Source organism: Rhodoferax sp. SPJ4, from assembly GCF_058216275.1.
Genome location: NZ_JBYZMN010000001.1, coordinates 169013 through 225123, shown reverse-complemented (window position 1 = coordinate 225123; position 56111 = coordinate 169013). Strand labels below are relative to the sequence as shown.

The following is a 56111-nucleotide window of genomic DNA, read 5'->3' as shown; positions in this document are numbered from 1 at the left end:
AGCTGCAGGTAGATGTCGGAGCGCCGGGTGGCCGTGCCATGCCAGACCGCGCCGCCCAGATGGGGCCGGAAAGCCGCCAGCCGCGCCATCCACAGCGCCGCCAGCCGGCGCAAGGCGGCCAGTTCACCCGGCTGGGTGTCGGCGCAGAACAGCGCCAGGTGGTCGCGCACCTCGGCCTCCACCAACTCGTTGTTGGGCAAGGCGGTGCGTGCCGGCAGGCCCAGCAATTTGAGCGCACGCCGTTTAGCCGGGCCGTATTCCAGGCCCTCGTCCACCACCAGGCGGGCCGCGGTGGCGGCGATTTCAGACGCAAGACTGTCCATGGCGGCATTGTCGGCGACCCGTCCAGCCGCTGCCGCGCCCTGGCCCAAGCACCCTGGCCACCCCGGGGTTTGGTTTGGTCAGCGCCGCATTCAACGCTCCTTTTATGAGAGCAACGGGTTCAGCAAAGACGGCCAATGGAGGTCAGGTTCACGCCAAACACCCCCTAAAATTGGCCCATGCACATTCACATTCTGGGCATTTGCGGCACCTTCATGGGGGGCCTGGCCGCACTGGCCCGCGAGGCCGGCCACCGCGTCACCGGCTGCGACGCCGGCGTCTACCCGCCGATGAGCGACCAGCTGCGCGCGCTGGGCATTGATCTGATCGAGGGTTTTGGTGCCGACCAGCTGGCCCTGAAGCCCGACCTGTTCGTGGTGGGCAACGTGGTCAGCCGCGCCCACCTGGCCGACGGCCAACCCAAGTTTCCGCTGATGGAAGCCATTCTGGACGCCGGCCTGCCCTACACCAGCGGCCCGCAGTGGCTGGCCGAGCATGTGCTGCAGGGCCGCCATGTGCTGGCCGTGGCCGGCACCCATGGCAAGACCACCACCACCTCCATGCTGGCCTGGATTCTGGAGTCCGCTGGCCTGCAACCCGGGTTTCTGGTCGGCGGCGTGCCACTGAATTTTGGCGTTTCAGCCCGACTGGGGGCCCCCACGCTCGGCACTGGCGTGCCCTCGCTGCCCCCCGAGGTGGTTGCCCCGCCTTGGGGCGGCCCGGCGGCGGGGCGACCTGCTTCGACCTGCTTCGTCATCGAAGCAGACGAATACGACACCGCCTTTTTTGACAAGCGCAGCAAGTTCGTTCACTACCGGCCGCGCACCGCCATCCTGAACAACCTGGAATTCGACCACGCCGACATCTTTGACAACCTGGTGGCCATCGAGCGGCAGTTCCACCACCTGGTGCGCACCGTGCCCTCGCAAGGTCGGGTGGTGTTCAACGCCGCGCAGGACAGCCTGCAGCGGGTGTTGGCCCAGGGCTGCTGGAGCCCACGGGCCGGCTTCGGCCCCGGCGGCGACTGGCAGGCTGACGGCCCGCCGGACGATTTTGTGGTGCAACACCTAGGCCAGCCGGTGGCCCGTGTGCGCTGGGCGGTGGCCGGGGTGCACAACCAGCTGAACGCGCTGGCGGCCATCGCCGCCGCCGCCCATGTGGGCGTGGCGCCCGAGATGGCCGCCCAGGCCCTGGCCGGTTTTCAAAACGTGCGGCGGCGGCTGGAGCGGCTGGGCAGCGCCGGTGGCGTGACGGTGTACGACGACTTTGCCCACCACCCCACTGCCATTGCCACCACGGTGGACGGCCTGCGCCGACAGGTGGGGGCTGCCCGCATCCTGGCGGTGTTCGAGCCACGCAGCAACACCATGAAACTGGGCACCATGGCCGCCCAGCTGCCCGACAGCCTGGCCCAGGCCGACCTGGCCTTCTGCCATGCCGGCGGGCTGGACTGGGACGTGCGGGCCGCGCTGGCGCCCATGGGCGCGCGGGCCCGGGTGGCCGACAGCGTGGACACGCTGGTGGCCCAGGTGGCCGCCGCTGCCCGGCCGGGTGACCATGTGCTGTGCATGAGCAATGGCAGTTTTGGCGGCGTGCACGCCAAGCTGCTGGCCGCGCTGGCCAGCACCATCGCAACGGCCTGAGCCGGCGCGGTGAACGCGCCCCCGGCGCCGGGGGCGCGGCGTTCAGCCGCGGCGCGCCTTGACCGCGTTGGACAGGATGTCCAGCGACTGCAGCGAATCGTCCCAGTTCAGGCAGGCGTCGGTGATGCTCTGGCCATAGGCCAGCTTGGACGCGTCGTCCTTGCCCGGGGTGAACTTCTGCGCGCCACCGTTCAAATGGCTTTCCACCATCACGCCGAACACGCTGCGCGAACCACCGGCGATCTGGCCGGCGATGTCACGCGCCACTTCCAGCTGCTTCTCATGCTGCTTGCTGCTGTTGGCGTGGCTGAAGTCCACCATCAGGCTGGCCGGCAGCTTGGCGGCTTCCAGGTCCTTGCAGGCAGCGGCCACGCTGGCGGCGTCGTAGTTCGGGCCCTTGCCGCCGCGCAGGATGACGTGGCAGTCCTGGTTGCCGCGGGTCTGCACGATGGCGACCTGGCCGTTCTTGTGCACCGACAGGAAGTGGTGTGGGCGCGAGGCCGACTGGATGGCGTCGGTGGCGATCTTGATGTTGCCGTCGGTGCCGTTCTTGAAGCCGATGGGCGCACTCAGGCCGGAGGCCAGCTCGCGGTGGATCTGGCTCTCGGTGGTGCGCGCGCCGATGGCGCCCCAGGAAATCAGGTCACCGATGTACTGCGGCGAGATCACGTCGAGGAACTCGCTGCCGGCCGGCAGGCCCAGGCGGTTGATGTCGATCAGCAGCTGGCGGGCGATGCGCAGGCCCTCGTCGATGCGGTAGCTCTCGTCGAGGTAGGGGTCGTTGATCAGGCCCTTCCAGCCCACCGTGGTGCGCGGCTTCTCGAAATAGACCCGCATCACGATTTCCAGCGTGTCCTTGTACTTGTCGCGCTGCGCTTTCAGGCGGTTGGCGTACTCCATCGCGGCCCGGGGGTCGTGGATGGAGCACGGCCCAATGATAACCAGCAGGCGGTCGTCCTGGCCGGTCATGATGTTGTGGATGGTCTTGCGGGTGTCGGTGATCAGCGTCTCCACCGGCGTGCCGCGGATGGGAAAGAAGCGGATCAAATGTTCGGGTGGAGGCAACACGTTGATGTCCTGAATGCGTTCGTCGTCGGTCTGGCTGGTTTTGTCGACGGTGGCATACCAAGCATCGCTGCTGGGCACATTGGATTTGGCGTTCATCGGGTCGCTCCTTCTTCAATCAAGGCAAAACAGGCATAAAAAAACCGCCGGGCTTGCAGGCCGGCGGTTTGTTCGAGATTCAGGTTGCTTACACGCGCACCTCTCGTCCGCCGGAGACCGGGAACGTAAAGTAAAAATGGAAAGCAGCGCGTGGCATAGGTTTGAAATGTAGCACAGCCGGCTCAGGCCGTGCCGCCCACCGTCAGGCCGTCGATGCGCAGCGTGGGCTGGCCCACGCCCACCGGCACGCTCTGACCTTCCTTGCCACAGGTGCCCACGCCGCTGTCCAGCGCCATGTCGTTGCCTATCATGGTGACCTTTTTCAGCGACTCGGGGCCGTTGCCAATGATGGTCGCGCCCTTGACCGGGTACAGGATCTTGCCGTTTTCCACCCAGTAGGCTTCGCTGGCCGAGAACACAAACTTGCCGCTGGTGATGTCGACCTGGCCGCCGCCAAAGTTGGTGGCGTACAAGCCCTTCTTGATGCTGGCAACGATCTCGCCGGGGTCTTTGTCGCCGCCCAGCATGTAGGTGTTGGTCATGCGCGGCATGGGCACATGGGCGTAGCTCTCGCGCCGGCCGTTGCCAGTGGGCTTGACGCCCATCAGCCGGGCGTTCATCGCATCCTGGATGTAGCCCTTCAGGATGCCGTCCTCGATCAGCACGTTGCTCTGGCTGGGGTTGCCCTCGTCGTCCACATTGAGCGAGCCGCGGCGGTCGGCGATCGTGCCGTCGTCCAGCACCGTCACGCCCCTGGCCGCCACCCGCTGGCCGACACGGCCGCTGAAGGCGCTTGAGCCCTTGCGATTGAAGTCACCTTCCAGGCCGTGGCCGATGGCCTCGTGCAGCAGAATGCCAGGCCAGCCCGGGCCCAGCACCACCGTCATCTCGCCGGCCGGGGCCGGGCGGGATTCGAGGTTGGTCAGCGCCGCGGCCACCGCCTCGTTGACGTATTTCTGGATGTGGGCCTCGTCGAAGTAGGCCAGACCAAAACGGCCACCGCCGCCGCTGGAACCCATCTCGCGCCGGCCGTTCTGCTCGGCGATCACGGTCACGCTCAGGCGCACCAGCGGCCGCACATCGGCGGCCAGCGTACCGTCGGCGCGCGCCACCATCACCACGTCGTATTCGCTGGCCAGGCCGGCCATGACCTGGGCCACCCGCGGGTCCTTGGCCCGGGCCAGGCTTTCCACCCGGCCCAGCAGCGCCACCTTGGCGGTGCTGTCCAGCGAGGCAATCGGGTCGGTGCCGTGGTACAGCGAGCGGCTCTTGGCCACCTTGACCGCCGGCACCTTGACCCGGCCCTGGCTGGCCGCCGCGCCAATGCTGCGCACGGTGCGGGCGGCGTCCAGCAGCGAGGCCTCAGAAATGTCGTCGGAATAGGCGAAAGCGGTCTTCTCGCCGCTGACGGCGCGCACGCCCACGCCCTGGTCGATGCTGAAGCTGCCGGTCTTGACGATGCCTTCTTCCAGGCTCCAGCCCTCGCTGCGGGTGTACTGGAAGTACAGGTCGGCGTCGTCCACCTTGTGGGCCTTGATCTCGGCCAGCGCCTTCGCCAGGTGCGACTCGTCCAGACCGAACGGGGTGAGCAGCAGGCTGCGCGCCACGTCCAGCCGGCCTTCGGTGGCGCGGGACTGCGGGGCGGCTTTGGACGACAGGGGGGCGGTGGTGGGACTCATGGCCAGATTGTAGGCATTCGGCCCCGTGGCCATCGGCCCGCCCGGCCAAGCCCCTGCCCGCATCGCGCCCACACTGAGCGGCGGCCCAATGCTCCTGATTCAGGAGCAAGAGCCGCTCCACCCCGGGTCAGGACTGCAGCAGCTGGCGCGAACGGGCGATCGACATCAGGATGCCGATGCCCATGCCCAGCGTCACCATGGCGGTGCCGCCGTAGCTGATGAAGGGCAGCGGCACCCCCACCACCGGCAGGATGCCGCTGACCATGCCCATGTTCACAAAGGCGTAGGTGAAGAAGATCATGGTCACCGCACCGCCCAAAAGCCGGGCGAACAGCGTGGGCGCGTCCATCGCGATCACCAGGCCACGCAGGATCAAAAAGATGAAGGCCGACATCAGCATCAGGTTGCCCACCAGGCCAAACTCCTCGGAGTAGGCGGCAAAAATGAAGTCGGTGGTGCGCTCGGGAATGAACTCCAAATGGGTTTGTGTGCCCTGCATGAAGCCCTTTCCGGTGATGCCGCCAGAGCCGATGGCGATCATGCCCTGGATGATGTGGAAGCCCTTGCCCAACGGGTCGCGGGTCGGGTCGAGCAGGGTGCAGATGCGCTGCTGCTGGTAGTCGTGCAGCACCGGCCAGCGCACGCCGTCGGCGCACAGGCTGGGCTCAAACACCACCAGCAGCACGGCCCCGGTCAGCGCCAACGCCACCGGCGGCAGAATCAGTTTCCAGCTCAGGCCGGCGAAAAAGATCACCGACAGCCCGGCCGCCAGCACCAGCAGCGCCGTGCCCAGGTCGGGCTGCTTCATGATCAGCGCGATCGGCACCAGCAGCAACAGGCTGGCCACCGCAAAGTCCAGCGGCCGCAGCTGGCCCTCGCGCTTCTGGAACCACCAGGCCAGCATCAGCGGCATGGCGATCTTCAGGATCTCGCTGGGCTGTATGGTCACGCCCAGGTTGATCCAGCGCCGCGCGCCCTTCTTGGTGATGCCGAAAATCGCCACCGCGATCAGCAGCGCCACGCCCAACGTGTACAGCGGCACGGCGAACTGCATCAGCCGCTGCGGCGGCACCTGCGCCACCAGGAACATGATGGTGGCGGCGATCAGCATGTTGCGGCCATGGTCGATGAAACGGCTGCCATGGTCGTAGCCCGACGAGTACATGGTCAGCAGCCCGGCCCCGGCCAGCAGCAGCACCGCACAGGCCAGCGGCACGTCAAACCCCTTGAACCAGGGAGCAACACGCTGCCAAAGCGGGGGAGAGTCGAAAACGGCGGCCATGGCGGGATTATCCCGCGCCGGGTGGCCCCCCGGCCAACCCTATCATTCCACATGGCCATCACCCATTTGCTCTATCTGCATGGCTTCCGCTCGTCACCGCGGTCGGCCAAGGCCCAGCTGACGGCCGGGGCGGTGCGCACCCGCCACCCCGGCGTGACCTGGTGCTGCCCACAACTGCCACCCTCCCCGGCCGAGGCTGCCGCGCTGATTCAGCAGGCTGTGGCCGGCTGGCCGCGCGAGCGCATGGCGGTGGTGGGCTCGTCGCTGGGCGGCTATTACGCGCTGTGGCTGGCGGCGCAGACCGGCTGCCGGGCGGTGCTGCTGAACCCGGCCGTGCACCCGGCACGCGACCTGGCCCGCCACATCGGCGAACAGACCGCCTGGCACGACCCGGCCGAGCGCTTTTTCTTCCGGCCCGAGTACATCGCCGAACTGCAAACCCTGGAGGCCGGGCCGCTGCCGCATCCCGAGCGCTGCCTGGCCCTCATCGCCCGCGGCGACGAGGTGCTGGATTGGCGGGAAATGCTGGCCCGGTGTGCGGGCGCTCACATCCAGTTGCTGGACGGCAGCGACCATGCGCTGTCCGGTTACGCCGGTCTGCTGGACGGTGTGCTGGACTTTCTGCGGCTGGCCTGAGGCTGGCCCAGCCGCCGGGCCACTCCACCCTGCATGGGACAATCGCTCTATGTTTGCATTGTTTGAAGAAGCCGGAAAATTCATGGCCGGGCGCATCCTGTCGGAGGCCGAGGCCTCGGCCCAGGTGGAGTTGGATTCCGGCAAGCGGGTCAAGGTCAAAGCCGCCAACCTGTTGCTGAAGTTCGAGAAACCGGCACCGGCCGAGCTGCTGGCCTCGGCCCGCAGCCTCAGCGACGAGATCGAGCTGGACCTGGCCTGGGAATTCGCCCCCGAAGAAGAGTTCGGCTTTGCCGACCTGGCGCGCGACTATTTCAGCAGCAGCGCCACGCTGGCCCAGCAGACCGCCGCGCTGATCCGGCTGTTCGAGGCGCCGCATTACTTCCGCCGCGCCGGCAAGGGGCGCTTTCGCAAGGCGCCGGCCGACATCCTGCAGCTGGCGCTGGCCGCCATCGAGAAAAAAAAGCAGGTTCAGGCGCAGATCGAGGGCTGGGCCGCCGAGCTGGGCCGGGGCCAATGCCCGGACCCCATCCGCGAGCAGCTGTACAAAATCCTGTTCAAGCCCGACAAGAACGCCGCCGAGTACAAGGCGGTGGTCGAGGCCTCGCGCGCCACCCAGACCGCGCCGCTGGCGCTGCTGCAACGGGCCGGCGCCATCGATTCGCCCTACCAGTTCCACTGGCGGCGTTTTTTGTTCGACCAGTTCCCCAAGGGCACGGCCTTCCCGGCGCTGCAAGCGCCGCAGATCACCGACGCCCTGCCGCGGGCCGCGGTGCAGGCCTTCTCCATCGACGACTCGCAAACCACCGAGATCGACGACGCGCTGTCGCTGCAAGGCCTGGGCACAGGCACCGTGGTGCTGGGCATCCACATCGCCGCACCCGGCCTGGCGGTGCTGCCGGGCAGCCCGGTGGACCAGCTGGGCCGCGCCCGTTTGTCCACCGTCTACATGCCCGGCCACAAGCTGACCATGCTGCCCGACGCGGTGGTGCAGCACTACACCTTGCAAGAGGGCCGCGACTGCCCGGCGGTGTCGCTCTACGTCACGCTGGACGAGGCCACGCTGGCCATTCAATCCAGCGAAACCCGGCTCGAATCGGTGCCCATCGTGGCCAACCTGCGCCACGACCAACTCGATGCGCTGGTCACCGCCGACTGGCTGGACAACCCGGCCACACCCACCCCGGCCGGCCAGGACCACGCGCTGGGCGCCCTGCCACAGGGCCGTGAAACCCTGTCGTTTCTGTACCGCCTGGCCAAGCAGCTGAAAGCCGGCCGCGAGATCGTGCGGGGCAAACCCGAAACCTTCAACCGGCCCGACTACAACTTCCGCCTGGTCGGCAACGACGGCGCCGAGCCCACCGGCAATGAAACGGTGTCGATCACCACCCGCCAGCGCGGCGCGCCGCTGGACCTGATCGTCGCCGAGGCCATGATTCTGGCCAACAGCAGCTGGGGCAACTGGTTGGCCGAACTGGGTGTGCCCGCCATCTACCGCAGCCAGGCCAGCCTGGCGCCCGGCGTCAAGGTGCGCATGGGCACCAAAGCCTTGCCGCACGCCGGCATCGGTGTCAAAAGCTACGCCTGGAGCACCTCACCGCTGCGCCGCTACACCGACCTGGTGAACCAGTGGCAAATCATCGCCTGCGCCCGCCATGGCAAGACCGCGGCGCTGGCCGCGCCCTTCAAACCCAAGGACGCCGAGCTGTTCTCCATCATCTCGGGCTTTGACGCCACTTACGCCGCCTACAACGGCTTCCAGGGCGGCATGGAGCGCTTCTGGACGCTCAAGCATTTGCAGCAGAACGGCATCACCGAACTGACCGCCACGCTGTTCAAGGACAACCTGGCGCGCGCCGACACGCTGCCGCTGGTGCTGCCGGTGTTCGGCGCCCAGGGCCTGCCACGCGGTGCCCGGGTCCGGGTGCAGCTGGGCACCATCGACGAAATCACGCTGGACGTGGCCGGCACGGTGGTGGAACGGCTGGATGCCCAACCCAGCGACGCGCCGGAAGACGACGAAGGCGAAGACGACACCGTGGCCGGGCCGATCGCGATCGCGGTCGACCTCAGCGAGGCCGAGGCGGTGGCCGGGGATAATCCAACGCCGTGAACCTGCGTCTGTCCTGGCGATCCCTGAGCACGCTCCAGAAGGCCCTGGGCCTCTCGTTGGCCGCCCATGCGCTGCTGCTGAGCGTGCGCTTCGCCGACCCGGAGCGCTTCAACCGGGTGTTCAAGGACACGCCGCTCGAAGTCATCCTGGTCAACGCCCGCTCGAAAGAGGCGCCCACCCAGGCCACCGCCATCGCCCAGGCCAATCTGGCTGGCGGTGGCGAGGCCGAGCGCGGCCGCGCCACATCGCCGCTGCCACCCTCGGCGCTGCTGCAGGCCGGCGACGATGCGGAAGACGCGCAAAAACAGATCGAGCAATTGCAGCGCCAGCAGTACCGCATGCTGGCCGAGCTGCGCCAGCAGATCGCCATGCTGCCGCCCCCCGACCCGCAGGTCGACCCCAACAACCCCGAGGCCCAGGCCCGCGAACAAAAGCGCCGCCAGGTGGTCAACCTGCTGGCCGAGATCGAGCGCCGCATCAACGAAGAAAACGCCCGTCCCCGCAAGCGCTACGTCAGCCCCGCCACCCGTGAAGAGGTGTACGCGCTGTACTACGACGGCATGCGCCGGCGCATCGAAGACCGCGGTACCGAAGACTTTCCGCAATCGGGCGGCGACAAGCTGTATGGCGAGCTGACCATGGCCATCACCGTCGACGCCGACGGCCAGGTGCTGGCCACCGAGGTGGTCGAGCCCTCGGCCAACCGGGTGCTGAACCGCCAGGCCCAGCTCATCGTGCGCCAGGCCGCGCCCTTTGGCCGCTTCTCCGACGCCATGCGCCGCAAGGCCGACCAGATCGTGGTCGTCTCCCGATTCAAATTCACCCGCGACCAGGTGCTGGAAACCCGTCTGCGTGGCCAATAAGACCGACCCCCTGGACATTCGAACGATGGACCACTACTGCGTGATGGGCCACCCGGTGGAACACAGCCGCTCGCCCCGCATCCATGCCCGTTTTGCCGAACTCACCGGCCAGCAGCTGGACTATGGCCGGCGCCTGGTGCCACTGGACGGCTTCCCCGCCGCGGTGGCCGAGTTCGTGGCCCAGGGCGGCCGCGGTTGCAACGTCACCGTGCCCTTCAAGTTCGAGGCCTTCGCGCTGGCCAGCAGCCACAGCGACCGCGCCACGCTGGCCCAGGCCTGCAACACCCTGACGTTCTCGCGTGACAACCATGGCCGGCCGGTGCTGCACGCCGACAACACCGACGGTGTGGGCCTGGTCAACGACATCGTGCAAGGCGCAGGCCGCCGCATCGCCGGCCACGATGTGCTGCTGATCGGCGCCGGGGGTGCGGCCGCCGGGGTGCTGGGGCCGCTGCTGGACCAGGGGCCGCGCCAGCTGCGGGTGGTCAACCGCAGCATCGGCCGGGCCCAGGAACTGGTGACGCGCCACGAGGCGCTGGCAAGGCGCCACGAGGTCGCGCTGGCGGCCGGTGGGCTGAACGACATCCATGGCGGCTTCGACATCGTGGTCAACGCCAGCGCCTCCAGCCTCAGCGGCGCAGTGGTGCCGGTGCCGGCCCATGTGCTGCGGCGCGACGCCCTGGCCTACGACATGATGTACGGCCCGGCGGCCATGCCCTTCCTGAACTGGGCCCAGGCCCACGGTGCGCAGCCGCGCGACGGCCTGGGCATGCTGGTGGAGCAGGCGGCCGAGGCCTTTGCACTGTGGCGCGGCCTGCGCCCACCGTCGGCCCAGGTGCTGGCCGAACTGCGCGCCGAAGGCTTGTGAGGCCATGCGCTGGTTGACCCGCGGTCTGGTCTGGGCGGTGCTGGCCCTGCTGTCGCTGCAACTTTATTTTGTCGCCCGCATCGCGCTGATGGCAGTGGTCGACCCCCAGTCCACCAGCTTTCAGCGTTCCGAAGCCTGGCGCCTCCAGACCACCAAGGGCGGCCTGCGCTGGCGCCAGCAATGGGTGCCCTATGCGCAGATTTCCGACCACCTGAAACGCGCGGTGATTGCCTCGGAAGACGGCGACTTCATCAACCACGACGGCGTGGAATGGGACGCGCTGGAGAAGGCCTGGCAGAAGAACGCCCAGGCCGAAGCCCAGGCGCTGAAGCGGGCCCGGGCCAACCGGCCGCCCAAGGTGGTGGGCGGCTCCACCATCACCCAGCAACTGGCCAAGAACCTGCTGCTGTCGGGCGAACGCACGCTGGTGCGCAAAGGCCAGGAGTTTGTGCTGACGCTGGTGCTGGAGGCCTTGCTGGGCAAGCAGCGCATCCTGGAGATCTACCTCAACAACGTCGAATGGGGCGAAGGTGTGTTCGGCGCCGAGGCCGCGGCCCAGCATTACTTCCGCAAGCCGGCGGCCCGCCTCAGCCCCTATGAGGCGGCCCGGCTGGCGGTGATGCTGCCCCGGCCTAAGTTCTTCGAGCGCCTGCCCAATTCGGCCTATTTGTCGGGCCGGGCCGGCACCATCGTGGCCAGGATGGGTGACGCTGTCCTGCCCTAGCCCCCACGCTCCCCACTGCGTGTGGTTCGCTGAACGTGCCGCTGCCAGACGCAGCGGCTCTTCGGGCTGTCCCAGCCTGCGCAGGCAGGCTGGGAGCCGCAGCCCTCAGCCCCGAGGGGGCCGCGTTTCGGCTTGGGGCGGCCCAGCGGCGAAACACCCCTCTCCACACGCCACTGCCTACAACGATTGCCCCTGGACACTCCCCGTTTCACCTGGGTGACAGCGGCGGGGTCAAGCAGGGATTGCCACCAGCCTGAATGGCCCTGGTGCCACCTTATCATCGGTTGATGCTTGCCAAACTGATGAGCCTGTTCCTGCTGGGGCTGGTGCGCGCACTGACCGGGGCCCAGGCCCGCTGGCATGGCTGTCCCCCCAAGGCCGAGCAGCGCATCTACTTTGCCAACCACCAGAGCCATGCCGATCTGGTGCTGATCTGGGCCGCGTTGCCGCAGGAGCTGCGTGGCATCACCCGGCCGATTGCCGCCAAGGACTACTGGACCCAGTCGGCCTTCAAGCAGTGGATCACCACCGCGGTGTTCAACGCGGTCTATGTGGACCGCAGCAAGACCACCGACCAGGACCCGCTGGAGCCGCTGATCGAGGCCCTGGGCCATGGCGATTCCATCATCCTGTTCCCCGAAGGCACGCGCGGCAACGCCGAGGAGCCGCAGGCCTTCAAGGCCGGGCTGTACAACCTGGCCACCCGCTTCCCCGACGTGGTGCTGGTGCCGGCCTGGATCAACAACGTGCAGCGTGTCATGCCCAAGGGCGAGGTTGTGCCTGTGCCCATCCTGTGCTCGGTGACCTTTGGCGCGCCGATGCGGGTCGAACCCGGTGAAGAGCGGCGGGCCTTTCTGGACCGGGCCCGCAGCGCGGTCATCGCGCTGCGAGATGTTTGAAACCGCCATGACACCACACCCGCCCATCTGCCGCCGCGCCGGGCCGCCCCAAGCAAGGCAGGGCCCCCTCGGGGGGCAGCAAAGCACACGTAGTGGCGAGCGTGGGGGTTTCACATGAACCAGTTCCTGCGCAGCCTCAGCACCAACCAGCAGGTGGGCCTGCTGTTTGTCATCGTCTTTGGCATTCTCCTGCTGGCCAGCGGCGCGGCACTGCTGTGGTCCATCCGTGACCGCGGCGAGGCGCACCAGGAGGCCCAGCGCAACTTCGGCCGGGTGCTGAACACCTCCTGGGTCATGGTGGTGGTGTTCTGGCTGGCCTGGGCCGCCGGCGACACCGTGGCCACGGTGTTGTTTTGCTTTGTCTCGTTCTTTGCTTTCCGCGAGTTCATCACGCTGTCGCCCACCCGGCGCGGCGACCACCGCAGCCTGGTGCTGGCCTTTTTTGTGGTGCTGCCGGTGCAGTACGCGCTGGTGTTGACCGAGCATTTCGACCTCTTCACCGTGTTCATCCCGGTCTATGTGTTCCTGGCCTTTCCGGTGGTGAGTGCGCTGGCCAACGACCCACAGCGTTTTCTGGAACGCAACGCCAAATTGCAATGGGGCATCATGGTCTGTGTCTACGGCATGAGCCATGTGCCGGCGCTGCTGCTGCTGGACTTTCCGCGCTACAGCGGCAAAGGTGCCTTCCTGGTGTTTTTCTTTGTGCTGGTGGTGCAGACCACGATGATCGTGCAGCACCTGGTGGGCCACCGCCTGAAGCGCCCGCCCCACGCCCCGGCGGTGAGCCAGAGCTTCACCTGGGCCAGCTGGGCGGTGGGGGTGCTGGCCGGTGGCCTGGCCGGCGCGGTGCTAGCGGGCATCACGCCGTTCAAGCCGGGCCAGGCCCTGGGCATGGCGCTGATCGCCGGGGCCGCTGGCTCGCTGGGCCATTTGGTGATGAAGGCGCTGAAGCGCGACCGCGGCGTGACCAACTGGGGCGCCCAGGGGGCTTCGGTCACCGGCGCCAGTGGCCTGCTCGACCGGGTCGACGGCCTGTGTTTCGCCGCGCCGGTGTTCTTCCATTCGGTGCGCTGGTACTTCGGCCTGTGAGCACGGCCCCGCGTCCCATGCGCATCCTCGGCATCGACCCCGGCCTGCAGACCACCGGCTTTGGCGTGGTGGATCTGAGCGGCAGCGCGCTGGCCTATGTGGCCAGTGGCACCATCACCACCACCCATTTGCCGCTGGGCGACCTGCCGGCCCGGCTCAAGGTGCTGTTCGACGGTATCCGCGAGGTGGTGGCCCGCTACCAGCCCGACACCGCCTCGGTGGAGATCGTGTTCGTCAACGTCAACCCGCAGGCCACGCTGCTGCTGGGCCAGGCCCGCGGGGCCTGCATCACCGCGCTGGTGTCGGCCTACCTGCCGGTGGCCGAGTACACCGCGCTGCAAATGAAAAAAGCCGTGGCCGGCCATGGCCAGGCCGGCAAGGCCGAGGTGCAGCAGATGGTGATGCGGCTGCTCAAGCTGCCCGGCCTGCCGGGCACCGATGCGGCCGATGCGCTGGGCCTGGCCATCACCCACGCCCACGCGGGCGAGGCGGCACGCCGGATGGCGGAGGCGGCCACCGGCGGCACCCGCAAGGCCGGGGTGGCGGCCTACCGGGCCGGCCGCAGCCGCTGAAAGCCCCCGCGGCCTCAGCCGCGCTGGCGCAGCTCGCGCACCCCGCGGCCCAGCTTGCGCCGCAGCAGGGCCCGCAACGTGGTGCCGTCGGCATACCCCACCTTGGCAGCCACCTGGTCGACGCTGGCCTTGCTGGTTTGCAGCAGATAGATGGCGCGCTCAACCCGCAAATCCTGGAAGTAAGACAGCGGTGTTTTGCCCAGCACGGTGCGCAGCCGGCGGGCCAGCGTGCGTTCGCTGGCACCGATGGCCTCGGCCGCGCTGCCCAGCGAAAAGCCCTGCATGCCTTCGCCCAGCCGCTCCCGGGCCCAGCGCTCGAAGCGCTCGACCAGCGGGTCGTTGTGGGCCACATGGTCGGGAATGACGTAGGCCGCCTGGGTGGTGCGTGCGTCCACCAGCAGGTAGCGGGCGGTGAGCGAGGCCAGCTCCGGGCTGCGGCGCCGCACCAGCCACAGCGCCAGGTCCAGGTGGGCCATGGCGGCGCCGGCGGTGACAAAGTTGCCAGCGTTCACCAGCATCCGGGTTTCGTCCAGGTGCACGTTGGGGAAACGCTCACGGAACATCGGAGCCAGCCACCAGGTGGTGGTGGCGCTGCGCCCGTTGAGCAAGGCGGTGTCGGCCAGCACAAAGGTGCCGGTGCACACCGCGCCCACCATGGACCCGGTGCCGGAGGCTTCGGCCAGGTAGGCCGACAGGTCGACCATCTCGGGCCGGGCCAGCGACTCGGTCAGCAAATGGGGCTGCTTGGCACCCAGGCCGGGCACCACCAGCACGTCGGGCCGGTAAGTGGAGTCGACTGGCACCACCGGCACCTGCAGGCCGTGGGTGGTGCGCACCCGGCGCCGCATACCCACCGGCCGGACCTCGAACTGCGGCGTGGACAGCCCCAGGGACGGGGCCAGTTCGTTGGCCAGGCCCAGGGTGTCGAGCACCGTGGTCAGGCCGGTGTCGAAGACCTGGTCGAAGGCAAGCACGTCGATTTTCATGTCAGAAATGGTATCGACAATGGCATTTCAGGCCGTAGGTGGAACCCATGACGCACCGCACAATAACTGTCACCCGACCTTGTCGGCATGTGTGTCAACTTCCAAGGAACGCTTCATGGTTCGTGTCGCTTTGTACGTTCGTCTGCAGGCCAAGCCCGGCAAAGAGGCCAGCCTGGAGGCTTTTCTGCAAGGGGCTTTGCCGCTGGCCCAGCAGGAAACCGACACCCCGGTCTGGTTGGCGTTGAAGTTTGGGCCGTCCACCTTCGGGATTTTTGACGCCTTTGCCGACCAGGCGGGGCGACAGGCCCACCTGGAAGGGGCAATTGCCGAGGCGCTGATGGCCAACGCGGCCCATTTGCTGGCCGAGATGCCCTGCATCGAACCGGTGGACGTGCTGGCGGCCAAGCTGCCCGGCTGAGGGTGGCCGCTCAGGCAATGCGCTCCAGGATCAGCACGGCGAAAAAACCAAAAGCCGCGATCAGCGTCCACTTCAGCGTCAGCAGGCCGTAGCGCCGAAAGCGCACCTGGCCGGTGGCGGCGTAGGTGGCGAAACACACCACGGCGGCCAGCAGCAGCAACAGAATCAACCAGCGGAAGATCAGCATGGCTGGGGCCGCAGCAACTTACCAGGCCCGCGCCAGCTGCGCGAAGCCGCCCGGGGCTTTTTTGTCGTCGTCGAAGGTGACGACCTCGTAGGCGTCCTCGCGCGACAGCAGCTCGCGCAGCAGCAGGTTGTTCAGCGCGTGGCCGGAGCGGAAAGCGCTGTAGGCCGCCAGCAAGGGCTTGCCCAGCAGGTACAAATCGCCCATGGCGTCGAGGATCTTGTGCTTGACGAACTCGTCGTCGTAGCGCAGACCGTCGCTGTTGAGCACCTTGTAATCGTCCATCACGATGGCGTTGTCCAGCCCGCCGCCCAGCGCCAGGCCGTTGGCCCGCATCATCTCCACGTCCTTGGTGAACCCAAAGGTGCGGGCGCGGGCGATGTCGCGGCTGTAGTTGCCCTGCGACATGTCGAACTCGACCCGCTGGCCGGTGGAGTCCACCGCCGGGTGGTCGAAGTCGATCTCGAAGCTGAGCTTGTAGCCGTGGTAGGGCTCGAGCCGGGCCCATTTGGCGTTGGCACCCTGGCCTTCACGCACCTCGACCGGCTGGGTCACGCGGATGAAACGCTTGGGCGTTTTCTGCAGCGCAATGCCGGCGCTTTGCAGCAAAAACACAAAGGACGAGGCCGAGCCGTCGAGGATGGGCACCTCTTCGGCGGTGATGTCCACGTACAGGTTGTCGATGCCCAGGCCGGCGCAGGCCGACATCAGGTGCTCGACCGTGTGCACCTTGGCGCCGCCGTTGGCAATGGTGGAAGCCAGTCGGGTGTCGGTGACCGACAGCGCCGAGATGGGGATGTCCACCGGCTCGGGCAGGTCCACCCGCCGGAACACGATGCCGGTGTCGGGCTGGGCCGGGCGCAGCGTCAGCTCCACCCGCTGTCCGCTGTGCAACCCCACACCGACGGCGCGGGTCAGGCTTTTGAGGGTGCGTTGTTCAACCATGGGGCCATTGTAAAAGTGCCGGGTAGAGCTTGCGCCCTACCCGGCATTCAACCGCAAAGCAATCGGTGAGAAGGGCTCAATCGGCCTGCTTGCGCAGGAAAGCCGGGATCTCGAAATCGTCCATGCCGCCCGAGGACAGCGCATCGACCTTGGCCGCGGCCTGGGTGCGGTTGGTGCGCCAGACGCTGGGGGTGGCCATGCCGGCGTAGTCGGCTTGTGCCACGCCGGTGGGGTTGGCGTGGCCGGCCATGGTTTGCGGCAGCGCAAAACCCACGTTGTCGGTGCCGGTGCGCAGCACCTGCAGCGGCGGCGCGGTGCGGCGGGCGTTCTGGCGGCTCAGGCCGGTGGCGACCACGGTGACGCGGATCTGGTCGCCCAGCTCGTCGTCGTAAGCCGTGCCGTAGATCACATGGGCGTCGGGCGAGGCGTAGGCACGGATGGTGTTCATCGCCAGCTTGGACTCGCTGAGCTTCAGGCTGCCCTTGGCGGCGGTGATCAGCACCAGCACGCCCTTGGCGCCCGACAGGTCGATGCCTTCCAACAGCGGGCATGCCACGGCCTGCTCGGCGGCAATGCGGGCGCGGTCCGGGCCCTGGGCCACGGCGGTGCCCATCATGGCCTTGCCGGGTTCGCCCATCACGGTGCGTACGTCTTCAAAGTCGACGTTCACATGGCCGGGCACGTTGATGATTTCGGCAATGCCGCCCACGGCGTTCTTCAGCACGTCGTTGGCATGGGCAAAGGCCTCGTCCTGGGTGACGTCGTCGCCCAGCACTTCCAGCAGCTTCTCGTTGAGCACCACGATCAGCGAGTCGACATTGGCTTCCAGCTCGGTCAGGCCGTGGTCGGCGTTGGTCATGCGGCGGCCACCCTCGAACTCGAAAGGCTTGGTGACCACACCCACGGTGAGGATGCCCATTTCCTTGGCCACGCGGGCGATCACCGGCGCGGCGCCGGTGCCGGTGCCACCGCCCATGCCAGCGGTGATGAACAGCATGTGGGCGCCGTCGATCGCGGCGCGGATGTCGTCCACCGCCAGCTCGGCGGCCTCGCGGCCCTTGTCGGGCTTGCTGCCGGCGCCCAGGCCGCTGGTGCCCAGCTGGATCACCTTGTGCGCCGGGCTGCGGGTGAGCGCTTGGGCGTCGGTGTTGGCGCAGATGAATTCCACGCCCTGCACGCGGCAGCCAATCATGTGCTGCACCGCATTGCCACCGCCGCCGCCGACACCGATCACCTTGATCTGTGTGCCTTGATCGAACTCCTCGACGTCAATCATTTCGATGCTCATGTCACTCTCCTGTATCAATGTTTGTTTCGCAGTTGCCAATGTCTTTTTTATGTGTCGGTCCGGGGTCAATTGTCACCCGTCCGGCGGCCCTTTGGAGTGCCGGCACGGAGGTAAATTTGCGTGTTCTCTGCAGGTGAAATGGGTCATGTCAGAAGTTCCCCACAAACCAGTCCTTGACCCGGCCCAGGGCGGTTTGCACCGAGCCGTTTTTCTGCGCCACCCGAAAGCCGCGCAGCCGCGCCAGCCGGGCCTCTTCCAGCAGGCCCATCACCGTGGCCGCACGGGGCTGGGCCACCATGTCGGACAAGGCGCTGGTGTATTTGGGAATGCCGCGCCGCACCGGTTTGAGGAAGATGTCCTCACCCAGCTCCAGCATGCCCGGCATGACCGAGCTGCCGCCGGTCAACACGATGCCGGACGACAGCACTTCCTCGAAACCCGATTCGCGCACCACCTGCTGCACCAGCGAGAAGATTTCCTCCACCCGCGGTTCGATCACGCCGGCCAGCGCCTGCATGCTCAGCATGCGCGGGCCGCGGTCGCCCAGGCCGGGCACCTCGACCTGGCTGTCCGGGTTGGCCAGCAGCTGCTTGGCAAAACCGGATTCGACCTTGATGTCTTCGGCGTCCTTGGTCGGCGTGCGCAAGGCCATCGCGATGTCGCTGGTGATCAGGTCACCGGCGATGGGAATGACGGCGGTGTGGCGGATCGCGCCGCCGGTGAAAATGGCCACGTCGGTGGTCCCGGCGCCGATGTCGACCAGGCACACACCCAGCTCTCGCTCGTCCTCGGTCAGCACCGCCAGGCTGGAGGCCAGCGGGTTGAGCATCAGCTGGTCGACCTCCAGGCCGCAGCGGCGCACACATTTGACGATGTTCTCGGCCGCGCTCTGTGCGCCGGTGACGATGTGGATCTTGGCCTCGAGTCGGATGCCGCTCATGCCGATCGGCTCTTTGACGTCCTGGCCGTCAATGACAAACTCCTGCGGCTCCACCAACAGCAGCCGCTGGTCGCTGGAGATGTTGATGGCCTTGGCGGTTTCCACCACCCGGGCCACGTCGGCCTGGGTCACCTCGCGGTCTTTCACCGCCACCATGCCGGTGGAGTTGATGCCGCGGATGTGGCTGCCGGTGATGCCGGTGTAGACCCGGGTGATCTTGCAGTCGGCCATCAGCTCGGCCTCTTTCAGCGCCAGCTGGATGCTTTGCACCGTGGCGTCGATGTTGACCACCACACCGCGCTTCAGCCCGTTGCTGGGCGCCACACCCAGGCCGGCCAGCTTGAGCTCGCCACCCGGCATGACCTCGGCCACCACCACCATCACCTTGGCGGTGCCGATGTCCAGGCCCACCACCAAGTCTTTGTATTCTTTTGCCATGACGTTTTCTGTTCCTTGAACCTGTTGCCCTGGGGGCTATTTCTTGCCGGACTCGAGCGCCACCGTGGTCACGCCGCGCAGGCGCAGCGCGTAACCGTCGGTGTGGCGCAGGTCGGCGGTCAACACCGCCTCGGCTTGCCGGCCGTACTTGGCCGCCACCTGGGGCAGCGTGGCCACAAAACGCTGCAGCCTGGCCTGCACCTCGGCCACCGGGCCGCTGCCCATTTCCAGCACCGCCCCGCTGTCCAGTTCGGCGCGCCAGCCGCCGCGGCCCGACAGGTTGAGCTGCACCAGCGTGGCGTCCAGCGGCGCGATCACCGGCGCCAGCGCCTGGGCCATGGCCAGCAGCGTGGCGGCCTGGCTGTCCGGGCCCACCAGGCGCGGCAGCTCGTCGGTGTCCAGCTCGCCCACATTGGCCTCGAACACCTCGCCAAAGCTGTTCACCAGCTTGGAGTCGCCCTCGGCGCCCCACAAGGCCACCGCCTGGTGCTCTTCCAGCACCACGTTGAGCCGGCTGGGAAACTCGCGCCGCACCAGCGCCTTGCGCACCCAGGGCACGGCCTCGAACGCCGCCCGGGCCTGGCCCAGATCGACGGTGAAGAAATTGCCGACCAGCCGCGGCGCCACATTGGCCCGCAGCGTCACCGCATTGTTGTGGTTCAGGTCGCCCTGCACGCCGATGCCGGTGATGGCAAAGGCTGGGTGCCGCAGCACCCACCACAGCCCAGCGCCCAGTGCCGAGGCGACCACCGTCACGAACAACACCGTGGCGGTGAAGTTCATCAGGCGGACGTCCAGCGGGGGCGCGGCAACTTCAGCCATGCTGGCCTTCGTCTCGGTAGTCCAGGCTGGCACCGGCCAGCAGCTGCAGGCACAGGTCTTCGTAGGAAATGCCGTCGGCCCGGGCCGACATCGGCACCAGCGAGTGACCGGTCATGCCCGGCGCGGTGTTGATCTCCAGCAAATAGGGCTGGCGGCTGCGGGCGTCGATCATCACGTCGGCGCGGGCCCAGCCGCGGCAGCCCAGCACCCGGTAGGCCTGCAGCACCATGGCCGAGATGGTCGCTTCGTCGCCGGCCGGCAGGCCGCTGGGCACCAGGTAGCGGGTGTCGTTCTTGAAGTACTTGTTCTGGTAGTCGTAGTTGCCATCGGGGGCCACGATGCGCACGATGGGCAGGGCCCGCGCCTGGGCACCGGCACCCAGCACCGGGCAGGTGACCTCGTCACCCGAGATGAACTGCTCACACAGCACCACGTCGCCATGCTCGGCCGCCAGCGCGTAGGCGGCGTCGCATTGCGCGGCCTCGGTGACCTTGGTCAGCGCGATCGACGAGCCTTCGCGCGCCGGCTTGACGATCATGGGCGCGCCCAGGTCGGCCAGGGCCTGGCGGGTGGCCGCGCCGCTGCCCACCTCCGTCCACTGCGGGGTGGACAGACCGGCCGAACGCCAGATGCGCTTGGTCATGACCTTGTCGATGGCGATGCTGGAGGCCATCACGCCGGAGCCGGTGTAGGGCAGGCCCAGCAGTTCCAGCGCGCCCTGCACCGTGCCGTCTTCGCCGAAGCGGCCATGCAGCGCGATGAAGCAGCGGGCAAAACCCTCGCGGCGCAGTTCACCCAGGTCGCGTTCGGCCGGGTCGAAGCCATGGGCGTCCACGCCCTTGGAACGCAGCGCCTGCAGCACCCCCTGGCCCGACATCAGAGAAATCTCGCGCTCGGCCGAGCGGCCGCCCAGCAGCACCGCCACCTTGCCGAAGTTGTTTTCAATCTGGCTCATGCCTGCTGTCCTGCCTCACTGATTTGCTCTTTTTTCTGTAGCAATTGCGGTGCCAGCTCCACCAGCTTGGCCGACACCGCACCGATGGAACCGGCGCCCATGCACAACACCACATCGCCGTCGCGGGCGTTGTCCAAAATGGCCTGGGGTAAAGCGCCCACGTCGTCGACAAACACCGGCTCCAGCTTGCCAGCCACCCGCAGCGCGCGGGTCAGGGCCCGGCCGTCGGCGGCCACGATGGGTGCCTCGCCGGCGGCATAGACCTCGGTCAGCAGCAGCGCGTCGGCCAGCTGCAGCACCTTGATGAAATCCTCGAAGCAGTCGCGGGTGCGGGTATAGCGGTGCGGCTGGAAGGCCAGCACCAGCCGGCGGCCCGGAAACGCCCCACGCGCGGCCGCCAGCGTGGCGGCCAGCTCCACCGGGTGGTGGCCGTAGTCGTCCACCACCGCCATCTGGCCGCCAGCGGCCAGCGTCACATCGCCGTAGCGCTGGAAGCGCCGGCCCACGCCCTTGAACTGGGCCAGCGCCCGCTGCACCGCGTCGTCGGGCACGTTGAGCTCCACCGCCACCGCGATCGCGGCCAGCGCGTTGCGCACGTTGTGCTCGCCGGGCAGGTTGAGCACCACATCCAGGTCGGGCAGCACCACGCCGTTGCGGCGTTGCGCGGTGAAATGCATCTGGCCATTGACCGCACGCACATGCAGCGCCCGCACCTGGGCCTCGGGGCCGAAGCCGTAGCTGGTGATGGGGCAGGTGACCTGGGGCACGATTTCGGCAATCACCGGGTCGTCGGTGCACAGAATGGCAGCGCCATAAAAGGGCATGCGGTGCAGGAAGTCGACAAAGGCCGACTTCAGCCGGCCGAAATCATGGCCATAGGTTTCCATGTGGTCGGCGTCGATGTTGGTCACCACCGCCATCACCGGCAACAGGTTCAGAAAGGACGCGTCGGACTCGTCGGCCTCGACCACGATGTGGTCGCCACTGCCCAGCTTGGCGTTGGCGCCGGCGCTGTTGAGCCGGCCACCGATGACAAATGTCGGGTCCAGTCCGGCCTCGGCCAGCACGCTGGCCACCAGGCTGGTGGTGGTGGTCTTGCCGTGGGTGCCGGCGATCGCAATGCCCTGCTTGAGCCGCATCAGCTCGGCCAGCATCAGCGCCCGCGGCACCACCGGGATGTGTTTCTCGCGGGCCGCCAGCACCTCGGGGTTGTCCGCCTGCACCGCGGTGGACGTGACCACCGCGTCAGCCCCGGCCACGTTGGCCGCCGCATGGCCCACCTGGGTCTGGATGCCCAGGCCGGCCAGGCGGCGCAGCGTGGCGCTGTCAGCCAGGTCCGAGCCGGAGATCTGGTAGCCCAGGTTGAACAACACCTCGGCGATGCCGCTCATGCCCGAGCCGCCGATGCCGACGAAATGAATATGGCGAATGGCATGTTTCATGCCATTTGCCCCCTGCACATTTCAGCGGCAGCGGCGGGAACCGCCCCGCGCAGGCACGGCCGTGGCTGTGCCTTAGGGTCCGCGACGAAGTGGATGTGGCGAATGGCGTGCTTCATGGTTTGCGTCCCGCAGCAAGGGTTTCGCAGGCTTGCACCACCCGGTCGGTGGCTTCGGTTTTTTGCATGGTCTTGGCAATCACCGCGCGCTCGAGCAGCGCGGTGCGGGTCAGCGAATGCAGCAGGCGGGCGAGCGCCGGCGGCGTGAGTTCGGCTTGCGGCACCAGCCAGGCGCCGCCGGCGTCGGCCAGGAAACGGGCGTTGGTGGTCTGGTGGTCGTCCACCGCCGATGGGAAAGGCACAAACACCGCGGCCGCGCCGACCGCGGCAATCTCGGTCACGGTGCTGGCGCCGGCCCGGCAGACGATCAAATCGGCCTCGGCAAAGGCGCCGGCGGTGTCGTCGATGAAAGGGGTCAGTTCGGCCAGCACGCCGGCGGCGGTGTAGTTGGCGCGCAAGGCGTCGATCTGGGTCGCGCCGCTCTGGTGCAGCACCGTGGGGCGCTGGTCGCGCGGCAGCAGGGCCAGGGCCTGGGGCACCACCTCGTTGAGCGCACGCGCGCCCAGGCTGCCGCCCACCACCAGCAATTTCAGCGGGCCGCTGCGGCCGGCAAAGCGGGCCTCTGGTGTGGGCTGGTTCAGGAAGGCGGTGCGCAGCGGGTTGCCCACCCATTCGGCCTTGGCCATGGCCTTTGGGAAGGCGGTGAACACCTTGTCGGCCACACCGGCCAGCACCTTGTTGGCCATGCCGGCCACCGAGTTCTGCTCGTGCAGCACCAGCGGCTTGCCCAGTTGCACCGCCATCAGGCCAGCCGGGAAGCTGATGTAGCCGCCCAGTCCCACCACCACGTCGGGTTTGACGCGGCGCACCACCTGGATGCTTTGCCAGAAGGCCTTCAGCAGGCGCAGCGGCAGCAGGGCCAGCGTGAGCGGGCCCTTGCCGCGCACGCCGGAAAAATCAATCGTCTCGAAAGCAAAACCGCGCGGCGGCACCAGCCGGCTTTCCATGCTGGGCGCGTCGGGCTGGCCTTTGCCACCCAGCCAGTGCACCGTCCAGCCGCGCGCGCGCAGGGCTTCGGCGACCGCCAGGCCGGGGAAGATGTGGCCGCCAGTGCCGCCCGCCATCACCAATGCTGTTTTGTTCGTGCTCACAGCCGCCCCCCGTGCATCAGCTGGCGGTTTTCGTGGTCGATGCGCAGCACCACAGCGAGGGCCACCAGGTTCACCAGGATGGCCGAGCCGCCGTAACTCATCAGCGGCAGCGTCAGGCCTTTGGTGGGCAGCGCGCCCAGGTTCACACCCATGTTGATGAAGGCCTGAAAACCCATCCAGATGCCCACGCCCTGGGCCACCAGGCCGGCGAACACCCGGTCCAGCGCGATGGCCTGGCGGCCGATGTGCATCAGCCGGCGGGTCAGCCACAAAAACAAACCAATCACCGCCACCACGCCGACCAGGCCGAACTCCTCACCGATCACCGCCAGCAGAAAGTCGGTGTGGGCCTCGGGCAGCCAGTGCAGTTTCTCGACGCTGCCACCCAGGCCCACGCCAAAGATCTCGCCGCGGCCGATGGCAATCAGCGAATGCGACAGCTGGTAGCCGCGGCCCAGCGCGTACTCGGCGCTCCACGGGTCGAGGTAGGCAAAGATGCGGTCCCGGCGCCACGGGCTCATCGCGATCATCATGCCGAAGGCCATCACCAGCACCGCAGCGATCAGAAAGAACATCCGGGCGTTCACGCCGCCAAGAAACAGAATGCCCATGGCGATGACGGCGATCACCATGAAGGCGCCCATGTCGGGTTCGGCCAGCAGCAGCATGCCGGTCACGCCCACCGCGATGCCCATGGGCATGACCGCGCGGAAGAAGCGCTCCTTGACCTCCATCTTGCGCACCATGTAGTCGGCGGCGTACAGCAGCACGGCGAACTTGGCCAGCTCCGAGGGCTGGAAGTTCATCACACCCAGCGAGATCCAGCGGCGGGCACCGTTGACGCCGCGGCCCACATGGGGAATCAGCACCGCCACCAGCAGGATCAGCGAGGCCACAAACAACCAGGGGGCCACCCGCTCCCAGGTTTTCAGCGGCACCTGGAAGGCGATCAACGCCGCCACAAAGGCCAGCACCAACGACACCACATGGCGCACCAGGAAATGGGTGTGGGCGTAGTTGGCGAACTTGGGGTTGTCGGGCATGGCCACAGAGGCCGAATACACCATCACCAGGCCCCAGGCCAACAAGGCCACCGTGACCCAGACCAGCGCCTGATCGAAACCCAGCAGCCGCGCCGGGGTGCTGGGGGTGCGGGCCATCTCGGCGCCACCGATGCGCACCGGCAGCGCGTCGGCGGTGGCGGCCACGGCCGCACCCAGGCCCATGAAGGGGCTGGCCAGGCGTTGCAGCAGCGCGTTCATGCCTGGCCCTCCAGCACCACACCGGCGGCGTCGGCCACCGCCTGCACCGCGGCGCGGAACACCGCAGCCCGGTGGCCGTAGCCGGTGAACATGTCAAAACTGGCGCAGGCCGGCGACAACAGGACCGCGTCGCCCTGGCGGGCCAGCCGGGCCGCCAGCGTCACCGCAGCAGCCATGTCGGCGGCGTCGTGCACCGGCACACCGGCGGGCTCCACCGCTGCGCGAATGGCCGGCGCGTCGCGGCCGATCAGCACCACCGCGCGGGCGCAGGCAGCCACCGCAGGGGCCAGCGGCGCAAAGTCCTGGCCCTTGCCGTCGCCACCGAGGATGACCACCACCCGGCGGTCAGCACCCAGGCCTTGCAGGGCGGCCACGGTGGCACCGACGTTGGTGCCCTTGCTGTCGTCGAAATACTCCACGCCGTCGATCAGGCCCACAGGCTCCACGCGGTGCGGCTCGCCGCGGTACTCGCGCAGGCCGTAGAGCATGGGGGCCAGACTGCAGCCGGCCGCACTGGCCAGGGCCAGGGCCGCCAGCGCGTTGGTGGCGTTGTGGCGGCCACGGATGCGCAGCGCGTCGGCCGGCATCAGGCGCTGCACATGCAGCTCCACCGCCTCTTGTTTTTGGCGGCGGGTGCGCCGGGTGTCGTCGGCGTCCTGCGCCCGCACCAGCCAGCCCATGCCGTGCAATTGCTCCAGGCCGAAGTCGCCCGGGCGCTCGGGCAGGCCGGCACCAAAGGCGACCCAGTCGACCGGCGGCTGGCCCTTGGCAGGCGCCGGCAGCATGGCCATCACCAGCGGGTCGTCGCGGTTCAGCACCCGCAGCGTGGTGGGGCCAAAAATGCGGGCCTTGGCCTGGGCGTAGGCGTCCAGGCTGCCATGCCAGTCCAGGTGGTCCTGGGTGATGTTGAGCACAGTGGCAGCGGTGGGGTTGAAACCGGTGACGGCGTCGAGCTGGAAGCTGGACAGCTCCAGCACCCAGACCTCGGGCAGCGTGGCCGCGTCCAGGTGGCCGGCCAGGGTGTCCAGCAAGGTGGGGCCGATGTTGCCGGCCACCGCCACGGTTTTACCGGCGCGGGCCACCAGCTGGCCCGTGAGCGAGGTGACGGTGGTCTTGCCGTTGGTGCCGGTGATGGCCAGCAGCTTGGGGGCATAGGCCTGGGAGGCCTGGAGGTCGGCCAGGCCTTGCGCAAACAGGCTCAGCTCGCCGCCCACCGGCGTACCGGCGGCCTGCGCCGCCTCGGCCACCGGCGCCACCACCGCGGGCGACAGACCAGGGCTCTTGAAGATCGCGGCCGGGGCCAGGCCCGTCACCAGCTCGGCGGTGAAAGCACCGCCAACGAAACGCACCGCAGGCAGTTCGCGCGCCAGCAACTCGCGCTGCGGCGGGGCCTCGCGGGTGTCGGCTACCGTCACCTGGGCGCCGCAGCGGGCGCACCAGCGTGCCATCGCCAGCCCGGAATCACCGAGACCGAGGACGAGGACGGATTGGCCTTGGAGCTGGTTCATGTCGATGCCGCCCGGCCGCCCGAAGGCATTGACGCGCCCCCTCGGGGGGCAGCGATACGTGAAGCGATGAGCGTGGGGGCCATGTTCATCGGAGTTTCAAAGTGGACAAACCGACCAGGCACAGCAGCATGGTGATGATCCAGAAGCGCACCACCACCTGCGTTTCTTTCCAGCCACTCTTCTCAAAGTGGTGGTGCAGCGGCGCCATCTTCAGGATGCGACGGCCCTCGCCGTATTTCTTCTTGGTGTACTTGAAGTAGCTGACCTGCAGCATCACCGACAGCGCCTCGACCACAAAGATGCCGCCCATGATGAACAACACGATTTCCTGGCGCACGATGACGGCGATGGTGCCCAGAGCGGCGCCCAGTGCCAGCGCGCCCACGTCGCCCATGAAGACCTGGGCCGGGTGGGTGTTGAACCACAGAAAGGCCAGGCCGGCACCGGCCATGGCCGAGCAGAAAATCAGCAGCTCGCCCGAGCCCGGGATGTGCGGGAAGAACAGGTATTTGGAATACACCGCGCTGCCGGTGACGTAGGCGAACACGCCCAGTGCCGAGCCCACCATCACCACCGGCATGATGGCCAGACCGTCCAGGCCGTCGGTGAGGTTCACCGCGTTGCTGGAACCCACAATCACCAGGTAGGTCAGGATCACAAAGCCGAACACACCCAACGGGTAGCTGACCTCCTTGAAGAAGGGCAGCAGCAGGCCGGCCTTGGGCGGCAGGTTGACGTCAAACCCCGATCGGACCCAGTTCAGGAACAGCTCCACCACCCGCAGGTTGGAGCTCTCCGAGATGCTGAACACCAGGTACAGCGCGGCCAGCAGGCCGATCAGCGACTGCCACATGTACTTCTCGCGCGAGCGCATGCCCTCGGGGTCTTTGTTGACCACCTTGCGCCAGTCGTCCACCCAGCCGATGGCGCCAAAGCCCAGCGTCACCAACAGCACGATCCAGACGAAGCGGTTGCTGAGGTCAAACCACAGCAGCGTGGAAATGCCGATGGCCAGCAGGATCAGCACACCGCCCATGGTGGGGGTTCCGCTTTTGCTGAGGTGGCTTTCCATGCCGTAGCCACGGATGGGCTGGCCGATCTTCAGCGCGGTGAGGCGGCGGATCACCGGCGGGCCGGCCAGCAGGCCGATCAGCAAGGCGGTCAGGGCCGCCATCACCGCACGGAAGGTGAGGTACTGGAAGACCCGGAAAAAACCGAATTCCGGCGACAGTGCTTGCAGCCATTGGGCCAGGCTAAGCAACATAAGATTGAACCTCCACGCTTTTCACTTCGTGTGATGCGCTGCCCCCCGAAGGAGCCGCGGTTGTTTGGTTTGAATGGGCGGTGATGGCAGCCACCACCCGCTCCATCTTCATGAAACGCGAACCTTTGACCAGCACGCTGCCCATCTGCGGCAAGGCCGCGAGCACGGCGGTGTTCAGCGCCTCGACATCGTCGAAATGCGGGTCGGCACCAAAGGCTTGGGCCGCCTGGGCCGACTGTTCGCCCAGCGTCAGCAAGCGGTCCAGGCCACGCGCACGGGCGTAGGCGCCAACTTCGGCATGGAAGGCCGGACCCTGGTTGCCGACCTCGCCCATGTCGCCCAGCACCAGCAGGCGCGGGCCGGGCAGTTCGGCCAGCACGTCGATGGCGGCACGCACCGAGTCGGGGTTGGCGTTGTAGGTGTCGTCCACCACCGTGACGGCACGGCCATGGACCGCCACCGACAACGCCCGCGAACGGCCCTTGACCGGCTCGAAGGCCGACAGGCCATCGGCGATCGCTTGCAAGGGCACGCCGGCGGCCAGCGCACAGGCCAGTGCGGCCAGCGAGTTGCCCACGTTGTGCCGGCCGGCGATGCACAGCCGGTAAGTCAACGGGCCGGCGGGGGTGTTGGCCCTGACCTGCCAGCCGCCGTCGGCCCATGCCGCGCTGCCCAGGGTCACGTCGGCCTCGCCTTGCATCGCAAATGTCAGGCTGGCGCGAGCGCCGGCCAGGCCTTGCCAGACGGCGCTGTGGGCGTCGTCCTGCGGGTAGATGGCCACGCCGCGCGGGTCCAGCGCCGCGATCACCGCGCCGTTTTCCTCGGCCACCGCAGTCACGCTGTGCATGAACTCCAGGTGCTCGCGCTGGGCGTTGTTGACCAGCGCCACGGTGGGCCGGGCGATGCTGGCCAGGTGGGCGATCTCACCAGGGTGGTTCATGCCCAGCTCGACCACCCCCAGCTTGTGGTGGGCGCGCAGCCGCAGCAGCGTCAATGGCAGGCCGATGTCGTTGTTGAAATTGCCCTCGGTGGCCAGCATGGCCTCGGGCTGGGCCGTGCGCAGAATGGCCGCCAGCATCTGGGTCACGGTGGTTTTGCCGTTGCTGCCGGTCACGGCGATCAACGGCAGCTTGAACTGGGCGCGCCAGCCGGCAGCCAGCTGGCCCAGTGCCAGGCGGCTGTCGGCCACCTGCAGGCCGGGCAGGCCGCTGTCGGCCACGCCGCGCTCGGCCAGCACGGCCGCAGCACCGGCAGCGCGGGCCTGGGGCAGCAACCCATGGGCGTCGAAACGCTCGCCCTTGAGGGCCACGAACAAATCGCCTGGCAGCAGGCTGCGGGTGTCGGTGTGGACCCGGGTGACGGCGGTCGCCCCGTCACCCACCAGGGTGGCGCCGGGCAGCCAGGCCAGGGCTTTGGCCAGCGTCATCATGATGCGGCCTCCGTCGCGGCGCGCTGGCGCAAGGCGGCCTGGGCCTGGGCCTGGTCGGAGAACGGGCTGCGCACCCCGGCCACTTCCTGGTAGGCCTCGTGGCCCTTACCGGCCACCAGCACCACGTCGCTCGCGGCGGCCCGGGCCAGCGTGTGTGTGATGGCCTGGGCGCGGTCGGCCAGCACGGTGGCACGGGCGCGGTTTTGCAGGCCGGCCAGCATCTGGGCCAGGATGGCCTCGGGGTCTTCGCTGCGCGGGTTGTCGCTGGTCAGCACCAGGTGGTCGGCTACCCGCTCGGCCACCGCGGCCATCAGCGGGCGCTTGCCGGCGTCGCGGTCACCGCCGCAGCCGAACACACACCACAGCGCGCCGCCGCGCTGCGCGGCCAGCGGGCGCAGTGCCCGCAGGGCTTGGTCGAGCGCGTCCGGGGTGTGGGCGTAGTCGATGACGGCCAACGGCTGGCCGGGGGCGCTGACGCGGTCCATGCGACCGGGCACCGGGCTCAGCTGGCCACAGGCGGCCGCCGCATCAGCCAGGCCCAGCCCCAGCGCACGCAGCGCGCCCAGCACACACAGCAGGTTGCTGGCGTTGTAGTCGCCCACCACCGGCGCGGTCACCGCATGCACCACACCGGGCTGGGCGGCATCGACCACCTCGAAGCGCAGGCCTTCGGCGGTGGGGCGCAGGCCGCGGGCCGTCAGCCGGGCCGGCTGGTCGCGCGACACGGTCCACAGGTCCAGCGACCGACCGGCCAGCACCTCGGCCAGGGCCTGGCCCTGCGGGTCGTCGATGTTGACCACCGCGGCCTGCAGGCCGGCCCAGTCGAACAGCCTGGCCTTGGCCTGCCAGTAAGCCGCCATGTCGCCGTGGTAGTCCAGGTGGTCCTGGGTGAAATTGGTGAACACCGCCACGCGGATCTGGGTGCCGTCCAGCCGGCGCTCTTCCAGACCAATGGACGAGGCCTCGATGGCGCAGGCCGAGAAGCCCTGGTCGACAAAGCGGCGCAGCCAGCCCTGCAGCAGCACCGGGTCAGGGGTGGTCAGGCCGTTGGGGTCGACCGCCGGCGGCGCGCCGATGCCCAGCGTGCCCACCACGCCACAGGGCGCAGGAGGCTGCTGACGCAGCCGCGTCAGGGCCTGGGCCAGCCACCAGGCGGTGGAGGTCTTGCCGTTGGTGCCGGTGATGGCCACCATCTCCAGCGCTTCGCTGGGGTGGTTGAAGTAAGCGGCGGCGATCGGCCCGGTGGCGGCCTTCAGGCCGCGGTAGGCCCGCACCCGCGGGTCGTCCAGGGCGAAGGCCTCGACGCCCTCGCCCTCCACCAGGCAGGCGGCGGCACCGGCGTCCAGCGCGGCGCGCACAAAGCGGCGGGCGTCGGTGGCCGCGCCTGGCCAGGCGATCAAACCGTCGCCGGGCAACACCTGCCGGCTGTCGGCGCGCAAGTCGGCCCGCACCTGGGTGCGCAGCCATTGCGCGGCCTGTTCCGGGGTGTCGAGCCAAGCCAAGGCCATCAGAACGACTCCTGCTCGGCCTGCATGACGATTTGCGGCTTGACCGCCATGTCGGGCGCCACGCCCAGCATGCGCAGGGTCTGGGCCACGGTGTCACTGAACACCGGTGCCGCCACATCGCCGCCAAAGTACTTGCCGTTGCTGGGCTCATCGATCATCACCGCGACCACGATGCGCGGGTTGTCGATGGGCGCCATGCCGACGAAGAAGCCGCGGTACTTCTTGTCGGCGTAGCCGCGGCCTTCCTGCTTGTGGGCGGTGCCGGTCTTGCCGCCCACCGAATAGCCCATGGTCTGGGCCTTGGGCGCGGTGCCGCCGGGGCCGGTCACCATGTGCAGCATGTTGCGGATGGCAGCCGCCGTGTCGGGCTTGAGGATTTGCACCCCCTTGGGCGACTGCTCGAGCTTGATCATCGAGGTCGGCACCAGCTGCCCGTCGTTGGCAAACAGGCTGTAGGCCCGGGCCAGCTGGAACAGGCTGGCCGACAGGCCGTAGCCGTAGCTCATGGTGGCCTGCTCGATCGGTTTCCAGGTCTTGAAGGCGCGCAGCTTGCCGCCCACCGCGCCGGGGAAGTCGATTTGCGGTTTCTGGCCAAAACCGGCCTGGGTGTACATCTCCCACATCTCGCGCGGCTCCATCTGCATCGCCATCTTGACGGTGCCGACGTTGCTGGATTTCTGGATCACCTCGTTGACCGTCAACACGCCATGGGGGTGGGCGTCGGTGATGGTGGACTTGCCGATGGTGATGCGGCCCGGTGCGGTCTGGATGGGGGTGGTGGGCGAAACCAGCTTCTTCTCCAGCGCCAGCGCCACCACAAAGGGCTTCATGGTCGAGCCGGGCTCGAAGGTGTCGGTCAGCGCGCGGTTGCGCAGCTGGGCACCGGTCAGGTTTTGCCGCTTGTCGGGCTGGAAGCTGGGGTAATTGGCCAGCGCCAGCAGCTCGCCGGTGGCCACGTCCAGCACCACCACGCTGCCGGCCTTGGCCTTGTTCTCGATGACGGTGTCGCGCAGCTTCTGGTAGGCGAAGAACTGGATCTTGCTGTCGATGCTGAGCTGCAGGTCGCGGCCGTCCACCGGTGGGATCTGGTTGCCCACGTCCTCCACCACCCGGCCCAGCCGGTCCTTGATGACACGGCGCGAACCGGCATGGCCGCCCAGGGCCTTGTTGAAGGTCAGCTCCACGCCCTCCTGGCCCAGGTCCTCGACGTTGGTGAAGCCCACCACATGGGCTGCCGACTCGCCCTCCGGGTACTGGCGCTTGTATTCCTTGCGCTGGTAGACGCCGGCGATGTTGAGCTTGGCGATCTGCTGCGCCACCGGCTCGTCGATCTGGCGCTTGAGCCAGACAAAGGTCTTGTCCTCGTCCTTGAGCTTTTTGTTCAGCTCGGCCAGCGGCATCTCCAGCAAACGGGCCAGTTGCGCGCGTTTGGCCGGGTCACGGTCAACGTCCTCGGGAATGGCCCAGATGCTGGGCGCCGGCACGCTGGAGGCCAGGATCAGGCCATTGCGGTCCAGGATGCGGCCACGGCTGGCCGGCAGCTCCAGCGTGCGGGCAAAACGAACCTCACCCTGGCGCTGGAAAAACGCGTTGCCAATCACCTGCACATAAGCGGCGCGGGCAATCAGCCCGCAAAAGCCGATCGCGATGGCCGCCACGATGAACTTGCTGCGCCAGACCGGGGTCTTGCTGGCCAGTAGCGGACTTGACGTGTAGCGGATGCTGCGGGTGGTCATGGGGATGTGGCCCCCACGCTTGCCGCTGCGCGTGCTGCGCTGCCCCCCGAGGGGGCCGTGGCTTGCTCGGGGCGGCCCGTCGCTGCGGCGGCCCCCACACCGGAAGCGGCAGAGGCCGGTGCGCTTGATGCCGCCCCGGGTACCGTCACATACTGCGTGATGGCCGGCGTGGCCGGGCGCATCAACAGCTGTTGCTTGGCGATTTTTTCCACCCGCAGCGGCGTGGCCTGAGACCGCTTTTCCACCTGCAGGCGCTCGCTCTCCAGCTCCAGCCGCGCCGCCTCGGCATTGGCCCGGTCCAGCTCGATGAACAGGCGCCGCGACTCGTACTGGGTGCGCACCAGGTACAGCGCGGTGGCCATCACCGCCAACAGCAGCACCAAATTCAACCGGGTCATGCGGCCGTCCTCTGCGCCACACGCATGATGGCGCTGCGCGAACGGGGGTTGGCGGCCACTTCGGCGGCCGAGGGCTTGATGCGACCCAGGGCCTCGAGCTTCATCACCTTCGGCGGCGCGAACGGGTTCCGGCGGTCGTAGGCGTCGCGCGCATGTTCGGCAATGAACTGCTTGACGATGCGGTCTTCGAGCGAATGGAAACTGATCACCACCAGTCGGCCTCCGGGCTTGAGGATGTCCAGGCTTGCGTTCAGCGCTTGTTGCAGCTCTTCAAGCTCTGCGTTGATGAAAATCCGAAGAGCCTGAAATGTGCGCGTTGCAGGGTCCTGACCCGACTCGCGGGTTTTGACCGCACCAGCCACGATCTGGGCCAGTTCAAGGGTGCGGGCAGGCACGCCCCGCTCTTGTCGGCGAGCCACAATGGCTTTTGCAATCGGAACAGCAAACCGCTCTTCGCCATAGTCACGAATCACCTCTGCAATCTGGTCTTGTTCGGCATGGGTCAGCCATTCCGCGACGCTCTCGCCGCGGGTGGTGTCCATGCGCATGTCCAACGGGCCGTCGTTGCGAAACGAGAAGCCACGCGCGGGGTTGTCGATCTGGGGTGAACTCACGCCCAGGTCCATCAGCACACCGGCCACGCTGGCCGGCGGCAGTTCGCCCAGGTGGCGAAAGCCCTGGTGCCGGATGGCAAAACGCGGGTCGCTGATGCGAGCCGCCTCGGCCAGCGCGTCCAGGTCCTTGTCGAAGGCAATCAGCCGACCCTGCGGGCCGAGCTTGGACAACAGCAAACGCGAATGGCCGCCGCGGCCAAAGGTGGCGTCCACATGGGTGGACGCGCAGGGGTCGATGGCGGCCATGCCGCGGTCCGTGTTGCTGAGAAGCGCATCGACTGCTTCGTTCAACAAGACGGTGGTGTGTTTCCATGGACTCTCCACCGCCGGCTTTCAGAACGAAAAGTCTCTGAAGACCTCGGGCATCTCGCCCAACATGGCCTTGGCCTCCTCGGCGTCGTAGGTGGCCTTGTCCCACAGCTCGAAGTGGTTGCCCATGCCCAGCAGCACCACTTCGCGGCTCAGGCCGGCGGCCTGGCGCAGCTCGGGCGACACCAGCACGCGGCCGGTGCCATCCATCTCCACGTCCATCGCGTTGCCCAGGAAAATGCGCTTCCACCACTGGGCGGCCATGGGCAGCTCGCCAATGCGCTCGCGGAACTTCTCCCACTCGGGGCGGGGAAACACCATCAAGCAGCCATGGGGGTGGCGGGTCACGGTCAGCTGGCCGGCGGCGGTCGCGCTCAGGACGTCACGGTGCCGGGTCGGCACAGACAGCCGACCTTTCGCATCCAGACTCAGAGACGAAGCCCCTTGAAACACCGTGAACCCCCCTCTCGCCAAACGTTGAAGCCGTGGTGATGAAACACTTTTCACCACTTAATTGCACTTTTTTCCACTGTAGCAGGAAAAGCAAGCGGCACAAGGGGGCTTGTGACTATTTTTTGCAATGAAATCAAGGACTTAGGCGTGGTTTCGCCAGTCAGTTTGAAGCAAATAATCGTTCTAAATGAAGCACTTAGCGGCACTAATGAATGTGCAGCGTGAAATCCCTGGGCCGCCGGCGGCGGCCCAGGGCGGGGCCGGTGGCCAGCCCGGGGCTACAGGATGTAGCGCGACAGGTCTTCGTTGGTGCTGAGGGCCGCCAGGCGCTGGTCCACGTAGGCGGCGTCGATCACCACCGTCTGGCCTTCCAGCCGGGTGGCGCCAAAACTCACCTCGTCGAGCAAGCGCTCCATCACCGTGGACAAACGGCGCGCACCGATGTTTTCGGTGCGCTCGTTGACGTCAAAGGCGATCTGCGCCAGCCGGGTGACGCCGTCTGGCGTGAAGTTCAGCGTGACACCTTCGGTGGCCAGCAAGGCCTGGTACTGGCGCACCAGCGACGCCTGGGTCTGGGTCAGGATGGCCTCGAAGTCCGGCACCGCCAGCGACTGCAGCTCGACCCGGATCGGCAGCCGGCCCTGCAGTTCGGGAATCAGGTCGCTGGGCTTGGCCAGGTGGAAGGCCCCGGAGGCGATGAACAGCATGTGGTCGGTTTTCACCGGGCCGTGTTTGGTGGACACGCTGGTGCCCTCGACCAGCGGCAACAGGTCGCGCTGCACGCCCTGGCGCGACACCTCGGCGCCGCCGTGCTCGCCGCGCGAGGCCACCTTGTCGATCTCGTCGATGAAGACGATGCCGTTCTGCTCGGCGTTGAAGATGGCGCGGGTCTTGATTTCGTCCTCATTGACCAGCTTCGCAGCCTCTTCGTCGGCCAACAGCTTGCGGGCCTCGGCGATCTTGAGCTTGCGCAGCTTGCGTTTGTGCTGCCCCATCTGGTTGAACAGGCCGCGCAGCTGCTCGCCCATTTCCTCCATGCCGGTCGGGCCCATGACCTCCAGCTGCGGCCGGGCGTCGGCCACCTCAATCTCGACCTCCTTGTCGTCCAGCTGGCCTTCACGCAGTTTCTTTCGGAACACCTGGCGGGCCGTGCTGTCGGTGGGCGCCGCAGCGGGCTCGGCCGAGCGCGGCGGCGGCAGCAGCACGTCGAGCAGGCGCTCTTCGGCCGCGTCTTCGGCCCGCATGCGCACTTTGCGCATCTCGGCCTCGCGGGTCTGCTTGATCGCCACCTCGACCAGGTCGCGCACGATGGCGTCGACGTCCTTGCCCACGTAACCGACCTCGGTGAACTTGGTCGCCTCGACCTTGATGAAAGGCGCGTCGGCCAGTTTGGCCAGGCGGCGTGCGATCTCGGTCTTGCCCACGCCGGTGGGGCCGATCATCAGGATGTTTTTGGGCGTGATCTCGGGCCGCAGCGCCTCGTCCACCTGCTGGCGGCGCCAGCGGTTGCGCAGCGCAATCGCCACCGCGCGTTTGGCGTCCTGTTGGCCCACGATGTGGCGGTCGAGTTCCGAAACAATTTCTTGCGGCGTCATGCTGCCGAAGGCGGCGCTCATGCGAGCACCTCGATGGTGTGGTTCATGTTGGTGTAAATGCACAGTTCGCCGGCGATCTCCAGCGATTTCTTCACGATCTCGGGGGCCGACAGGGTGGTGTTCCCCAACAGGCCCTTGGCCGCCGCCTGGGCGAAACCGCCGCCGGAGCCAATGGCCACAATGCCCTGCTCGGGCTCCAGCACGTCGCCGTTGCCGGTGATGATCAGCGAGGCCTCGCGGTCGGCCACCGCCAGCATGGCCTCCAGGCGGCGCAGCACCCGGTCGGTGCGCCAGTCCTTGGTCAGCTCGATGGCGGCGCGGGTCAAATGGCCCTGGTGTTTTTCGAGCTTGGCCTCGAAGCGCTCAAACAGCGTGAAGGCGTCAGCGGTGGCGCCGGCAAAGCCGACCAGCACCTGGTCGCGGTAGAGCTTGCGCACCTTGCGGGCCGTGCCCTTGACGACGATGTTGCCCAGCGTGACCTGGCCGTCGCCGCCGATGGCGACCTGCCAGCCGCTGGGGGTTTGCCGGCGCACGCTGAGGATGGTGGTTCCGTGAAATTGTTCCATCGCGGGGAGGTGGGGGCGATTCACCCATCGGCAAGGGCAAGCCGCCCCGAAATCAGCCCGAAAAAACCCCCAGATGGCCTGGGGTCAGTCGCTGCGGGCCAGCACCTGGGCCTGCTCGTCCAGGCCGACCACGCTGAACAGCGGCGCCAGCACCCGGTGCACGTCGAAGAAACACAGCGCGCGGCCTTCGGCCCGGTGGGCAGCGGCCCAGTTCAGCAAGGCACCGGCGGCGGCAAAGTCGACCCGGATCAGCCGGCCGCAGTCGACCGCCAGCTGCGGGGTGTCGCCCCAGCGGGCGTCCAGCTGCGCCAGCGGCACCTGGGCATCGCCCACCAGGTGGCCGGCCAGGGCCACGGCCACACTCTTCTCGTCCACCAAGGCCGCATGGGTGCTGTCCAGCACCAGCGTGCTGGGGTGCCACAGGCCGCTGTCGCCGATCAGCGTTGACTCGGGGGCCAGGGTCATGGGCCGGGAGGCCTGGGCCCCGGTCACGTCGACCGACAGGTACTCACCCAGGCCAGGCACCCAGGACGGCGGCGAGACCTCGTAGGTCACGCAGTAATCGAGGGCCGCGGTCTCGAAATGGTCGGGCTTGTGCATCAAACGGCAGGCTTCCATGCGCAGCTTCCACCACACCGGGTCGACCCGGGGCTGGTCGGAGGGCGTGGCCTGCAACAACACCTCCAGCAACCGGGCGCCCTGCACAAACTCCAGCCGCAGCGGCTGGTGACACCACGCCGTCCACAAGGCCAGCAGGCCGTTGGCCGCGTCGGCGGAGATCACCGTCAGGGCCGACCAGTCCACCCGCGACGGCCCCTGCGGCTGCACCGCCGCCGCCAGGGCCGCCAGGTCGTCGCGGCCCAGCGTGTGGGGCGCCACCCAGTCCACGCCGCGGGCGGTCGAGGGCACCAGCAGTTCGTCGGGCAGCCGGGCCGCGGCCAGGGCCAGCTCGGCAGGCAGCGACACCCACATCGGCGCCGAGCGGCCGAACTGGTGGGCAAAGTCGATCGCGGCGCTTTCGAACAGCGCCTGCTGACCGGTGGCGCGGTACAGGTCCAGCAGGGCCAGCCAGGTGGCCTGGTGGCCATGGCGCGGGCCCTTGGGCGCCAGGGCCTCCAGCAAGGCCGCCTCGGCACCATCGTCGTCGCCATTGGCAAAGCGGATGGCGGCTTCTTCCAGCTCGGGGTCGTGCACCCGCTCGGCCACTTCGACCGCAAACAGCTGGGGGCCGGCCAACTCGCCCAGCGCAGCGTCGGGCGGGCTGGCTGGCGGTGGCACGGGCTCAATCAAGGTGGATGAGGAGGCCTGCAGGAACAAGGCCGTTTCGGCCGCCTCCAGGTCTTGCCGGCTGTCGGCGGTGAAGCTCAGCGGCGCGGCGGCGGTCAGGTCGCGCGTGTCGTCGGCCGCCATGCGCGCCTGTGCCGAGTCTGATTCGACAGGCTCGTCGGTCTGCCCCAGGTGGGTGGTGGCCCCGGAGGCCGCGTTCATTCGGGCCTCGTCCTGGGCACTCCACCACTGGCGCGACATCTGCGCCTCGATCTCGTCGATTTTCTTCAGCGTGGTGGCGCGCTCGTCCAGCTTGGACGGCATGCTGCTCTGGAAAAACGACGGCGGGGAGGTCAGGTCACGGTCGGACGGGCGGCGGCCCTTGTTGCGGATGCGACGCAGCTGGTCGAATTCGCGCTGGCGGATCGCGTCGTTGCGCCGCTTGCGCAGAATCATGTCCTTCAGCGCTTCCTTGGTCAGCTTCTCCTCGCTGGGCTCGGGCTGGTCCAGCTCACGCCAGGGCGTCGTCGGGTTGCTGACGAATTTGACAACCCTGGAAAACAGCCCACCCGGGGGGTCTTGCTTGGTCATGCGGCAGGACAGGGTGGGCGGCGACTTTCAGGCAGGGCAGCGTGGCGCCGGCTCAGTCGCCAAACATCTTTTGCTTGAGCTCGCGGCGCTGCTGCGCTTCCAGCGACAGCGTGGCCGTCGGGCGGGCCAGCAGACGGCCGACACCGATGGGCTCGCCGGTCTCGTCGCAATAACCGTAGTCGCCGGCGTCGATGCGCTGGATGGACTGCTCGATCTTCTTCAGCAGCTTGCGCTCGCGGTCACGGGTGCGCAGCTCCAGTGCGTGCTCTTCTTCGATGGTGGCGCGGTCGGCCGGATCGGGCACGACCACGGTTTCTTCACGCAGGTGCTCGGTGGTTTCGCCGGCGCTGGCCAGGATCTCGTTCTTCAGCGTGACCAGCTTCAGACGGAAAAACGCCATCTGCTTGTCGTTCATGTACTCGCTGTCCGGCATGGCAATCAGCTCGGCGTCGCTCATCTGGTCGACCGTCTTGGTTTTCCAGTTGTTGGCGAGCTTGGGGTCTTTCTTGACCGGCATGGGGTGCGGTGCGCTGGCAGGAGGCAGGGGAGCGTAAGCGGAAGGCATGGCGTAACTGGCTTTGGCGGCGGTGGAAGCAACAACGGGCGGCAACGGGGCCACCACAGGGGTGGAGGAAGCGCGCGAGGCGCGGGTTTTGGCCACCGGCGCGGCGGGCGCGGGGGCGGCCACGGGTGCAAGGGCCACGGGTTTCACGGCAGGAGGGGTCAAAGTCGCTTTCTTCACAGGTGAGGCCGCCACCGCCGTTTTTACGGCGGGAACGGCAGGGGCTTGAGCCCCTTTGCCAGCCACGGCCGCGGGCCGGGGCGAGGCTTTGGACGCCGCGGGCGCGGGTGCGGCCGGGCGGGTTTTGCTGGCGACGGCCGGCTTGACCGGTTTGGCCACCGGCTTCGCTGCCGGCTTGGCGGCCTTAACCGGTGCGGCGGGCTTGACCGCCTTGGCCGGCGCCTTCACAGCCGGTTTGGCCACGGGCTTGGCGGCCGCCTTGGCAGCCGGTTTGGCCGCTGGCTTCGCCACGGCTTTGGCCGCGGGCTTGGTCACCGCTTTGGCGGCCGGCTTGGCTGCGGTTTTGGCGGCCGGCTTGGCGGCGGCGGCGGTCGACTTCTTGGCAGGGGCTTTCACTTCGTGTTTCCTCCCGGAAGCGGCCACCGCATGGGCGGACGACGCGCTCGCTTCCGAATTGCCGGAAGTTATACCCGCTTCCCGCACCGAAGCCGGCCGCGACTGCGCCTCGGCCTCTACCGGTTTACCCTTGGTCGGCTCGGCCCGGGCCAGGCCGAACATCTGCAGCATCGCAACAATCATTCGGTGCTCCGGGCACAGCCCCAAGGGAAAGACGAATCGGCCATGGCGGTCACATCAAAGCCTCTTCCAGGCCCTGGAAGAAGATGTCCTTGGGCAAGTCGATGCCGATGAACACCATCTTGCTGGTGCGCTTTTCGCCCGGTGCCCACTTGGGACCCAGGTCGCTGCCCATCAGCTGGTGCACGCCCTGGAAAATCACCTTGCGGTCGGTGCCGTCCATGAACAACACACCCTTGTAGCGCAGCATGCGCGGGCCGTAGATGTTGACGATGACGCCCAGGAACTCTTCCAGCTTGGACGGGCTGAACTTGCGCTCGGAGCGGAAGACGAAGCTCTTCACATCGTCGTCGTGGTGATGGTGGTGGCCATGGCCGTCGTGGGCATGCGAGGGGTGGTTGCAGGCCTCGCCAGGCGCGTGGTCGTGGCCGCTGTGGTCGTCCTCGGCCTTCAGGAAGTCGGGGTCGATGTCCAGCTTGGCGTTCAGGTTAAAGCCCTTCAAGTCAAACACCTTGGCAATCGGCACCTCGCCGAAATGCACCGCCTGCTGCGGCGCCCGCGGGTTCATGTGCTTGAGCCGGTGCTGCAGGGCTTCCAGCGCCTCCGGGTTCACCAAGTCGGACTTGCTGATGAAGATCTGGTCGGCAAAACCCACCTGGCGGCGTGCTTCCTGGCGTTCGTTGAGCTGCTCGGCCGCGTGTTTGGCGTCGACCAGCGTCAGGATGGAGTCCAGCAAATAGGTCTCGGCGATCTGGTCGTCCATGAAAAAGGTCTGGGCCACCGGGCCGGGGTCGGCCAGACCGGTGGTCTCGATCACCACGCGGTCGAACTTGAGCAGACCCTTGCGCTTTTTCTCGGCCAGGTCGGTCAAGGTGGCGCGCAGGTCTTCGCGAATGGTGCAGCAGATGCAGCCATTGTTCATCTGGATGATCTGCTCTTCGGTGTCGTTGAACAGGATGTCGCTGTCGATGTTCTCTTCGCCGAACTCGTTCTCGATGACGGCGATTTTCTGGCCGTGCGCCTCCGACAACACGCGCTTGAGCAGCGTGGTTTTGCCCGAGCCCAGAAAGCCGGTGAGGATGGTGGCGGGGATCAGTTCCATGGTGTGACCAGTCAGTGGGCGGCGCAGCGCAGGCAGCGGGGCCGAAATTTCCGCAAGGCGGGAGTGTACGGCCAATCGCTTTCCCGGGCTCGATGGCCGATTCAGCCCCTTTTTTGCACCACCATGCCCTTCAGGTACTCGCCCTCGGGGAAACGCACCGTCATCGGGTGGTCGGGCGCGCCACCCAGCCGCTCGGTGATGAAACCGTCCACCCCGGCGTCGATGCCGGCCGAGGCGACGATTTTGTGAAACAAGTCGAACGGGATGCCACCCGAGCAGGAGTAGGTGAACAGCACCCCACCCGGCGCCAGCAATTTGAAGCCCAGGCGGTTGATGTCCTTGTAGGCCCGGGCCGCCCGGTCGGCATGGGCGGCGGTGGGCGCGAACTTCGGCGGGTCGAGCACGATGGCGTCGAACTGCCGGCCCTGCTCGATGAAGGCCCGCAGCGAGGCGTTGACATCGGCGTCCATGAAAGTCACGCGGTCGGCGGCAAAGCCGTTCAGCGCCACATTGGCCGCGGCCCGGGCCAGCGCCGGGCCGGACGAGTCGATCGAGGTCACATGGCGCGCGCCGCCGGCCAGCGCGGCCACGGTGAAGCCACCGGTGTAGCAATAGCAGTTCAGCACCTCGCCAAAGCCCAGCCGCTGGGCGTAGCGGGCAAAACGGGCCCGGCTGTCGCGCTGGTCGAGGTAGAAACCGGTCTTGTGACCGGTGGCGATGTCCAGCGACAGCCGCCAGCCATGCTCACGGATCACCAGCTCGGTGGGCGGCTCGGCGCCGGACGTGGCGCCGCGCAGCCAGCCGGTGGCCGGGGCCAGGCCCTCCTGGGCGCGGGCGTTGGTGTCGGAACGTTCGTAGAGTTTGGCCAGGCCGGTGGCCTGCAGCAGCGCGTCGGCCAGTTGCGGCTTGAAGCGCTCCACCCCGGCCGACAGGAACTGCGCCACCAAGGTGTCGCCATAGCGGTCCACCACCAGGCCGGGCAGGCCGTCGGACTCGCCGTGGACCAGCCGGCAGCTGTCGCTGTCGATGTCAAACCGGGTGCGGGCCGTCACCGCGGCCTGAACCGCCGCGGTGAAAAACGCGGCGTCGATGCGCTGGGCCTCGTCAAAGCTCCAGACCCGGGCGCGGATCTTGGACGCCGGACTGAAGGCCGCCCAGCCCAGAAACTGGCCGCCATGTGACTCCACCCGCACCGTCTCGCCCACGTCGCCACCGCCCTTGGCGATGGCCGACTCGAACACCCAGGGGTGCTGGCGCAACAGCGAGCGCTCTTTGCCGTCTTTGAGGCGAATGACTTTCATGACAACCACACTTCGATAAAACCAGATTGTCGGCGCAAGAGCGCCGGTTTCGCCGCCGGGCCGCCCCAAGGCGAAACGCGGCCCCCTCGGGGGGCAGGGCGCCACACGCAGTGGGCAACCGTGGGGGCTATTTCTTTTTTGCGCGAGGGTGGGCCGCGTCGTAGGCGCGGGCCAGGTGTTGAAAGTCCAGCCGGGTGTAAACCTGGGTGGTGGTGATGTTGGCGTGGCCCAGCAGTTCCTGCACCGCCCGCAGGTCGCCGCTGGACTGCAGCACGTGGCTGGCAAAAGAATGGCGCAGCATGTGGGGGTGGACCGGGGTGGCCAGGCCGGCCTGCTGACTGCGCCGGCGCAGCCGCTGCCAGACCGACTGGGCGGTGAGCCGGCCGCCGTTGCGGCCCACAAACAGGGCCTGGGCGTCGCCGTCCTGCGCCTGGGCGGTGGGCCGGTAACCGGCCGGGGCGTCGGCGCGCAAGGCCAGCCAGCGGTCCAGCGCCCGCAGCGCTGGCCCACCCACCGGCAGGCTGCGCCGTTTGCCGCCCTTGCCCAGCACATGGGCCTCGGCGGCGTCGCGGTCGACCCAGCCGCGGGCCTGCGGGCTGGCCTGGCAGTCCAGCCCCACCAGCTCGGCCACCCGCAGGCCGCATCCGTACAGCAGCTCGACAATGGCGGCGTCGCGGGCCTCCAGCCAGGGGTCGTCGGCGCCCTGGAAGCTGGCCAGCTGAACCGCGTCGTCCACGCCCAAGGCCTTGGGCAGCGGCTTGCCGGCCCGCGGCGCCTTGACGTCTTGCACCGGGTTGGCCGCCACCAAGCCTTCGCGGCCCAGCCAGCGGTAAAAACCGCGCCAGCCCGACAGAATCAGCGCAATGCCACGGCCGCTGCGGCCCTGGCCGTGCATCTGCGCCATCCACTGGCGGATGTGGGCGGTCTGCACCGCGCACAGGTCCACACCGGTGGTCTGGGCCAGCGAGACCAGCCGGGCCAGGTCCAGCGTGTACAGCGCCAGCGTGCGTTCGGCCAGCCGGCGCTCCACCCGCACATGGTCCAGGTAGCGGGCCACCAGTGGCGGTGGCGGCGCGGTCAGGTCGCGCGGGGGGCCAGCGTCGGCCATGCCAGGGGAATTCAGCCGCGCAGGCGGGACAGGGCCGCGCCGGCCAGCTCGCCCATGCGCTCCAAGAAGTCGGTGCCCATGCCGGCGTGGAAACGCTGGGCGTCGGGCGAGGCCAGCACCAGCAGGCCAAAGGCCTGCGGGTCGGCGCCGGCACGCAGGGCGATCAGCGCGATCGAGGCGGCCGAGGCCGGGTCGTCCAGCCAGGCGCTGGCCTCGAAACCGGCGTTGGGCCCGCAGTAGGGGGCGGTCAGCGACGAGGCAAAGCTGCGCACGTCGGCGCTGGCGCCCAGCGCAAAGGGATGGGCGGCGTAGGCCTCGGCTACGCCCCAGACCTTGATGGCGACCTGCGGCACCAGGAACTGGCTGTGCAGCTCGTGAGCAATCGCCTCGGGCAGCTCGGCGGCGTCGCGGGTCAGGAAGATGTTGCGGGTCCAGCGCTGCAGCTTGTCGGCAATCAGCACGTTGTCGTGGCCGTGGCGGATCATGTCGGCGGCCTTGAACTCCAGCGCCTTGATCTTGTCGCGCAGCATGTCGGCCTGGCGCTCCTGCAGGCTGACCGAGCGGCCGTTGTGTGGGCTGGTCAGCTGCACCGCGGCCAGCAACTCGGCGTGGCGCTCGAAGAAATCGGGCGTGTTGGCCAGGTAGTTGGCGATGTCGTCTTCGGTGATGGGGTGGTTGGTGTCCATGGGGCAATCGTTCAGGAATGGGGGGTGGGAAGCTCGATCTCGCCTTCGAAAACAGCGGTGGCCGGTCCGGTCATCATCACCGGGGCCGCTTCGTCACCGGAGCCGCCGGCCCAGGCAATGGTCAGCGCGCCGCCGCGGGTGGCCACCTGCACGCTGGCGTCCAGCAGGCCCAGGCGGATGCCGGCCACCACCGCCGCACAGGCACCGGTGCCACAGGCCAGGGTTTCGCCCGCGCCGCGCTCGAACACCCGCAGCCGGACATGGCCGCGGTCCACCACCTGCATGAAGCCGGCATTGACCCGCTGCGGAAAGCGCGCATGGGACTCGATCAGCGGACCCTGGGCGGCCACCGGCGCGGCGTCGACATCGGCCACCAGCTGCACCGCATGGGGGTTGCCCATGGACAGCACCGCCACCGGCACCGGCGCGCCGCCTTGGGCCACGCCGTCCAGCGGCCATTGCTGCCAGCCGCCCACCGTGTGGGGCTGCAGCCCGGTGGCGTCGAAAGGCACCCGGGCCAGCTCGAACACCGGCGGACCCATGTCCACCGTGACCCGGCCGTCGGGCTGGGCCAGCAGGCTGATGATGCCGCTGCGGGTCTGCACCCGCACCCGGTCCTTGGTGGTCAGGCCATGGTCGCGCACATAGCGCACAAAGCAGCGGGCGCCGTTGCCACATTGCTCCACCTCGCCACCGTCGGCGTTGTGGATCACGTACTCAAAATCCACGCCGGGCGCGGGCGAGGGCCGCACGCTCAAGATCTGGTCGGCGCCCACGCCGAAATGCCGGTCGGCCAGGAAACGGTAGTCGGCCGCCGTCAGCGGCAGCCGGCCCGCGGTTTCGTCCAGCACCACGAAGTCATTGCCGGCGCCCTGCATCTTGGTGAATCGGAGCTTCATGGCGGAATTATCCGCTGGGACCGTTGCGCCGGCGGGCCCGGCGCTTTGCCGGCAAAATGCCGCATGGTCCGACCTTCCCAGCTCCTGCACCCGCACCGCGAACCCGTGCCCACCCGCCCTGCCGCCACCGTGCTGTTGCTGCGCGACAGCGACAAGGGGCTGGAGGTGCTGATGACGCGCCGCTCCACCACCGCCAGCTTCGCCCCCGGCGCCTACGTGTTCCCCGGTGGCGGCATCGACGCCCAGGACGCGGCCTCGCACGCCAGCGCCCACCGCCGCTCCACCCAGAGCGACGAGCAGCTGACGCAGGCGATTGCCGCCATCCGCGAGAGCTACGAAGAACTGGGCGTGCTGCTGGCCCGCCATGCCGACGGCCGCATGGCCGACGCCAGCGACGTGGCGGCCCTGCAGCGCCACCAGCCCTTTGTGGTGCAATGCCGCGAACGCGGCCTGACGCTGGCCGCCGACGGCGTCTACGTGCTGGCCCACTGGACCACCGACCGCGACCTGCCACGCCGTTTTGACGTGCCTTTTCTGGTGGCGCGCATGCCCGACGGCCAGACCCCGGTGGCCGACGAGGCCGAGCAGTTCGAGCCGGTCTGGGTGCGGCCGGCCGAGGCCCTGGCCCGCCACCATGCCGGCAATTTCTTCATGATCTTCCCCACCATCCGCACGCTGGAGCGGCTGCGCAAGTTCGTGGAGGTCAAAGAGGTGCTGCGGGCCTGCGCGTCCGAGCAGCCGCTGTGGACCTCCTGCCCGCGCGCCGGCCTGCTGGACGGCAAGGAATCGCGCCACATGGAGCACGAGCCGCCGTTTGGCGAGCTGCAGCTGGTCTGCCCCGACGGTCAACTGGCCCACCCGCTGGACTGGCAAACCAGCCAACCGGTGCCGCTGCTGAAGAACCTGCTGCGCCTGACCGCGCCCAACCCCGGCATGATGACCGGCCCGGGCACCAACAGCTACCTGGTGGGCACGGCCGACACCGGCTACGCGGTGATCGACCCCGGTCCCAACGATGCGGCGCACGTCCAGCGGCTGTGGCAGGCGGCGGCCGACGGTGACGGTGTGGGCGGCCACATCACGATGATCATCTGCACCCATTCGCACCCCGACCATTCGCCCGGCGCCAAGCCACTGCAGGCGCTGTGTGCCGGCCACCCGCCCATTCTGGGCCTGCCCTCGGCCGCCACCGCCGGGCCGGAAAGCCGCTTCACGCCCGACCGGGTGCTGCAATACCACGAGCACCTGCGCCTCAAGGGCAACGGTCCGTCACACAACCTCAAGGTCATCCACACGCCGGGCCATGCGGCCAACCACCTGTGCCTGGTGCTGCTGGAAGACGGCATTCTGTTCTCGGGCGACCACATCCTGAACGGCAGCACCACCGTCATCAACCCGCCCGACGGCCACATGTCGACCTATTTGGATTCGCTGGACCTGCTGGCCGCCGCCTGCGACGAACACCGCATCGAGTTCATTGCCCCGGCCCATGGCTATGTGCTGGGCAGCGCCAAGCAGGCCATCACCCAGCTGCGGGCCCACCGGCTGGCGCGCGAGGCCAAGATTCTGGAAGTGATGCGCATGCACCCCGACGGCAGCATGGACGACTGGGTCAAACGGGCCTACGACGATGTCTCGCCCGGCCTGTGGCCGGTGGCCCACCGCTCGCTGCTGGCGCATGTGCTGCGCATCCGCGAAAAAGGCCTGCTGCTGCCGCATGGCCGCGGCGCCAGAAAAGTGTGAAGCGGGCCGATACGCCGGATTCTGTGCACCGGGGCGGTCTTGCGACCGTCCCGGCGTGACCGCCATTAATCTGGGCCGGGAGTCACCCCCCGGCTCGGTGCTACCTACCCGCCAGCTCCGCGGAGCCACGTCAACGCTGGCCTATTTGGTATTGCTGCGCGCAGAGATTGCCCGTTTCACCCGCTGCGGGTTGCCCCGCAGCGACTCGTCTCTGTTGCTCTGATCCTCACCTCACGGTGGACAGCCGTTAGCTGCTGCGCTGCCCTGTGCAGTCCGGACGTTCCTCCAGTGCCTCCTTTCGGAGATTGCACCAGCGGCGGCCTGGCCCGCTTCACGGGGTGGATTATCCACGCCCAGTGCTGAGACAATCAGCCCCCACCCACCCAAGGAGACATGATGCGCGCCGACACCATCCTGCAGACCATTGGCAACACCCCGCACATCCGCATGCAGCGGCTGTTTGGCCACAACCACCAGGTGTGGATCAAGTCCGAGCGCGCCAACCCGGGCGGCTCGGTCAAGGACCGCATCGCGCTGGCCATGGTGGAAGACGCCGAGGCCAGCGGTGCGCTCAAGCCGGGCGGCACCATCATCGAACCCACCTCGGGCAACACCGGTGTGGGCCTGGCCATGGTGGCGGCCGTCAAGGGCTACAAACTGATTCTGGTGATGCCCGACAGCATGTCGGTCGAGCGCCGCCGGCTGATGCTGGCCTACGGCGCGCAGTTCGAGCTGATGCCGCGTGCGCTGGGCATGAAAGGCTGCATCGCCCGCGCCGAGGAGTTGCGCGCCCAGACGCCGGGCGCCTGGATTCCGCAGCAGTTCGAGAACCCGGCCAACATCGACGTGCACATGCGCACCACCGCGCAGGAAATCCTGGCCGACTTCCCCGAGGGCATCGACGTGCTGATCACCGGCGTGGGCACCGGCGGCCACCTGACCGGCTGCGCCCGGGTGCTCAAGGCGGCCTGGCCCCGGCTCAAGGTCTATGCGGTGGAGCCGGTGGCCTCGCCGGTGATCTCGGGTGGCGTGCACACGCCCCACCCCATCCAGGGCATTGGCGCCGGCTTCGTTCCCAAAAACCTCGATGTGGCCCTGCTCGACGGCGTGATCCAGGTCGATGCCGAGCCGGCCCGCGAGATGGCCCGCCGCGCCGCGTCGGAGGAAGGCATGCTGGTGGGCATCTCGTCCGGCGCCACGCTGCAGGCCATTGCGCAAAAGCTGCCCGATATCCCGCCCGGCGCCACCGTGCTGGGCTTCAACTACGACACCGGCGAACGCTATTTCTCGGTGGAAGGCTTTTTGCCCGCCTGACGCCCCCGTTTTCTTCAATGGCCTGCCCGATCACCACGGGCCCCACCCCATGATCCGACTCTCCGAACTCAAGCTCCCGTTGTCTGCCCTGCCGGTGGACGCCCGCCGCGCGTCCGACGCCCCGGCCGAAACCGACGACGACCGCACCCCACCGCCCCACCCCGAGGCCGCGCTGCGCCAACTGGTGGCGCAGGCGCTGGCGCTGCCCGAGGCCCAAATCGCCACGCTGCAAGTGGTCAAACGCAGTTTTGACGCCCGCAAGGCCGAGCTGCTGGTGGTCTACATCGTCGACGTGGCGCTGGCCGATGCCACGCAAGAACCGGCGTTGCTGGCCCGCCTGGAAGGCAACCCGCACATCCAGCCCGCGCCCGACATGACCTGGCACCCGCCGGCGCAAGCACCGGCCAACTTGGCCTTGCGACCGGTGGTGGTGGGCTTTGGCCCCTGCGGCATTTTTGCCGCGCTGACGCTGGCGCAAATGGGCTTCAAACCCATCGTGCTGGAGCGCGGCCGGCCGGTGCGCCAGCGCACCAAGGACACCTGGGGCCTGTGGCGCAAGAAGACGCTGAACCCCGAGAGCAACGTGCAGTTTGGCGAAGGAGGCGCCGGCACCTTTTCCGACGGCAAGCTCTACAGCCAGATCAAGGACCCGCGCTTTCTGGGCCGCAAGGTCATGCAGGAGTTTGTGTTGGCCGGTGCGCCGGAAGAAATTTTGTACATGGCCCACCCCCACATCGGCACTTTCAAGCTGGTGAAGGTGGTGGAGCAGCTGCGTGCGCAAATCATCGCGCTGGGTGGCGAGGTGCGCTTTGAGCAACGGGTGACCGACCTGCTGCTGGACGACGGGCCTGAGGGCAAACGCCTGCGCGGCTTGCAGGTGCTGGACCAGGCCAGCGGCCACACCACCGAACTGGCCGCCGACCAGGTGGTGCTGGCGCTGGGCCACAGCGCGCGCGACACCTTTGCGATGCTGCACGAGCGCGGCGTGTTCGTCGAGGCCAAGCCCTTCTCGGTGGGCTTCCGCATCGAGCACCCGCAGGGCGTGATCGACCGCGCCCGCTGGGGCCGGCACGCCGGCCACCCGCTGCTGGGCGCGGCCGACTACAAGCTGGTGCACCACGCCCAAAACGGCCGCGCGGTCTACAGCTTTTGCATGTGCCCCGGCGGCACGGTGGTGGCCGCCACCTCGGAGCCGGGCCGGGTGGTGACCAACGGCATGAGCCAGTACTCGCGCAACGAACGCAACGCCAACGCCGGCATGGTGGTCAACATCGACCCCCCCGACTTCCTGCGTGGCCCCGAACACGCGCTGGCCGACTGGCAGGCCGCCTTTGGCGAGGAGGCAGGCGCGCGCTACGCCGCCGAGGCCGAGGCCCTGGCCCGGCAAACACCGCCGGCCTGCCACCCGCTGGCCGGTGTGGTGCTGCAGCGCCGGCTGGAGGCCAGCGCCTACCGGCTTGGCGGCAGCAGCTACGAGGCGCCTGGCCAGCTGGTGGGCGACTTCATTGCCGGAAAACCCTCCACCGACTTTGGCAGCGTGCTGCCCTCGTACAAGCCCGGCGTGAAACTGGGCGACCTGGCCCCCGCCCTGCCCGACTACGCCATCGAGGCCATGCGCGAGGCACTGCCGGTGTTCGGCCGCAAGATCAAGGGCTACGACATGGCCGACGCGGTGCTCACCGGCGTGGAAACCCGCACCTCGGCGCCGCTGCGCATCACCCGCGGTGCCAACCTGCAAAGCCTGAACCTGCCCGGCCTCTACCCGGCCGGCGAAGGTGCGGGTTATGCAGGCGGCATTTTGTCGGCCGGGGTGGACGGCATCAAGGTGGCCGAGGCGCTGGCGCTGCAGGTCTGCGGTGGGCAGACGCCAAACCACTGAGCCGCGGCATTGACGCCGCCGATGGCACACCACATCATCCCCCGCAGGCCCACAGGGAGAACCGCATGAAAACAACCCACGAAACGCCCTCGGCGCTGACCCTCAGCTTCACCCGTGTCGTGGACGTGCCCCGCCCGCTGGTGTGGCGGGCCTGGACCGAGCCTGCGCTGCTGATGCGCTGGTTCTGCCCGTTGCCCTGGAAAACCATCGATTGCGAAATTGACCTGCGGCCCGGCGGCATTTTCCGCACCACCATGCAGTCACCCGACGGCCAGTTGGTGCCCGGCACCGGCTGCTACCTCGAGGTGGAGCCCAATGAAAAGCTGGTCTGGACCAATGCCCTGCTGCCTGGCTACCGGCCCAGCCCGGTGGCCGCCGCCGGGGACGGCGACGACGCCAACTTCGTGTTCACCGCCCGGGTGGAACTGGCCGACCAGGGCCCAAGCACCCGCTACACCGCCACCGTGATCCATGCCGACGAGGCCGGCTGCCAGAAACACGCGGCCATGGGCTTCGAGGCCGGCTGGGGCGCGGCGCTGGACCAGCTGGTGGCCATGGTCAAACAAGGGATCTGACAGCCCTCAGCCGTTCACAGACGCCACCTCTTCGGTGGTGAAACCTGCCGGCAGCACGATTTCCAGCATCTCCACATCGTCGCTGTGGCCCAGCTCGCGGTGGCGGATGTGGGGCGGCTGGTGCACACAGGAACCCGCTTCAAGCCGCACCACACCCTGGCCCTCGTACTCAAACGCTATCCAACCCTTGAGCACGTACACCAGCTGAAATGCCGTGCCATGCCGGTGTGGCTGGCTGGAAAAGCCCTGCCCCGGTACCGCACGAATCACATGCGCCGCCACCCGCCCGGCCGTGGCCGCCTGAATGCCCAGGTCGCGGTACTCGAAGAACGAACGAAGCCCTGGGTGGAATTCAGCGTCTTTGGCGTGGGAGGCAACGAAACCTGCGGTGGTCATGGGGGCTCCTTGGGTGCTGCGGATCGGGTGAATCAACGCGGGGCGCGGGGCCCATGGTGCGCCACAACGGGGTTGCTTGCCAATCGGTGGTCATTCGGATCAGGTGACGCCATCTGACGGTTGGCCCGTGCCGACCCGGCTCGGTCAACCGTCACCACAAACCACCTGACCGTGCACAAATGCACACAACCGTCGCCAAGGTGACCCGATCTTCGGGTTCTGGAGATGGCCAGCCCTCACCGAGACTGTTAACTTTCGGCTTAGTTTTTTTCCAGACCTTCCCATGAACTTCACACTGTCCGGCAGCGCCGCTGCGTTGGCCTTGTCGCTGCTGAGCCTGGCCACCACCAGCCACGCCGCCACCCACACCCCCGCCTGCGCCAGTCCGGCGCCCGCCGAGGCCGTGCAGCAAACCCTGGTGGTGGCGCTGCCTTCCGATTCCGACCCGACCTCCAACCCCACACCCACCACCACCATCGCACTGACGGTGCTGCTGCCGGCGCGCTGCCCGGGCGACAGCTTCCCGGTGGTGTTGCACAGCCATGGTTATGGCGGCACCCGGGTCAAGGCGCTGGCGGCCAGTGGCGAACTGCCCAGCGCCCTGCCGATGTTCCCGGCCGTCACCGCGCTGGCCCAGACCCTGCCCTACCACGGCTATGTGGTGATCAGCTTCGACGAGCGTGGCCATGGCGAGTCCAAGCCGGCCAACGGCGGCGGCCAGGCCCGCATCATCGACCCGGCGCTCGAAACCCAGGACGCCCGCGCCATCCTGGACTGGGCTTACGACAACGCCGGCCGCTTCGCCATCCAGCGCCAGACCGGCACCGGCATTGCCAAGGACATCAAGGTCGGCAGCCTGGGCGGCAGTTACGGCGGCGGCTTCCAACTGCCGCTGGCCGCGCTCGACCCGCGCATCGACACCATCGTGCCGGTGGGCACCTGGCATGACCTGCTGTACAGCCTGCTGCCGGGCGACGCGGTCAAGCTGGGCTTTGACGGCCTGCTGTGCCTGCTGGGCGTCAACGTCGGTGGGGTGCAGAACACACCGGTGGTGGCCGGGCTGTGCAACCAGGTCAACATCAACAACCCCACGGCCTTCAACGTGCGTTCGCGCGACAACCTGGTGGCGGCACTGAACCGCCCCACCACCCAGCCGCGCAAAGTCAGCGACGCCGAGCTGAGCGATTTCTTCCACCGCCACGGCATGGGTTATTTCCAGGCCAAACAACAGGCTGGCCAGCCCTGGGGTTATGGCGAAAGCCAGGCCATGCTGCGTAAGGTGCCGGCGCTGTTCATCCAGGGCAACCGCGACAACCTGTTCAACCTGACCGAGGCCCACTGGAACCAGCGCTACTTTCAGGCCGCCGGCGGCGACGTGCGTTTGATCACCACCGAAGGCGGCCACATGAACCCGCTGGCCTACCAGAAAGAGGGCACCACCGACTGCGGCACCGTGGCCGGCATTCCGGCGGTGCTGGCCTGGTTTGACCAGCACCTGAAGGGCATCAACTCCGACACCGTGCGCGCCATTCCCAAGGTGTGTATCTCGGTGGCCGACACCGTGGGGGCCCCTGCGGTGACGCCGGTGGGCCTGGCGCTGAACCAGGTGCCGGTGGGCTCGTTGAGTGGCCGCGGTGCGGTGCCGGCCAAATTGGCCAGCTTGAGCGCCAGCGTCTCGTCGCTGGCCACCCGGCCGGTGTTTGTGCCGGTGACCACCATCCGTGGCAGCGGCCAGGTGCTGGCCGGCATTCCCACCGTGGCCTCGCTGCAGGTCACGCCCGGGCTGGGTGCAATCCAGGCCACCAACGCCTTTGTGGGCGTGGGCATTGTGCGGGCCGGCCAGACGATTTTGGTGGACGACCAGGTGACCGCCTTTGGTGTGGGCAGCCACACCAGCAACCGCAACAGCCGCAAGGCCGGCCCGGTGCTGCTGCCCGGCGTGGGCGAACGGCTGCAGGACGGTGACCAGGTGGGCCTGCTGTTCTACCCCCAGCACATCCAGTACGCGTCGGTGGTCAGCGCCGAGGGCTTGAGCGGCTCGATCGGCCTGGTGAACGAGGTCAACAAGGCCAATGGCGTGGCCATTCCACCGGTGGTGTCCGCGCTGGAACCGGCGCTGGGCCTGTTCTACAACAACCCCTACACGGTGTTGGCCACCGGTGTGGAACTGCCCATCCTGACGCCGGGCAGCTACCCGGGTAGCCAGCTGCGTCAGTGACGCTGGGCCGTCCATGAAAAAACCCGGCCGCGGCCGGGTTTTTTGTCGGTGCGGGCCGCTCAGGCCGGGTTGTTTTGCAGCGCAGCGATGCGCTCTTCGATCGGCGGGTGGGTGCTGAACAGCTGGCCAATGCCACCGGCAATGCCCATGGCCGCCACGCTCTTGGGCAGCTCGCCCGGCGTCATGCCGCCCAGGCGGGCCAGCGCGTTGATCATGGGCTGGCGGCGGCCCATCAGCTGGGCGGCGCCGGCGTCGGCGCGGAACTCGCGCTGGCGGCTGAACCAGGCCACGATGATGGCGGCCAGGAAACCCAGTGCGATGTCGAGCACGATGGTGGTCACGTAGTAGCCGATGCCGGGGCCCGAGTTGTCGTCGCTCTTGCGCAGAAAACTGTCCACCGCGTAGCCGATGACACGGCTCAAAAACACCACGAAAGTGTTCATCACGCCCTGGATCAGCGTCATGGTCACCATGTCGCCGTTGGCGATGTGGGCCACCTCGTGGCCGATGACGGCCTCGACCTCGTCACGTGTCATGCCTTGCAGCAGACCGGTGGACACCGCCACCAGCGCCGAGTTCTTGAACGCCCCGGTGGCAAAGGCGTTGGGGGCGCCCTCGAAAATGCCGACCTCGGGCATGCCGATGCCGGCCTGGGTGGCGAACTTCTGCACCGTGCTGACAATCCAGGCCTCGTCGGCCGAGCCGGGCTGGTTGATCACCCGCACGCCCGAGCTCCACTTGGCCACCGGCTTGCTGATCAGCAGCGAGATGATGGCGCCGCCAAAACCCATGACCAGCGCGAAGCCCAGCAACAGCCCCAGGTTCAGGCCGTTCGCGGTGAGGTAGCGGTTCACGCCCAGCAGGCTGGCCACCACGCCCAGCACCAACACCACCGCGAGGTTGGTGAGGACGAACAACACAATGCGCTTCATGCTTTCCTTCAAACGGGCCGAGACGTCGGCCTTGTGGGGCGAATGGTAGGGGCGGCGGGCGATAAATCAAGGCAAGGCCGTCGAACGCCCAAAATCGCTGCGGTTATTGCCGCGCCGGTGGTGGCGGGCGGAACACCGCCCCATCGTCGTAAAACGCCGGCGCGGCGTTGGCCGGCCACCAGCCCGGCACACCCAGCACCGGCAAGGGCACAAAGGGCTTGGTGGCCAGCGTGGCGGCAGTCAGGTCCTGGGCCAGCCAGGCGTCCAGCGCGACGGGCTTGGCCGACAGCGGCGGCCGGCCGCGGTAGACATGGGCGGTGATGGCCTTGTGCGGCTGGGCCAGCTTTTCCAGCAGCGCATGGCCGAACAGCCACAGCCGCGTTTCGGCCCACAGCGGCCGCAACTCGATGAACAGCCGCGGCCAGTCGCGTTCGGTGAGTGCCTGCCACAGCGGCTCGGGTGCGTCCAGCAAAGCGGCGTTTTCGTCGAACAGCGTCAGCGCGTCGCGCACCGGGCCACGCACCGGCCGGATGCCGGCGCTGGCAATTTCAGCCGCCTGCAGCGCATTCAGTCGCGCCTTGGTCTGCGGGAAATGCAGCCACACCAGGCCGTTGAAGAAATCGTGCAGGTTGTCGCGGCTGGGTATCTGGCCGGTGCGGGCGATGAAGCCCTCGTAGCTCTCGCCCTCGGGCAAGGCCTGCTGGGGTGCGAAACACCAGCCGGCCAGCAAAGGCTGTTCAGCGCTGGCGGCGTTCAGCGCCTGCCACACCGCGCCCTGTGCTGCGGCAGCGGCCAGCGGCTGGCCCAACGCGCGGCAGGGCGCCAGCCAGGGTTGGGCCCAGTCGATGGCCAGGGTGTCCAGCGCTCAGTCTCCCGGCTGGCCGGTCCAGCGCACGTAGTCGGGGCGGCGGCTGTCGGGCATCAGCTCGAAGTCGCGGCCGAACTTGCGGAACAGCGTGGCGGCGCTGGCGTTGCGGCCAATGGCCTTGGCCTCGTGCAGCACCTGGGCGGCCTGGCTGACATGCAGCTTGGCGCCCTGGCGCAGGGCGGGCAGCAGGTCCAGGATGCGGCCCACCGTGAGCGGCTGGCCGGCGGCAGCACTGGCGGGCACGGCCGGAGCCACCGCCTCCACGGGAGGCGCCACCGCGGGCTTGGCCCGGGTGCGTTTGGCGGCCGGTTTCTTTGCCACCGACTCGGCCAGTTCCGCGGGTGGCACTGTCTTGCGGGCTGGCTTGGCGGCCAGGGCTTTGGGCGCCGGCTCGGCCGCCGGGCGACGGGCCACCCGGCCCCGCGGCGGGCGGGGCTGGCCCACAAAGTGCAGCTCGGGGCAGGCGGCGCGCATGTCGTCGGCCATCTTGCCGTCGAGCGAGAACACGATGACACGCACGCCGCGCTCGCGCAGCCGCACCACCAGCGGGTAGAAGTCGGAATCGCCCGAGCCCAGCGCCAGCACCGCGGGCCGCAACTCGCAGGCCAGTTCCATCGCGTCCACCGCCAGCGCCAGGTCGGTGGTGTTTTTCTCCAGCACGAAGTTGGCGCAGGGCCGCACCGCGTACTGCTTGAGCACCGGCACCAGGCCCTTCAGCGAGTCGGCGCTGCCGTAGGCGCGGCGCACGGTGCTGGGGCCCACCAGCGCGTGCAGGCGCTCAAAGGCCTCGGCCACCGCCTCGGGGTCGTTGAGGTTGTCGGCGTCGATCAGAAAGGCGATGCAGGCCGCGTCCATGTCAGGCCCCCACCAGCCGCCAGGCCAGCGGCTCGCCGCCGCGCAGCGGCTTCAGTTCACCGGCCGCGCCAAAGGGGTAGGCCACGGGTGGCGTCCAGGCCTCACGCTGCAGCGTCACGGTGCCGGCATTGCGCGGCAGTTGGTAGAAATCGGGGCCGTTGAAGCTGGCAAAGGCTTCCAGCCGGTCGAGCCGGCCCACCGCGTCGAAGGCCTCGGCGTACAGCTCCATCGCCGCGTGCGCCGTGTAGCAGCCGGCGCAGCCACTGGCGTGCTCCTTCAACTGCGCCGCGTGGGGGGCGCTGTCGGTGCCGAGGAAGAAACGCGGATTACCACCGGTGGCAGCCTCGACCAGCGCCAGCCGGTGGGTTTCGCGCTTGAGCACCGGCAGGCAGTAGTAATGCGGCCGGATGCCACCGGTGAAGATGGCGTTGCGGTTGTACAGCAGGTGGTGGGCGGTGACGGTGGCGGCGGTGAAGCGGTCGGCCTCGGCCACGTACTGCGCCGCCTCCTTGGTGGTGATGTGCTCGAAGACGATCTTCAGCTCGGGGAAATCGCGGCGCAGCGGCATGAGTTGCTGGTCGATGAAAACCGCCTCGCGGTCGAACAAATCGATCTCGGGCGAGGTGACTTCGCCATGCACCAGCAGCAGCAGGCCGGCGCGCTGCATGGCCTCCAGGGTTTTGTAGGTCTTGCGCAGATCGGTCACGCCGGCGTCGCTGTTGGTGGTGGCGCCGGCCGGGTAGAGCTTGGCGGCCACCACCCCGGCGTCTTTGGCGCGCGCGATCTCATCCGCAGGGAGGTTGTCGGTGAGGTAAAGCGTCATCAGCGGCTCGAAGGCCATGCCGGCGGGCACGGCGGCCAGGATGCGGTCGCGGTAGGCCAGGGCCTGGGCGGCGGTGGTGACCGGCGGCCGCAAATTGGGCATGACGATGGCGCGGCCGAA

Annotated in this window: 51 protein-coding genes and 1 other RNA gene (2 of these 52 running past the window's edge); 15 read left to right on the top strand and 37 right to left on the bottom strand. The window is 68.1% G+C overall.

Annotation, left to right across the window (positions count from 1 at the left end; all coding sequences use genetic code 11):
• Positions 1 to 323: the 5' portion of a hypothetical protein gene (locus AC4BAR_RS01035; RefSeq protein ID WP_490625962.1), read on the bottom strand. 271 nt of this gene lie to the left of the window's left edge; the window shows 323 of its 594 coding nt (coding positions 1–323); it begins with the start codon at positions 321 to 323; its stop codon lies off the left edge, out of view.
• A 177-nt stretch (positions 324 to 500) separates the two neighbouring features.
• Between AC4BAR_RS01035 and mpl the strand changes: the two genes are divergently transcribed.
• Entirely contained in the window at positions 501 to 1964 is a 1464-nt protein-coding gene (gene mpl / locus AC4BAR_RS01030) for a UDP-N-acetylmuramate:L-alanyl-gamma-D-glutamyl-meso-diaminopimelate ligase (RefSeq protein ID WP_490625961.1), read from the top strand.
• A 42-nt stretch (positions 1965 to 2006) separates the two neighbouring features.
• Here the strand turns inward: mpl and AC4BAR_RS01025 are convergent, their stop codons facing one another.
• The 3 genes from AC4BAR_RS01025 to rodA form a co-directional block, all read right to left on the bottom strand.
• Complete coding sequence (locus AC4BAR_RS01025) at positions 2007 to 3128, bottom strand: 3-deoxy-7-phosphoheptulonate synthase (RefSeq protein ID WP_490625960.1); 1122 nt, start codon at positions 3126 to 3128, stop codon at positions 2007 to 2009.
• 182 nt (positions 3129 to 3310) lie between these two features.
• Positions 3311 to 4807: a metalloprotease TldD gene (gene tldD, locus AC4BAR_RS01020; protein WP_490625959.1), complete on the bottom strand. Its 1497-nt coding sequence runs from the start codon at positions 4805 to 4807 to the stop codon at positions 3311 to 3313.
• 127 nt (positions 4808 to 4934) lie between these two features.
• The gene (rodA, locus tag AC4BAR_RS01015; protein ID WP_490625958.1) at positions 4935 to 6089 is read right to left on the bottom strand and encodes a rod shape-determining protein RodA; all 1155 of its coding nucleotides are present in this window, start codon (positions 6087 to 6089) and stop codon (positions 4935 to 4937) included.
• A 51-nt stretch (positions 6090 to 6140) separates the two neighbouring features.
• On the opposite strand from rodA, the gene AC4BAR_RS01010 reads away from it, so the two are divergent.
• From AC4BAR_RS01010 to ruvC, 8 genes are all read left to right on the top strand, one after another.
• Positions 6141 to 6725, top strand: a complete 585-nt coding sequence (locus tag AC4BAR_RS01010; RefSeq protein WP_490625957.1) for a YqiA/YcfP family alpha/beta fold hydrolase — start codon at positions 6141 to 6143, stop codon at positions 6723 to 6725.
• Positions 6726 to 6774: 49 nt separating this feature from the next.
• Positions 6775 to 8835, top strand: coding sequence for a ribonuclease catalytic domain-containing protein (locus tag AC4BAR_RS01005; protein WP_490625956.1), 2061 nt, complete (start codon positions 6775 to 6777; stop codon positions 8833 to 8835).
• Positions 8832 to 9698, top strand: a complete 867-nt coding sequence (locus AC4BAR_RS01000; RefSeq protein ID WP_490625955.1) for an energy transducer TonB — start codon at positions 8832 to 8834, stop codon at positions 9696 to 9698. The genes AC4BAR_RS01005 and AC4BAR_RS01000 overlap by 4 nt, the downstream gene beginning before the upstream one ends.
• A 25-nt stretch (positions 9699 to 9723) precedes the next feature.
• Entirely contained in the window at positions 9724 to 10566 is an 843-nt protein-coding gene (aroE, locus tag AC4BAR_RS00995) for a shikimate dehydrogenase (protein WP_490625954.1), read from the top strand.
• Positions 10567 to 10570: 4 nt separating this feature from the next.
• Positions 10571 to 11290 (top strand): monofunctional biosynthetic peptidoglycan transglycosylase, encoded by a 720-nt coding sequence (gene mtgA / locus AC4BAR_RS00990; RefSeq protein ID WP_490625953.1) that lies wholly within the window; start codon positions 10571 to 10573, stop codon positions 11288 to 11290.
• 287 nt (positions 11291 to 11577) lie between these two features.
• The gene (locus AC4BAR_RS00985) at positions 11578 to 12189 is read left to right on the top strand and encodes a lysophospholipid acyltransferase family protein (protein ID WP_490625952.1); all 612 of its coding nucleotides are present in this window, start codon (positions 11578 to 11580) and stop codon (positions 12187 to 12189) included.
• Positions 12190 to 12303: 114 nt separating this feature from the next.
• Entirely contained in the window at positions 12304 to 13278 is a 975-nt protein-coding gene (locus AC4BAR_RS00980; RefSeq protein WP_490625951.1) for a phosphatidate cytidylyltransferase, read from the top strand.
• A 17-nt stretch (positions 13279 to 13295) separates the two neighbouring features.
• Complete coding sequence (gene ruvC, locus AC4BAR_RS00975) at positions 13296 to 13850, top strand: crossover junction endodeoxyribonuclease RuvC (protein ID WP_490627164.1); 555 nt, start codon at positions 13296 to 13298, stop codon at positions 13848 to 13850.
• A 14-nt stretch (positions 13851 to 13864) separates the two neighbouring features.
• On the opposite strand, the gene AC4BAR_RS00970 is transcribed toward ruvC, so the two are convergent.
• Positions 13865 to 14836 carry a GlxA family transcriptional regulator gene (locus tag AC4BAR_RS00970; RefSeq protein ID WP_490625950.1) on the bottom strand — a complete coding sequence of 324 codons (972 nt, stop codon included), beginning with the start codon at positions 14834 to 14836 and terminating at the stop codon, positions 13865 to 13867.
• 115 nt (positions 14837 to 14951) lie between these two features.
• Here AC4BAR_RS00970 and AC4BAR_RS00965 point away from each other — a divergent pair, with 115 nt between their 5' ends.
• Positions 14952 to 15254: a putative quinol monooxygenase gene (locus tag AC4BAR_RS00965; protein WP_490625949.1), complete on the top strand. Its 303-nt coding sequence runs from the start codon at positions 14952 to 14954 to the stop codon at positions 15252 to 15254.
• 10 nt (positions 15255 to 15264) lie between these two features.
• Here the strand turns inward: AC4BAR_RS00965 and AC4BAR_RS00960 are convergent, their stop codons facing one another.
• The 26 genes from AC4BAR_RS00960 to dapF all read right to left on the bottom strand — a co-directional run bounded on the left by AC4BAR_RS00960 (position 15265) and on the right by dapF (position 44388).
• Positions 15265 to 15441 carry a hypothetical protein gene (locus AC4BAR_RS00960; RefSeq protein WP_490625948.1) on the bottom strand — a complete coding sequence of 59 codons (177 nt, stop codon included), beginning with the start codon at positions 15439 to 15441 and terminating at the stop codon, positions 15265 to 15267.
• Between the two features lie 18 nt (positions 15442 to 15459).
• Positions 15460 to 16383 (bottom strand): UDP-3-O-acyl-N-acetylglucosamine deacetylase, encoded by a 924-nt coding sequence (lpxC, locus tag AC4BAR_RS00955; protein WP_490625947.1) that lies wholly within the window; start codon positions 16381 to 16383, stop codon positions 15460 to 15462.
• 76 nt (positions 16384 to 16459) lie between these two features.
• Positions 16460 to 17671: a cell division protein FtsZ gene (gene ftsZ, locus AC4BAR_RS00950; RefSeq protein WP_490625946.1), complete on the bottom strand. Its 1212-nt coding sequence runs from the start codon at positions 17669 to 17671 to the stop codon at positions 16460 to 16462.
• Between the two features lie 148 nt (positions 17672 to 17819).
• Complete coding sequence (gene ftsA / locus AC4BAR_RS00945; RefSeq protein ID WP_490625945.1) at positions 17820 to 19049, bottom strand: cell division protein FtsA; 1230 nt, start codon at positions 19047 to 19049, stop codon at positions 17820 to 17822.
• A gap of 36 nt (positions 19050 to 19085) precedes the next feature.
• Positions 19086 to 19871 carry a cell division protein FtsQ/DivIB gene (locus tag AC4BAR_RS00940; RefSeq protein ID WP_490625944.1) on the bottom strand — a complete coding sequence of 262 codons (786 nt, stop codon included), beginning with the start codon at positions 19869 to 19871 and terminating at the stop codon, positions 19086 to 19088.
• Complete coding sequence (locus AC4BAR_RS00935; protein WP_490625943.1) at positions 19864 to 20826, bottom strand: D-alanine--D-alanine ligase; 963 nt, start codon at positions 20824 to 20826, stop codon at positions 19864 to 19866. The genes AC4BAR_RS00940 and AC4BAR_RS00935 overlap by 8 nt, the downstream gene beginning before the upstream one ends.
• Complete coding sequence (gene murC / locus AC4BAR_RS00930; protein ID WP_490625942.1) at positions 20823 to 22268, bottom strand: UDP-N-acetylmuramate--L-alanine ligase; 1446 nt, start codon at positions 22266 to 22268, stop codon at positions 20823 to 20825. Before murC ends, AC4BAR_RS00935 begins: the two co-directional genes overlap by 4 nt.
• Positions 22269 to 22380: 112 nt before the next feature.
• Positions 22381 to 23475: an undecaprenyldiphospho-muramoylpentapeptide beta-N-acetylglucosaminyltransferase gene (gene murG / locus AC4BAR_RS00925; RefSeq protein ID WP_490625941.1), complete on the bottom strand. Its 1095-nt coding sequence runs from the start codon at positions 23473 to 23475 to the stop codon at positions 22381 to 22383.
• On the bottom strand, positions 23472 to 24701 hold the full coding sequence (gene ftsW, locus AC4BAR_RS00920; RefSeq protein WP_490627163.1) for a putative lipid II flippase FtsW: 1230 nt from the start codon (positions 24699 to 24701) through the stop codon (positions 23472 to 23474). Before ftsW ends, murG begins: the two co-directional genes overlap by 4 nt.
• Positions 24702 to 24733: 32 nt before the next feature.
• The gene (murD, locus tag AC4BAR_RS00915; protein ID WP_490625940.1) at positions 24734 to 26245 is read right to left on the bottom strand and encodes a UDP-N-acetylmuramoyl-L-alanine--D-glutamate ligase; all 1512 of its coding nucleotides are present in this window, start codon (positions 26243 to 26245) and stop codon (positions 24734 to 24736) included.
• Between the two features lie 85 nt (positions 26246 to 26330).
• Positions 26331 to 27509 (bottom strand): phospho-N-acetylmuramoyl-pentapeptide-transferase, encoded by a 1179-nt coding sequence (gene mraY, locus AC4BAR_RS00910; protein ID WP_490625939.1) that lies wholly within the window; start codon positions 27507 to 27509, stop codon positions 26331 to 26333.
• A complete protein-coding gene (locus tag AC4BAR_RS00905) occupies positions 27499 to 28938 on the bottom strand; it encodes a UDP-N-acetylmuramoyl-tripeptide--D-alanyl-D-alanine ligase (protein ID WP_490625938.1) in 1440 nt (479 codons plus the stop codon). The genes mraY and AC4BAR_RS00905 overlap by 11 nt, the downstream gene beginning before the upstream one ends.
• Entirely contained in the window at positions 28935 to 30446 is a 1512-nt protein-coding gene (locus tag AC4BAR_RS00900; RefSeq protein WP_490625937.1) for a UDP-N-acetylmuramoyl-L-alanyl-D-glutamate--2,6-diaminopimelate ligase, read from the bottom strand. Before AC4BAR_RS00900 ends, AC4BAR_RS00905 begins: the two co-directional genes overlap by 4 nt.
• Entirely contained in the window at positions 30446 to 32182 is a 1737-nt protein-coding gene (locus tag AC4BAR_RS00895; RefSeq protein ID WP_490625936.1) for a peptidoglycan D,D-transpeptidase FtsI family protein, read from the bottom strand. The genes AC4BAR_RS00900 and AC4BAR_RS00895 overlap by 1 nt, the downstream gene beginning before the upstream one ends.
• Complete coding sequence (gene ftsL, locus AC4BAR_RS00890) at positions 32179 to 32580, bottom strand: cell division protein FtsL (RefSeq protein ID WP_490625935.1); 402 nt, start codon at positions 32578 to 32580, stop codon at positions 32179 to 32181. The genes AC4BAR_RS00895 and ftsL overlap by 4 nt, the downstream gene beginning before the upstream one ends.
• On the bottom strand, positions 32577 to 33518 hold the full coding sequence (rsmH, locus tag AC4BAR_RS00885; protein WP_490625934.1) for a 16S rRNA (cytosine(1402)-N(4))-methyltransferase RsmH: 942 nt from the start codon (positions 33516 to 33518) through the stop codon (positions 32577 to 32579). The genes ftsL and rsmH overlap by 4 nt, the downstream gene beginning before the upstream one ends.
• A 9-nt stretch (positions 33519 to 33527) precedes the next feature.
• The gene (gene mraZ, locus AC4BAR_RS00880) at positions 33528 to 33956 is read right to left on the bottom strand and encodes a division/cell wall cluster transcriptional repressor MraZ (protein ID WP_490625933.1); all 429 of its coding nucleotides are present in this window, start codon (positions 33954 to 33956) and stop codon (positions 33528 to 33530) included.
• 278 nt (positions 33957 to 34234) lie between these two features.
• On the bottom strand, positions 34235 to 35572 hold the full coding sequence (gene hslU, locus AC4BAR_RS00875) for an ATP-dependent protease ATPase subunit HslU (RefSeq protein WP_490625932.1): 1338 nt from the start codon (positions 35570 to 35572) through the stop codon (positions 34235 to 34237).
• Positions 35569 to 36117: an ATP-dependent protease subunit HslV gene (hslV, locus tag AC4BAR_RS00870; RefSeq protein ID WP_490625931.1), complete on the bottom strand. Its 549-nt coding sequence runs from the start codon at positions 36115 to 36117 to the stop codon at positions 35569 to 35571. The genes hslU and hslV overlap by 4 nt, the downstream gene beginning before the upstream one ends.
• A gap of 84 nt (positions 36118 to 36201) precedes the next feature.
• Entirely contained in the window at positions 36202 to 37974 is a 1773-nt protein-coding gene (locus AC4BAR_RS00865) for an STAS domain-containing protein (protein ID WP_490625930.1), read from the bottom strand.
• A 52-nt stretch (positions 37975 to 38026) separates the two neighbouring features.
• A complete protein-coding gene (gene dksA / locus AC4BAR_RS00860) occupies positions 38027 to 39295 on the bottom strand; it encodes an RNA polymerase-binding protein DksA (RefSeq protein WP_490625929.1) in 1269 nt (422 codons plus the stop codon).
• A 49-nt stretch (positions 39296 to 39344) separates the two neighbouring features.
• Positions 39345 to 40394, bottom strand: a complete 1050-nt coding sequence (locus AC4BAR_RS00855; RefSeq protein ID WP_490625928.1) for a CobW family GTP-binding protein — start codon at positions 40392 to 40394, stop codon at positions 39345 to 39347.
• Positions 40395 to 40495: 101 nt separating this feature from the next.
• Positions 40496 to 41695, bottom strand: a complete 1200-nt coding sequence (locus AC4BAR_RS00850) for a class I SAM-dependent rRNA methyltransferase (RefSeq protein WP_490625927.1) — start codon at positions 41693 to 41695, stop codon at positions 40496 to 40498.
• A 127-nt stretch (positions 41696 to 41822) separates the two neighbouring features.
• The gene (locus tag AC4BAR_RS00845; RefSeq protein WP_490625926.1) at positions 41823 to 42803 is read right to left on the bottom strand and encodes a tyrosine recombinase XerC; all 981 of its coding nucleotides are present in this window, start codon (positions 42801 to 42803) and stop codon (positions 41823 to 41825) included.
• Between the two features lie 11 nt (positions 42804 to 42814).
• Entirely contained in the window at positions 42815 to 43489 is a 675-nt protein-coding gene (locus AC4BAR_RS00840; protein WP_490625925.1) for a DUF484 family protein, read from the bottom strand.
• Between the two features lie 11 nt (positions 43490 to 43500).
• Complete coding sequence (gene dapF, locus AC4BAR_RS00835) at positions 43501 to 44388, bottom strand: diaminopimelate epimerase (protein ID WP_490625924.1); 888 nt, start codon at positions 44386 to 44388, stop codon at positions 43501 to 43503.
• A gap of 63 nt (positions 44389 to 44451) precedes the next feature.
• Here dapF and AC4BAR_RS00830 point away from each other — a divergent pair, with 63 nt between their 5' ends.
• Positions 44452 to 46131, top strand: coding sequence for an MBL fold metallo-hydrolase (locus AC4BAR_RS00830; RefSeq protein ID WP_490625923.1), 1680 nt, complete (start codon positions 44452 to 44454; stop codon positions 46129 to 46131).
• Here AC4BAR_RS00830 and rnpB read toward each other — a convergent pair.
• An RNA gene (gene rnpB, locus AC4BAR_RS00825) (RNase P RNA component class A) lies at positions 46126 to 46464 on the bottom strand. The two genes, AC4BAR_RS00830 and rnpB, sit on opposite strands and share 6 nt — an antisense overlap.
• Before the next feature lie 63 nt (positions 46465 to 46527).
• Between rnpB and cysK the strand changes: the two genes are divergently transcribed.
• From cysK to AC4BAR_RS00810, 3 genes are all read left to right on the top strand, one after another.
• Entirely contained in the window at positions 46528 to 47445 is a 918-nt protein-coding gene (gene cysK, locus AC4BAR_RS00820) for a cysteine synthase A (protein WP_490625922.1), read from the top strand.
• A 49-nt stretch (positions 47446 to 47494) separates the two neighbouring features.
• Positions 47495 to 49324 carry an NAD(P)/FAD-dependent oxidoreductase gene (locus AC4BAR_RS00815; RefSeq protein WP_490625921.1) on the top strand — a complete coding sequence of 610 codons (1830 nt, stop codon included), beginning with the start codon at positions 47495 to 47497 and terminating at the stop codon, positions 49322 to 49324.
• A gap of 65 nt (positions 49325 to 49389) precedes the next feature.
• The gene (locus tag AC4BAR_RS00810) at positions 49390 to 49899 is read left to right on the top strand and encodes an SRPBCC family protein (RefSeq protein WP_490625920.1); all 510 of its coding nucleotides are present in this window, start codon (positions 49390 to 49392) and stop codon (positions 49897 to 49899) included.
• Positions 49900 to 49905: 6 nt separating this feature from the next.
• On the opposite strand, the gene AC4BAR_RS00805 is transcribed toward AC4BAR_RS00810, so the two are convergent.
• The gene (locus AC4BAR_RS00805; RefSeq protein ID WP_490625919.1) at positions 49906 to 50295 is read right to left on the bottom strand and encodes a cupin domain-containing protein; all 390 of its coding nucleotides are present in this window, start codon (positions 50293 to 50295) and stop codon (positions 49906 to 49908) included.
• Positions 50296 to 50578: 283 nt separating this feature from the next.
• Here AC4BAR_RS00805 and AC4BAR_RS00800 point away from each other — a divergent pair, with 283 nt between their 5' ends.
• The gene (locus AC4BAR_RS00800; protein ID WP_490625918.1) at positions 50579 to 52513 is read left to right on the top strand and encodes a CocE/NonD family hydrolase; all 1935 of its coding nucleotides are present in this window, start codon (positions 50579 to 50581) and stop codon (positions 52511 to 52513) included.
• 59 nt (positions 52514 to 52572) lie between these two features.
• Here AC4BAR_RS00800 and htpX read toward each other — a convergent pair whose 3' ends face one another.
• The 4 genes from htpX to pyrC form a co-directional block, all read right to left on the bottom strand.
• Positions 52573 to 53445 carry a protease HtpX gene (gene htpX, locus AC4BAR_RS00795; RefSeq protein WP_490625917.1) on the bottom strand — a complete coding sequence of 291 codons (873 nt, stop codon included), beginning with the start codon at positions 53443 to 53445 and terminating at the stop codon, positions 52573 to 52575.
• Between the two features lie 103 nt (positions 53446 to 53548).
• Positions 53549 to 54253: a DUF3025 domain-containing protein gene (locus AC4BAR_RS00790; RefSeq protein ID WP_490625916.1), complete on the bottom strand. Its 705-nt coding sequence runs from the start codon at positions 54251 to 54253 to the stop codon at positions 53549 to 53551.
• A 57-nt stretch (positions 54254 to 54310) separates the two neighbouring features.
• The gene (locus tag AC4BAR_RS00785) at positions 54311 to 55168 is read right to left on the bottom strand and encodes an NYN domain-containing protein (RefSeq protein ID WP_490625915.1); all 858 of its coding nucleotides are present in this window, start codon (positions 55166 to 55168) and stop codon (positions 54311 to 54313) included.
• A gap of 1 nt (position 55169) precedes the next feature.
• On the bottom strand, positions 55170 to 56111 hold the 3' portion of the coding sequence (gene pyrC, locus AC4BAR_RS00780; RefSeq protein ID WP_490625914.1) for a dihydroorotase. Its footprint extends 99 nt past the window's final position; the window shows 942 of its 1041 coding nt (coding positions 100–1041); its start codon lies off the right edge, out of view; it ends in the stop codon at positions 55170 to 55172.

Excerpts from the sequence above, each read along its gene's own strand:
- mpl (WP_490625961.1), top strand. The coding sequence starts at position 501 with ATGCACATTCACATTCTGGGCATTTGCGGCACCTTCATGGGGGGCCTG.
- AC4BAR_RS01025 (WP_490625960.1), bottom strand. The coding sequence starts at position 3,128 with ATGAACGCCAAATCCAATGTGCCCAGCAGCGATGCTTGGTATGCCACC.
- tldD (WP_490625959.1), bottom strand. The coding sequence starts at position 4,807 with ATGAGTCCCACCACCGCCCCCCTGTCGTCCAAAGCCGCCCCGCAGTCC.
- rodA (WP_490625958.1), bottom strand. The coding sequence starts at position 6,089 with ATGGCCGCCGTTTTCGACTCTCCCCCGCTTTGGCAGCGTGTTGCTCCC.
- AC4BAR_RS01010 (WP_490625957.1), top strand. The coding sequence starts at position 6,141 with ATGGCCATCACCCATTTGCTCTATCTGCATGGCTTCCGCTCGTCACCG.
- AC4BAR_RS01005 (WP_490625956.1), top strand. The coding sequence starts at position 6,775 with ATGTTTGCATTGTTTGAAGAAGCCGGAAAATTCATGGCCGGGCGCATC.
- aroE (WP_490625954.1), top strand. The coding sequence starts at position 9,724 with ATGGACCACTACTGCGTGATGGGCCACCCGGTGGAACACAGCCGCTCG.
- mtgA (WP_490625953.1), top strand. The coding sequence starts at position 10,571 with ATGCGCTGGTTGACCCGCGGTCTGGTCTGGGCGGTGCTGGCCCTGCTG.
- AC4BAR_RS00985 (WP_490625952.1), top strand. The coding sequence starts at position 11,578 with ATGCTTGCCAAACTGATGAGCCTGTTCCTGCTGGGGCTGGTGCGCGCA.
- AC4BAR_RS00980 (WP_490625951.1), top strand. The coding sequence starts at position 12,304 with ATGAACCAGTTCCTGCGCAGCCTCAGCACCAACCAGCAGGTGGGCCTG.
- ruvC (WP_490627164.1), top strand. The coding sequence starts at position 13,296 with ATGCGCATCCTCGGCATCGACCCCGGCCTGCAGACCACCGGCTTTGGC.
- AC4BAR_RS00970 (WP_490625950.1), bottom strand. The coding sequence starts at position 14,836 with ATGAAAATCGACGTGCTTGCCTTCGACCAGGTCTTCGACACCGGCCTG.
- AC4BAR_RS00965 (WP_490625949.1), top strand. The coding sequence starts at position 14,952 with ATGGTTCGTGTCGCTTTGTACGTTCGTCTGCAGGCCAAGCCCGGCAAA.
- AC4BAR_RS00960 (WP_490625948.1), bottom strand. The coding sequence starts at position 15,441 with ATGCTGATCTTCCGCTGGTTGATTCTGTTGCTGCTGCTGGCCGCCGTG.
- lpxC (WP_490625947.1), bottom strand. The coding sequence starts at position 16,383 with ATGGTTGAACAACGCACCCTCAAAAGCCTGACCCGCGCCGTCGGTGTG.
- ftsZ (WP_490625946.1), bottom strand. The coding sequence starts at position 17,671 with ATGAGCATCGAAATGATTGACGTCGAGGAGTTCGATCAAGGCACACAG.
- ftsA (WP_490625945.1), bottom strand. The coding sequence starts at position 19,049 with ATGGCAAAAGAATACAAAGACTTGGTGGTGGGCCTGGACATCGGCACC.
- AC4BAR_RS00940 (WP_490625944.1), bottom strand. The coding sequence starts at position 19,871 with ATGGCTGAAGTTGCCGCGCCCCCGCTGGACGTCCGCCTGATGAACTTC.
- AC4BAR_RS00935 (WP_490625943.1), bottom strand. The coding sequence starts at position 20,826 with ATGAGCCAGATTGAAAACAACTTCGGCAAGGTGGCGGTGCTGCTGGGC.
- murC (WP_490625942.1), bottom strand. The coding sequence starts at position 22,268 with ATGAAACATGCCATTCGCCATATTCATTTCGTCGGCATCGGCGGCTCG.
- ftsW (WP_490627163.1), bottom strand. The coding sequence starts at position 24,701 with ATGGGCCTGGGTGCGGCCGTGGCCGCCACCGCCGACGCGCTGCCGGTG.
- murD (WP_490625940.1), bottom strand. The coding sequence starts at position 26,245 with ATGAACCAGCTCCAAGGCCAATCCGTCCTCGTCCTCGGTCTCGGTGAT.
- mraY (WP_490625939.1), bottom strand. The coding sequence starts at position 27,509 with ATGTTGCTTAGCCTGGCCCAATGGCTGCAAGCACTGTCGCCGGAATTC.
- AC4BAR_RS00905 (WP_490625938.1), bottom strand. The coding sequence starts at position 28,938 with ATGATGACGCTGGCCAAAGCCCTGGCCTGGCTGCCCGGCGCCACCCTG.
- AC4BAR_RS00900 (WP_490625937.1), bottom strand. The coding sequence starts at position 30,446 with ATGGCCTTGGCTTGGCTCGACACCCCGGAACAGGCCGCGCAATGGCTG.
- AC4BAR_RS00895 (WP_490625936.1), bottom strand. The coding sequence starts at position 32,182 with ATGACCACCCGCAGCATCCGCTACACGTCAAGTCCGCTACTGGCCAGC.
- ftsL (WP_490625935.1), bottom strand. The coding sequence starts at position 32,580 with ATGACCCGGTTGAATTTGGTGCTGCTGTTGGCGGTGATGGCCACCGCG.
- hslU (WP_490625932.1), bottom strand. The coding sequence starts at position 35,572 with ATGAGCGCCGCCTTCGGCAGCATGACGCCGCAAGAAATTGTTTCGGAA.
- hslV (WP_490625931.1), bottom strand. The coding sequence starts at position 36,117 with ATGGAACAATTTCACGGAACCACCATCCTCAGCGTGCGCCGGCAAACC.
- AC4BAR_RS00865 (WP_490625930.1), bottom strand. The coding sequence starts at position 37,974 with ATGACCAAGCAAGACCCCCCGGGTGGGCTGTTTTCCAGGGTTGTCAAA.
- dksA (WP_490625929.1), bottom strand. The coding sequence starts at position 39,295 with ATGATTGTTGCGATGCTGCAGATGTTCGGCCTGGCCCGGGCCGAGCCG.
- AC4BAR_RS00855 (WP_490625928.1), bottom strand. The coding sequence starts at position 40,394 with ATGGAACTGATCCCCGCCACCATCCTCACCGGCTTTCTGGGCTCGGGC.
- AC4BAR_RS00850 (WP_490625927.1), bottom strand. The coding sequence starts at position 41,695 with ATGAAAGTCATTCGCCTCAAAGACGGCAAAGAGCGCTCGCTGTTGCGC.
- AC4BAR_RS00845 (WP_490625926.1), bottom strand. The coding sequence starts at position 42,803 with ATGGCCGACGCTGGCCCCCCGCGCGACCTGACCGCGCCGCCACCGCCA.
- AC4BAR_RS00840 (WP_490625925.1), bottom strand. The coding sequence starts at position 43,489 with ATGGACACCAACCACCCCATCACCGAAGACGACATCGCCAACTACCTG.
- dapF (WP_490625924.1), bottom strand. The coding sequence starts at position 44,388 with ATGAAGCTCCGATTCACCAAGATGCAGGGCGCCGGCAATGACTTCGTG.
- AC4BAR_RS00830 (WP_490625923.1), top strand. The coding sequence starts at position 44,452 with ATGGTCCGACCTTCCCAGCTCCTGCACCCGCACCGCGAACCCGTGCCC.
- cysK (WP_490625922.1), top strand. The coding sequence starts at position 46,528 with ATGCGCGCCGACACCATCCTGCAGACCATTGGCAACACCCCGCACATC.
- AC4BAR_RS00815 (WP_490625921.1), top strand. The coding sequence starts at position 47,495 with ATGATCCGACTCTCCGAACTCAAGCTCCCGTTGTCTGCCCTGCCGGTG.
- AC4BAR_RS00810 (WP_490625920.1), top strand. The coding sequence starts at position 49,390 with ATGAAAACAACCCACGAAACGCCCTCGGCGCTGACCCTCAGCTTCACC.
- AC4BAR_RS00805 (WP_490625919.1), bottom strand. The coding sequence starts at position 50,295 with ATGACCACCGCAGGTTTCGTTGCCTCCCACGCCAAAGACGCTGAATTC.
- AC4BAR_RS00800 (WP_490625918.1), top strand. The coding sequence starts at position 50,579 with ATGAACTTCACACTGTCCGGCAGCGCCGCTGCGTTGGCCTTGTCGCTG.
- htpX (WP_490625917.1), bottom strand. The coding sequence starts at position 53,445 with ATGAAGCGCATTGTGTTGTTCGTCCTCACCAACCTCGCGGTGGTGTTG.
- AC4BAR_RS00785 (WP_490625915.1), bottom strand. The coding sequence starts at position 55,168 with ATGGACGCGGCCTGCATCGCCTTTCTGATCGACGCCGACAACCTCAAC.